General features: G+C 71.7%; 47 protein-coding genes and 1 tRNA gene (1 of these 48 cut by a window edge). 20 read left to right on the forward strand and 28 right to left on the reverse strand.

Going from position 1 to position 55729, the window contains the following annotated elements:
* Positions 1 to 542 precede the first annotated feature (542 nt).
* Both WD341_RS15495 and WD341_RS15500 read right to left on the reverse strand, forming a co-directional pair.
* Entirely contained in the window at positions 543 to 1502 is a 960-nt protein-coding gene (locus WD341_RS15495) for a ribonucleotide-diphosphate reductase subunit beta (protein ID WP_368426380.1), read from the reverse strand.
* A 103-nt stretch (positions 1503 to 1605) separates the two neighbouring features.
* Positions 1606 to 3618, reverse strand: coding sequence for a ribonucleoside-diphosphate reductase subunit alpha (locus tag WD341_RS15500; RefSeq protein WP_368426381.1), 2013 nt, complete (start codon positions 3616 to 3618; stop codon positions 1606 to 1608).
* A 212-nt stretch (positions 3619 to 3830) separates the two neighbouring features.
* Here WD341_RS15500 and WD341_RS15505 point away from each other — a divergent pair, with 212 nt between their 5' ends.
* Entirely contained in the window at positions 3831 to 4529 is a 699-nt protein-coding gene (locus WD341_RS15505) for an SOS response-associated peptidase (RefSeq protein WP_368426382.1), read from the forward strand.
* Between the two features lie 13 nt (positions 4530 to 4542).
* Here WD341_RS15505 and WD341_RS15510 read toward each other — a convergent pair whose 3' ends face one another.
* Entirely contained in the window at positions 4543 to 5310 is a 768-nt protein-coding gene (locus WD341_RS15510) for an NRDE family protein (RefSeq protein WP_368426383.1), read from the reverse strand.
* Between the two features lie 239 nt (positions 5311 to 5549).
* Between WD341_RS15510 and WD341_RS15515 the strand changes: the two genes are divergently transcribed.
* A complete protein-coding gene (locus WD341_RS15515) occupies positions 5550 to 5867 on the forward strand; it encodes a DUF1476 domain-containing protein (RefSeq protein WP_368426384.1) in 318 nt (105 codons plus the stop codon).
* A 293-nt stretch (positions 5868 to 6160) separates the two neighbouring features.
* Here the strand turns inward: WD341_RS15515 and WD341_RS15520 are convergent, their stop codons facing one another.
* The 3 genes from WD341_RS15520 to purB all read right to left on the reverse strand — a co-directional run bounded on the left by WD341_RS15520 (position 6161) and on the right by purB (position 11083).
* Positions 6161 to 7501: an NAD(P)/FAD-dependent oxidoreductase gene (locus tag WD341_RS15520; protein WP_368426385.1), complete on the reverse strand. Its 1341-nt coding sequence runs from the start codon at positions 7499 to 7501 to the stop codon at positions 6161 to 6163.
* Between the two features lie 5 nt (positions 7502 to 7506).
* Positions 7507 to 9687 carry a hypothetical protein gene (locus WD341_RS15525; RefSeq protein WP_368426386.1) on the reverse strand — a complete coding sequence of 727 codons (2181 nt, stop codon included), beginning with the start codon at positions 9685 to 9687 and terminating at the stop codon, positions 7507 to 7509.
* Positions 9688 to 9778: 91 nt separating this feature from the next.
* Positions 9779 to 11083 carry an adenylosuccinate lyase gene (gene purB, locus WD341_RS15530; protein ID WP_368426387.1) on the reverse strand — a complete coding sequence of 435 codons (1305 nt, stop codon included), beginning with the start codon at positions 11081 to 11083 and terminating at the stop codon, positions 9779 to 9781.
* Between the two features lie 162 nt (positions 11084 to 11245).
* Here purB and WD341_RS15535 point away from each other — a divergent pair, with 162 nt between their 5' ends.
* Together WD341_RS15535 and WD341_RS15540 are read left to right on the forward strand one after the other, a co-directional pair.
* Positions 11246 to 12121, forward strand: coding sequence for a substrate-binding periplasmic protein (locus tag WD341_RS15535; protein WP_368426388.1), 876 nt, complete (start codon positions 11246 to 11248; stop codon positions 12119 to 12121).
* Positions 12118 to 13686: an ATP-binding protein gene (locus tag WD341_RS15540; protein ID WP_368426389.1), complete on the forward strand. Its 1569-nt coding sequence runs from the start codon at positions 12118 to 12120 to the stop codon at positions 13684 to 13686. Before WD341_RS15535 ends, WD341_RS15540 begins: the two co-directional genes overlap by 4 nt.
* Before the next feature lie 282 nt (positions 13687 to 13968).
* Here WD341_RS15540 and radC read toward each other — a convergent pair whose 3' ends face one another.
* The 3 genes from radC to sfsA form a co-directional block, all read right to left on the reverse strand.
* A complete protein-coding gene (radC, locus tag WD341_RS15545) occupies positions 13969 to 14661 on the reverse strand; it encodes a DNA repair protein RadC (protein WP_368426390.1) in 693 nt (230 codons plus the stop codon).
* Between the two features lie 17 nt (positions 14662 to 14678).
* Positions 14679 to 15500, reverse strand: coding sequence for a type I methionyl aminopeptidase (map, locus tag WD341_RS15550; protein ID WP_368426391.1), 822 nt, complete (start codon positions 15498 to 15500; stop codon positions 14679 to 14681).
* 110 nt (positions 15501 to 15610) lie between these two features.
* Positions 15611 to 16309, reverse strand: coding sequence for a DNA/RNA nuclease SfsA (gene sfsA, locus WD341_RS15555; RefSeq protein ID WP_368426392.1), 699 nt, complete (start codon positions 16307 to 16309; stop codon positions 15611 to 15613).
* Between the two features lie 117 nt (positions 16310 to 16426).
* On the opposite strand from sfsA, the gene WD341_RS15560 reads away from it, so the two are divergent.
* Together WD341_RS15560 and WD341_RS15565 are read left to right on the forward strand one after the other, a co-directional pair.
* Positions 16427 to 16861 (forward strand): hypothetical protein, encoded by a 435-nt coding sequence (locus tag WD341_RS15560; RefSeq protein WP_368426393.1) that lies wholly within the window; start codon positions 16427 to 16429, stop codon positions 16859 to 16861.
* Positions 16858 to 17679 (forward strand): competence/damage-inducible protein A, encoded by an 822-nt coding sequence (locus WD341_RS15565; RefSeq protein ID WP_368426394.1) that lies wholly within the window; start codon positions 16858 to 16860, stop codon positions 17677 to 17679. The genes WD341_RS15560 and WD341_RS15565 overlap by 4 nt, the downstream gene beginning before the upstream one ends.
* A 33-nt stretch (positions 17680 to 17712) precedes the next feature.
* Here WD341_RS15565 and WD341_RS15570 read toward each other — a convergent pair whose 3' ends face one another.
* Entirely contained in the window at positions 17713 to 18975 is a 1263-nt protein-coding gene (locus WD341_RS15570; protein ID WP_368426395.1) for a hypothetical protein, read from the reverse strand.
* A gap of 136 nt (positions 18976 to 19111) precedes the next feature.
* Positions 19112 to 19588: a hypothetical protein gene (locus WD341_RS15575; protein ID WP_368426396.1), complete on the reverse strand. Its 477-nt coding sequence runs from the start codon at positions 19586 to 19588 to the stop codon at positions 19112 to 19114.
* 189 nt (positions 19589 to 19777) lie between these two features.
* Between WD341_RS15575 and WD341_RS15580 the strand changes: the two genes are divergently transcribed.
* Entirely contained in the window at positions 19778 to 20461 is a 684-nt protein-coding gene (locus WD341_RS15580; protein WP_368426397.1) for a Fe2+-dependent dioxygenase, read from the forward strand.
* Positions 20462 to 20465: 4 nt separating this feature from the next.
* On the opposite strand, the gene WD341_RS15585 is transcribed toward WD341_RS15580, so the two are convergent.
* The 3 genes from WD341_RS15585 to WD341_RS15595 form a co-directional block, all read right to left on the reverse strand.
* Positions 20466 to 22283: a TRAP transporter permease gene (locus WD341_RS15585; protein WP_368426398.1), complete on the reverse strand. Its 1818-nt coding sequence runs from the start codon at positions 22281 to 22283 to the stop codon at positions 20466 to 20468.
* A 351-nt stretch (positions 22284 to 22634) separates the two neighbouring features.
* The gene (locus WD341_RS15590) at positions 22635 to 23609 is read right to left on the reverse strand and encodes a TAXI family TRAP transporter solute-binding subunit (RefSeq protein WP_368426399.1); all 975 of its coding nucleotides are present in this window, start codon (positions 23607 to 23609) and stop codon (positions 22635 to 22637) included.
* A gap of 105 nt (positions 23610 to 23714) precedes the next feature.
* Positions 23715 to 24917 carry a winged helix-turn-helix domain-containing protein gene (locus WD341_RS15595; protein WP_368426400.1) on the reverse strand — a complete coding sequence of 401 codons (1203 nt, stop codon included), beginning with the start codon at positions 24915 to 24917 and terminating at the stop codon, positions 23715 to 23717.
* A gap of 704 nt (positions 24918 to 25621) precedes the next feature.
* Between WD341_RS15595 and WD341_RS15600 the strand changes: the two genes are divergently transcribed.
* A complete protein-coding gene (locus WD341_RS15600) occupies positions 25622 to 26077 on the forward strand; it encodes a hypothetical protein (RefSeq protein WP_368426401.1) in 456 nt (151 codons plus the stop codon).
* Positions 26078 to 26560: 483 nt separating this feature from the next.
* Here the strand turns inward: WD341_RS15600 and WD341_RS15605 are convergent, their stop codons facing one another.
* The 4 genes from WD341_RS15605 to WD341_RS15620 all read right to left on the reverse strand — a co-directional run bounded on the left by WD341_RS15605 (position 26561) and on the right by WD341_RS15620 (position 30393).
* Positions 26561 to 27355, reverse strand: a complete 795-nt coding sequence (locus tag WD341_RS15605) for an NAD-dependent epimerase/dehydratase family protein (protein ID WP_368426402.1) — start codon at positions 27353 to 27355, stop codon at positions 26561 to 26563.
* 53 nt (positions 27356 to 27408) lie between these two features.
* Positions 27409 to 28689: a TRAP transporter large permease gene (locus WD341_RS15610; protein ID WP_368426403.1), complete on the reverse strand. Its 1281-nt coding sequence runs from the start codon at positions 28687 to 28689 to the stop codon at positions 27409 to 27411.
* A gap of 3 nt (positions 28690 to 28692) precedes the next feature.
* Entirely contained in the window at positions 28693 to 29316 is a 624-nt protein-coding gene (locus WD341_RS15615) for a TRAP transporter small permease (RefSeq protein ID WP_368426404.1), read from the reverse strand.
* Between the two features lie 87 nt (positions 29317 to 29403).
* A complete protein-coding gene (locus tag WD341_RS15620) occupies positions 29404 to 30393 on the reverse strand; it encodes a TRAP transporter substrate-binding protein (protein WP_368426405.1) in 990 nt (329 codons plus the stop codon).
* Positions 30394 to 30549: 156 nt separating this feature from the next.
* Here WD341_RS15620 and WD341_RS15625 point away from each other — a divergent pair, with 156 nt between their 5' ends.
* The 4 genes from WD341_RS15625 to WD341_RS15640 all read left to right on the forward strand — a co-directional run bounded on the left by WD341_RS15625 (position 30550) and on the right by WD341_RS15640 (position 34490).
* The gene (locus WD341_RS15625; protein ID WP_368426406.1) at positions 30550 to 31290 is read left to right on the forward strand and encodes a FadR/GntR family transcriptional regulator; all 741 of its coding nucleotides are present in this window, start codon (positions 30550 to 30552) and stop codon (positions 31288 to 31290) included.
* Between the two features lie 268 nt (positions 31291 to 31558).
* Positions 31559 to 32467 carry a 5-dehydro-4-deoxyglucarate dehydratase gene (gene kdgD / locus WD341_RS15630; RefSeq protein WP_368426407.1) on the forward strand — a complete coding sequence of 303 codons (909 nt, stop codon included), beginning with the start codon at positions 31559 to 31561 and terminating at the stop codon, positions 32465 to 32467.
* A gap of 8 nt (positions 32468 to 32475) precedes the next feature.
* Positions 32476 to 33621: a mandelate racemase/muconate lactonizing enzyme family protein gene (locus tag WD341_RS15635; RefSeq protein ID WP_368426408.1), complete on the forward strand. Its 1146-nt coding sequence runs from the start codon at positions 32476 to 32478 to the stop codon at positions 33619 to 33621.
* A gap of 8 nt (positions 33622 to 33629) precedes the next feature.
* On the forward strand, positions 33630 to 34490 hold the full coding sequence (locus WD341_RS15640; RefSeq protein ID WP_368426409.1) for an amidohydrolase family protein: 861 nt from the start codon (positions 33630 to 33632) through the stop codon (positions 34488 to 34490).
* Here WD341_RS15640 and WD341_RS15645 read toward each other — a convergent pair.
* Positions 34478 to 34948 carry an Rrf2 family transcriptional regulator gene (locus tag WD341_RS15645; protein WP_368426410.1) on the reverse strand — a complete coding sequence of 157 codons (471 nt, stop codon included), beginning with the start codon at positions 34946 to 34948 and terminating at the stop codon, positions 34478 to 34480. The genes WD341_RS15640 and WD341_RS15645 overlap by 13 nt on opposite strands.
* A 104-nt stretch (positions 34949 to 35052) precedes the next feature.
* Between WD341_RS15645 and WD341_RS15650 the strand changes: the two genes are divergently transcribed.
* The 3 genes from WD341_RS15650 (at position 35053) to WD341_RS15660 (ending at position 36608) form a co-directional block, all read left to right on the forward strand.
* Entirely contained in the window at positions 35053 to 35508 is a 456-nt protein-coding gene (locus WD341_RS15650) for a group III truncated hemoglobin (protein WP_368426411.1), read from the forward strand.
* Positions 35509 to 35527: 19 nt separating this feature from the next.
* Positions 35528 to 36055, forward strand: a complete 528-nt coding sequence (locus tag WD341_RS15655; protein WP_368426412.1) for a hypothetical protein — start codon at positions 35528 to 35530, stop codon at positions 36053 to 36055.
* A gap of 334 nt (positions 36056 to 36389) precedes the next feature.
* Positions 36390 to 36608: a hypothetical protein gene (locus WD341_RS15660; protein WP_368426413.1), complete on the forward strand. Its 219-nt coding sequence runs from the start codon at positions 36390 to 36392 to the stop codon at positions 36606 to 36608.
* A 114-nt stretch (positions 36609 to 36722) separates the two neighbouring features.
* On the opposite strand, the gene WD341_RS15665 is transcribed toward WD341_RS15660, so the two are convergent.
* Positions 36723 to 37571: an SDR family oxidoreductase gene (locus tag WD341_RS15665; RefSeq protein WP_368426414.1), complete on the reverse strand. Its 849-nt coding sequence runs from the start codon at positions 37569 to 37571 to the stop codon at positions 36723 to 36725.
* A 191-nt stretch (positions 37572 to 37762) separates the two neighbouring features.
* Between WD341_RS15665 and WD341_RS15670 the strand changes: the two genes are divergently transcribed.
* A complete protein-coding gene (locus WD341_RS15670; RefSeq protein WP_368426415.1) occupies positions 37763 to 38752 on the forward strand; it encodes a YihY/virulence factor BrkB family protein in 990 nt (329 codons plus the stop codon).
* Positions 38753 to 38758: 6 nt separating this feature from the next.
* On the opposite strand, the gene WD341_RS15675 is transcribed toward WD341_RS15670, so the two are convergent.
* Both WD341_RS15675 and WD341_RS15680 read right to left on the reverse strand, forming a co-directional pair.
* A complete protein-coding gene (locus WD341_RS15675) occupies positions 38759 to 41110 on the reverse strand; it encodes a glucose/quinate/shikimate family membrane-bound PQQ-dependent dehydrogenase (RefSeq protein ID WP_368426416.1) in 2352 nt (783 codons plus the stop codon).
* 84 nt (positions 41111 to 41194) lie between these two features.
* A tRNA-Leu gene (locus WD341_RS15680) sits at positions 41195 to 41283 on the reverse strand.
* Between the two features lie 173 nt (positions 41284 to 41456).
* Here WD341_RS15680 and WD341_RS15685 point away from each other — a divergent pair.
* On the forward strand, positions 41457 to 42398 hold the full coding sequence (locus WD341_RS15685; protein ID WP_368426417.1) for an aminotransferase class IV: 942 nt from the start codon (positions 41457 to 41459) through the stop codon (positions 42396 to 42398).
* 161 nt (positions 42399 to 42559) lie between these two features.
* Here WD341_RS15685 and WD341_RS15690 read toward each other — a convergent pair whose 3' ends face one another.
* The 4 genes from WD341_RS15690 to WD341_RS15705 form a co-directional block, all read right to left on the reverse strand.
* Positions 42560 to 43738 (reverse strand): ankyrin repeat domain-containing protein, encoded by a 1179-nt coding sequence (locus WD341_RS15690; protein ID WP_368426418.1) that lies wholly within the window; start codon positions 43736 to 43738, stop codon positions 42560 to 42562.
* Positions 43739 to 43743: 5 nt separating this feature from the next.
* Complete coding sequence (gene fdhF / locus WD341_RS15695; protein WP_368426419.1) at positions 43744 to 46512, reverse strand: formate dehydrogenase subunit alpha; 2769 nt, start codon at positions 46510 to 46512, stop codon at positions 43744 to 43746.
* Positions 46513 to 46615: 103 nt separating this feature from the next.
* Complete coding sequence (locus WD341_RS15700) at positions 46616 to 48385, reverse strand: NADH-ubiquinone oxidoreductase-F iron-sulfur binding region domain-containing protein (RefSeq protein WP_368426420.1); 1770 nt, start codon at positions 48383 to 48385, stop codon at positions 46616 to 46618.
* 53 nt (positions 48386 to 48438) lie between these two features.
* The gene (locus tag WD341_RS15705) at positions 48439 to 48651 is read right to left on the reverse strand and encodes a DUF3553 domain-containing protein (RefSeq protein ID WP_368426421.1); all 213 of its coding nucleotides are present in this window, start codon (positions 48649 to 48651) and stop codon (positions 48439 to 48441) included.
* A gap of 134 nt (positions 48652 to 48785) precedes the next feature.
* Here WD341_RS15705 and WD341_RS15710 point away from each other — a divergent pair, with 134 nt between their 5' ends.
* The gene (locus tag WD341_RS15710) at positions 48786 to 49427 is read left to right on the forward strand and encodes a histidine phosphotransferase family protein (protein WP_368426422.1); all 642 of its coding nucleotides are present in this window, start codon (positions 48786 to 48788) and stop codon (positions 49425 to 49427) included.
* 191 nt (positions 49428 to 49618) lie between these two features.
* A complete protein-coding gene (locus WD341_RS15715) occupies positions 49619 to 50650 on the forward strand; it encodes a Fe(3+) ABC transporter substrate-binding protein (RefSeq protein WP_368426423.1) in 1032 nt (343 codons plus the stop codon).
* A 78-nt stretch (positions 50651 to 50728) separates the two neighbouring features.
* On the opposite strand, the gene WD341_RS15720 is transcribed toward WD341_RS15715, so the two are convergent.
* Together WD341_RS15720 and WD341_RS15725 are read right to left on the reverse strand one after the other, a co-directional pair.
* On the reverse strand, positions 50729 to 52042 hold the full coding sequence (locus tag WD341_RS15720) for an NAD(P)/FAD-dependent oxidoreductase (protein ID WP_368426424.1): 1314 nt from the start codon (positions 52040 to 52042) through the stop codon (positions 50729 to 50731).
* A gap of 95 nt (positions 52043 to 52137) precedes the next feature.
* Positions 52138 to 53874, reverse strand: a complete 1737-nt coding sequence (locus tag WD341_RS15725) for an ABC transporter permease (RefSeq protein ID WP_368426425.1) — start codon at positions 53872 to 53874, stop codon at positions 52138 to 52140.
* Positions 53875 to 54109: 235 nt separating this feature from the next.
* Between WD341_RS15725 and WD341_RS15730 the strand changes: the two genes are divergently transcribed.
* Positions 54110 to 55729 carry the 5' portion of a chemotaxis protein CheW gene (locus WD341_RS15730; RefSeq protein WP_368426426.1) on the forward strand. It continues 1080 nt past the right edge of the window, so only the first 1620 of its 2700 coding nucleotides appear in the window; it begins with the start codon at positions 54110 to 54112; the stop codon falls past the right edge of the window.

Raw genomic sequence — 55729 nt, forward strand, 5'->3', positions numbered from 1 at the left:
AGGGCGCTCCCACGCTTGCCTGGTTCGACAGGCTCACCATGAAGCGAGGGATGGGCTGGCGCAGGCCTCTCCGGAGGGCGCTCCCACGCTTGCCTGGTTCGACAGGCTCACCATGAAGCGAGGGATGGGTTGGCGCGAGCCTCTCCGGAGGGCGCTGCCACGCTTGCCTGGTTCGACAGGCTCACCATGAAGCGAGGGGTGGGCTGGCGCTGGCCTCTCCGGCGGGCGCTGCCACGCTTGCCTGGTTCGACGGCCTCACCATGAAGCGAGGGATGAGCTGGCGCAGGCCTCTCCGGAGGGGTGGGCTGGCGCAGGCTTCTCAGGCGCTTCGTGGTGAGCCTGTCGAACCACGCAAGCGCCTGCGCACCGGCCCGCCCGGGCGCTCTCCCTCAACAAAGTCCGGCGGCCGGTCTCGTTCTTGGCCGCGGGGCGCGACCGCCGGAAGTCGTCCACAGGGAGATCCCGCTGCCGTCGCCGACGCCGTCCCTGGGGTGAGGCAGGGTAGTGGGACGACGGCGACGTGGGTAGGGCGGGCAGCGGCTCTAGTCGAAGGCCTCCTCCCAGGTGCCGCGGGTGGCGGCCTTCGAATACTCGGTCGCCCTGTTCTCGAAGAAGTTGGTGTGCTCCATGCCGTTGAGCATGGCGTCGAGCCAGGGCAGGGGGTTCTCCTGGTTGCCGTAGAGCGGCTGCAGCCCGAGCTGGGCGAGCCGGCGGTCGGCGATGTAGCGCAGGTAGGCCTTGACCTCGGCGGCGGTCAGGCCCTCAACGCCCTCCAGCTCGAAAGCCAGGTCGACGAAGGCGTCCTCGTGGGTGACGATGGTCTCGCAGGCCTGGTAGAGCCGGCGCTTGAGGTCGTCGTCCCAGATCTGCGGGTTCTCCTCGCAGAAGGTCCGGAACAGGCGGATGATCGACTGGGTGTGCAGCGACTCGTCGCGCGCCGACCAGCTGATGATCTGGCCCATGCCCTTCATCTTGTTGTGCCGCGGGAAGTTCAGCAGGATCGCGAAGGATCCGAACAGCTGCAGCCCCTCGGTGAAGGCGCCGAAGACCGCCAGGGTGGTCGCGATGTCGCGCTTGGTCTCGACGCCGAAGGCCTGCATGTAGTCGTACTTGTCCTTCATCTCCTTGTAGCGGAGGAAGGCCGAGTACTCCTCCTCGGGCATGCCGAGGGTGTCGAGCAGGTGGCTGTAGGCGGCGATGTGGATCGTCTCCATGTTGGAGAAGGCGGCCAGCATCATCTGCACTTCGGTCGGTTTGAACACGCGCGAGTAGTGGCGCATGTAGCAGTTGTTCACCTCGACGTCCGACTGGGTGAAGAAGCGGAAGATCTGCGTCAGCAGGTTGCGCTCGCCCGGCGACAGCTTGCGGTTCCAGTCGCGCACGTCCTCGGCCAGCGGCACTTCCTCCGGCAGCCAGTGGATGCGCTGCTGGATCAGCCAGGCGTCGTAGGCCCAGGGGTACTTGAAAGGCTTGTAGATCGGGTCGGAGTCGAGCAGGGACATCGCGGCTTCCGGTTCCTGGGCTGGCGGCACCGGTCCCGCCGCGCCCTTGCTGTTGGCCCGGCCCGGCGGGCCGGGGCCCGCCGAGCCGGTGCGGTCTGCCCGCCTATTGGCAGGCCAGACATTCCTCGTAGTCCAGCGGCGCCGGGCGATCGGCGCCGTTGACCCGGCCGCGCAGCGGCAGCGTCGTGCCGTCGGCGAGCGCCAGCGCCGCGGCGGCGTGGCTCTGCGCCGACTCGGCGCGCTGCAGCGAGCGCGAGCGGCAGTAGTAGAGCGACTTCACGCCGCGCTTCCAGGCCATCAGGTGCAGCTGGTGGAGGTCGCGCTTGTGCACGTCGGCGGGCAGGAAGAGGTTGAGCGACTGGGCCTGGCAGACGAAGGGCGCGCGGTCGCCGGCGTGCTCGATCAGCCAGCGCTGGTCGAGCTCGAAGGCGGTCTTGAAGACGGCCTTCTCGTCGTCGCTCAGGAAGTCGAGGTGCTGCACCGAGCCTTCGGCGGTGGTGATCGAGGTCCAGGTCGCGGCGTCGTTGCGGCCCTTGGACTCGAGCAGGCGCTCCAGGTAGGGGTTGCGCACGGCGAAGGAGCCGGACAGCGTCTTGTGGGTGTAGGCGTTGCCGGCGATCGGCTCGATGCCCGGCGAGGCGCCGCCGCAGATGATCGAGATCGAGGCGGTCGGCGCGATCGCCAGCTTGTTCGAGAAGCGCGCCTGGAAGCCGTGCTCGGCGGCGTCCGGGCAGGCGCCGCGCTCGGCGGCGAGCCTGGCGCTGGCGGCGTCGGCCTCGGCGCGGATCTTGCGGAAGACGCGCAGGTTGAAGGACTTGGCCAGGGCCGACTCCCACGGCAGGCCGTGCTTCTGCAGGTAGGAGTGGAAGCCCATGACGCCGAGCCCGACCGAGCGCTCGCGCATCGCCGAGTAGCGCGCGCGCTCGAAGCCGGGCACGCCCTCGGTGCGGCCGATGAAGTCCTCCAGCACGTTGTCGAGGAAGCGCATGACGTCCTCGACCAGGCCCTCGGCGTCCTGCCACTCGTCGTAGGTCTCGAGGTTCAGGGACGACAGGCAGCAGACGGCGGTGCGCTGGTTGCCCAGGTGGTCGAGCCCGGTCGGCAGCGTGATCTCGCTGCACAGGTTCGACATCTTGACCTTGAGGCCGGACAGCTTGTGGTGCTCCGGCATCGCCTTGTTCACGTGGTCGGCGAAGATGACGTAGGGCTCGCCGGTCTCGATGCGCGCGGTCAGCACGCGGATCCACAGCGCGCGCGCCGAGACGGTGCGCACGACGGTGCGGTCCTTGGGGCTGCGCAGCGCCCACTCCCGGTCCTCGGCGACGGCGCGCATGAAGTCGTCGGACACGGTGATGCCGTGGTGCAGGTTCTGCGCCTTGCGGTTCGGATCGCCGCCGGTCGGCCGGCGAATCTCGACGAACTCCTCGATCTCCGGATGGTCGATCGGCAGGTAGACGGCCGCCGAGCCGCGGCGCAGCGAGCCCTGGCTGATCGCCAGGGTCAGGGAATCCATGACCCGCACGAAGGGCACGATGCCGCTGGTCTTGCCGTTCTGGCCGACCTTCTCGCCGATCGAGCGCAGGTTGCCCCAGTAGCTGCCGATGCCGCCGCCGCGCGCCGCCAGCCAGACATTCTCGGTCCACAGGCCGACGATCGAATCGAGGTTGTCGTTGGCCTCGTTGAGGAAGCAGGAGATCGGCAGGCCCCGCTGCTTGTCGGCGTCGAGGCCGCCGTTCGACAGCACCGGCGTCGCCGGCATGAACCAGAGCTTCGAGATGTAGTCGTAGAGCCGCTGGGCGTGGGCCGAATCGTCGGCGAAGCCGGCGGCGACGCGGGCGAAGAGATCCTGGTAGGACTCCCCGGGCATCAGGTAGCGGTCGTCCAGGGTCTGGCGGCCGAAGTCGGTCAGCAGCGCGTCGCGGGTGCGGTCCATGAAGACCGAGATGCCGCGCTCGTTCTGGAAGTGGTCGGCGACCTGGCCGTCGAACAGGCTGGGCTCGACGGCCGCCGGGACCGCGTCGGGCAGGGACTTGTCGACAGCCTTATCCACCGGCCGCGCCGGAGCCTCGAGGGCCGCCGGACCGCTGGTTGTGCCGATGAAGCCGGATCCGTCCATGCTTGCCCCCGTTTTCCACCCTCTTCAGGTGCCGCCTTTTCCACAAGGGAACCCAGATATAGGGCCCACTCTTCGATCACCCACAATATGCAGCAGGCGTCGCCGTTCTGTCATCTGGAACATAACAGGAACAAGACAATAAGGCAGCCCCTCTCGGTGCCGCGGCGACAGGCGCCTTGACGGCGGCCCTGCCGGCGCGGGAAAGGAGGCGGATGTGCGGTCGCTACACCCTGACCAGCCCGCTCGAGGCCCTCAAGGAGCTGTTCGGCTTCCTCGAGCGCCCGAACCTGGAGCCGCGCGCCAACATCGCGCCGACCCAGGAGGTGCTGGTCGTGCGCCTGGGCGAGGACGGCGAGCGCCACGCCGCCAGCCTGCGCTGGGGCCTGCTGCCGCCCTGGGCGGTCGACCGGCGGGTCGGCGCGCGCCTGATCAACGCCCGGGCCGAGGGCGTCACGCGCCAACCCGCCTTCCGCAAGGCCTTCGCGGCCCGCCGCTGCCTGGTCGCGGCCGACGGCTTCTACGAATGGCAGGCCCAGGAGGGCGGCAAGCAGCCCTACCGGATCTGCCGCCAGGACGGCGGGCCCTTCGCCTTCGCCGGCCTGTGGGAGCGCTGGCACGACCCCGCCGCGCCCAAGGAGGCGCCGGTCGAGAGCTGCACGATCCTGACCACCGAGGCCAACGCGCTGCTGCGTCCGATCCACCAGCGCATGCCGGTGATCCTGCCTGCGGAGGCGCACGGCGCCTGGCTGGCGCCCGACAGCGCCGCCGAGGACCTGCAGGCCCTGCTCCGGCCGCTCGAGCCCGAGGGCTGGATCGCCTACCCGGTCTCCCGGCGCGTCAACAAGGTCGCCAACGACGACCTCGCGCTGCTGGCGCCGGCCGAACCGATGCAGCAGCGGAGCCTGCTGTAGGTCGACTCTTCGCCTACTCGTCCCCGACCGGGCGGTAGGGCGTTTCGCCCGGCCGGCCGTCGGCGAACAGCCAGACCGGGCGGACCGGCGGGCTGGCGAAGCGGCCCTCGACGCTCGGCAGGGCGACCAGCGAGGAGGAGAGGGTGCCGAAGCCGTCCTCCCGAATCACGGTCATGGCGGCCTCCTCGACGCCCTCCTCGTCGGAGCGGGCGGCGAGCAGGGCCTGCCAGGCCGACCAGTCGCCCGTGGCGGGCTCGGGCGCCGGCGCGGTCTCGAAGCGCGGCAGGAAGCTGCGGATGCGCGGGCTGACCGGGTCGTTGAGGTCGAAGGCGGTCAGCATGTTGAGGCCGCGCGGCAGGGGCATGACCTCGATGCCCTCGGCCTCCTCGCCGCGGTTACGCAGCCAGAAGGCGTCGCGCTCGTCGGCGATCACCAGGTTGAAGCTGCGGTAGGCGCCGGGGTCGAGGTCGCCGAGCGCCCAGGCGGCGGCGGCCGCTTCGGCATGGTCGAGCGCCTCGAGCGCGAGCTCGCCGCGGCTGCGCTTGCCGGCCGCCGGTCCCAGGCTGCCGCGCCGGTTCAGCACCGCGGCCAGCACGCCCTGGTCGTTCATCGCCAGCCAGGACCCGCCCGACAGCGCGTCGAGGCCGCCCACGACCTCGGGCCGATCGGGCCAGTGCCGGCCCGGCGGGCGGCTCGGCCGGTCGACCATCTCGTCGCGGTTGGCGCCGAGGATCAGCGGCCAGTCGTGCTCGGGCCGGCGCAGCAGGACGAGGGTGCACATGGTGTCGGAAAAGATCCTGGATGGTGAGCGGCTGGATGCCGGACGGGGTTCACGGGACGTTGTTCGCCGGACGTTGTTCACTGAGGCGGAGCTTGTCGCTATAACCTAGCCGCCTAGCCTAGCCGCGCGGCTGCGCACTGCCCAGGCAATGAACCGCCCAGGCCGGGTGCCACGCCCGCCGGCGACCGAAGAATTCAAGCCTGCCCCCCTTTAGGGGCAGCAGCGAGGAAGGACCCAGGATGAGCTTCCAGGACCGCGAGAAGGCCTTCGAGGACAAGTTCAAGCACGATTCCGAGCTGCAGTTCAAAGTCGAGGTGCGCCGGAACAAGCTGCTCGGCCTCTGGGCCGCCGAGCTGCTGGGCCTCAAGGGCGAGGAAGCCGACGCCTACGCCCGCGAGGTCGTCGCCTCGGACTTCGAGGAGGCCGGCGACAACGACGTCGTCCGCAAGGTCATGGGCGACCTGCAGGCCAAGGCGGTCGACCTGTCGGAGCACCGCCTGCGCAAGAAGATGGAAGAGCTGACCGCGATCGCCAAGCAGCAGGTGATGACCGAGTAGGCGGCGGGTCGCACGTCGCGCAGAGCTACACTCGGTCCGGCAGGCTCACCTTGAAGCGAGGGATGGGCTGGCGCGAGCCTCTCCGCGCGCTTCATGGTGAGCCTGTCGAACCAGGGAGCGCGCTGCGCCGGCGTCGGGGCCGGGCGATTCGGAAACGGCGCGGCCATTGCGCTTGCATGGTTCGACAAGCTCACCATGAAGCGACGGATGGGTCGGCGACGACCTCTCCGGGCGCTTCACGGTGAGCCTGTCGAACCGCGCGAGCCTCTCCGCGCGCGTCCCGGCGGTCGCGACTACAGCGCCGGCCCCGGGCGGATCGGCGAGCCGTCGGAGAAGCGGGCGAAGCGGAAGCGCGTCAGGTCGTGGCCCGGGCTGCGGCCCCGGAGCAGGTCGGCCATGACCCGGCCGGCGGCCGGGCCGATGCCGAAGCCGTGGCCGCTGAAGCCGGTCGCCAGGAACAGCCCCTCCCAGCCCGCCACCGAATCGAGCACCGGCACGACGTCGGGCAGGGTGTCGATCATGCCGGCCCAGACGTCGGTCAGCGCCACCTCCGCCAGGGCCGGCAGGCGCTCGGCCAGCCGCCGGCGCAGCAGGTCGGCGGTGCCGCGCGGCGGCGCCGGGTCGAGCACCCGCAGCCGCTCGAAGGGCGTCTCCTGGTCGCCCGTCCAGCGCCGCGCCGTCGTCCAGGCGTCGGGGTAGCCGCCTGGCGCCGCCGGCCGGATGCGCGTCGATTCCCAGGAGTCCCGGAGGCTGTGCCGGAAGGGCGCCAGGAAGCGGAAGGAGTCGGGGCCCAGAAAGTGCTCGTGGCGGTCGCCGAGCGCGATCGTGTAGCCGCCGTCCTCGCGGCGCCGGAAGGCGAGGCCGCCGTCGAGCGCGCAGCCGGCGAAGACCGCGGGGCCCGGGGCGGTGCGCGCCGCGCTGGAGCGCACCGTCAGCTGCGGCAGGCGGATGCCGTGGTTGGCCAGGAACAGCGACGACCAGGCGCCGCCGGCCAGCAGCACGCGCTCGGCGCGGATCCGGCCCTGCTCGGTGACCACGCCCGCGATCTTGCCGCCGGCCAGGTCCAGGCAACGCACCGCGCAGTCCTCGGCGATCGCGGCGCCGGCTCGCCGGGCGGCGCGCGCCAGGCCCGGCACCGCCTGCCAGGGCTCGGCGCGGCCGTCGCCCGGGCACAGCAGGCCGCCGCGCCACAGGCCGGGGCGGCCGTCGATCATCGCCTCGACCTCGCGCCGGCCGAGCCGGTGCACCTGGAGCTGCTGTCCGCGCGCGACCTCGTGGGTCCTCTCGTGGCGCGCCTCGTCCCGCTCGCTGCGGCTCAGGTAGGCGATGCCCTCGGCGCGGAAGCCGAGGTCCTCGCCGGTGGCCGCGGCGAGGCCGTGCCAGATGCGGTTGGCCTCCATCATGATCGGCAGCTCGTCGGCGTCGCGGCCGAGCTGGCGCACCCAGCCCCAGTTGCGGCTCGACTGCTCGCCGGCGACGCGGCCCTTCTCGCAGAGCACGACCCGCTGTCCCGCCTGGGCCAGGTACCAGGCCGTGGAGACGCCGGCGACGCCGCCGCCGATGACCACGACGTCGGCCGCCTCCGGCAGCCGGTCGCGGAACTGCGCCGGCGAGCGCGCGGTGATCGGACCCATGGGCGCTACTTCGGCACGAAGCCGTCGAGCCGCCCGAAGTCGCCCTTCAGCGCCGCCAGGATCGCCTCGAGGTAGGCGACGTTGTCGACGCCGTAGGCGGCGCAGCGCTCGCGGCCGGACAGGTGGTCGTCGATCGCCGCCTGGGCCGCCGACGACAGGCTCCAGCCGAGCGGCGGCTCGACGGCGCCGGCCCCGCCGGGGCTCCCGCACAGGCGGAAGTGCAGGTAGGGCCAGCCGCGCTGGCGCGCCAGCTCGCGCAGGCGCAGCCGCTCGGCGTTGCCGCGGGCGCTGCGCGTGTTCAGCATGACGCGCAGCGGCGACAGCAGCTCGCCGAGGTAGCGCGGCGTCTTGCCGAGCATCGGGTCGGGACCGGCGTCGGCCGGCAGCACCGACTCGACGTCGTTGCTGATCTGGACGATCACCGGCCGGGCGCCCAGCGCCAGGCGCAGCGCCGGCTCGATCTCCTGCGTCAGGTCGAGCAGGGTCATCGCCCCGGAATTCTCGAAGTAGCCGCCGTCACCGAAGCGGTAGAGGCCCTCGCGGTTGCCGCGCGCCACGTCCAGGCTGCCGACCGGGCTGACCAGCGGGAAGCGCGCCGAGAGGTTGGCGGCGGTGACCAGCGGCAGGCTGCCGTCGCGGCCGTCGGGGTTGGCGTCGATCACCGCCAGCAGGTCGAGCACGTCGGCGAAGGCGGCGCTGTCCTCGGACCAGGCCAGGCTCGACACCAGGGTACGCTGGCCGCTGCCGACCCGCGTCGTGTTGAGCAGCAGGTTCGGCACGGCGGTCGCACGCTCGCCGTGCCACAGCCGTTGCAGATCGAAGTCGCCGCCGAAGGCATTGCCCAGCGGCTCGCCGGGGCCGTGGCCGCAGGCCTGGCGCCAAGCCGCGGCCCAGGCCGACTCGAAGGCGCGGGCGCGGTCGAAGGACTCCACCGAGACCGGCCAGACGCGCTGCAGCAGGTCGGGGTAGAGCAGGCCGCCGACGATTGGCGCGAGGTAGTCGCGGCCGGTCATCTCGCGGGCGACCTGGCGGTAGCCGCCGGCGCGGCTCGAGATCGCCCGGCAGGCCAGCGGCTGGCGGCCCTCGCCCGACTCGCCGGCCTCGATGCCGCTGGCCAGCTGGGCGGCGAAGAGCGCGACGCCGAAGGAGCCGCCCGACACGCCGCTCATGGCGAAGACCCGGCGGCCGAAGCGGTTGTCGCTGTCCTGCAGCTCGCCCAGGATCGCCGCCGTCCAGTAGGCGCTGCGGATGCCGCCGCCCTCGGAAGCGACCAGGAAGACCGGGCGGGCGGCGTCGCGCGGCGCGCCGTCGCCGCCGGCCAGGTCGATCCACCAGTCGGCGAAGGCCTCGGAGGCGAGCGGCCGCGGGCCGACCGGCTCGGCGACCCGCCTCAGGTCGTGATTCTCGATGAAGAAGGACAGCGCGACCGCCCAGGCGATGAGCAGCGTGAGCAGGGGAAAGCGCGTCTGGCGCTGCCACAGGTCGGCGAGCGCGGCGAGCGGGATCATGGTCGCCGCCCAGACCAGGAACAGCCCGGCCGTCCCCAGTGTCTGGCCGACGGTCACCGGCGACAGCGTCAGCGCCAGGAACATGCCCAGCAGGACCAGCAGCGAGAGCAGCAGGAAGCCCCGGGTGCCGAGGGAGTGGTCGGCAAAGAACAGGTGTCGGAAGCCGGGCCAGGGGTCGATGTCGTCGGCGCGGTCGCCGCGCAGCAGGCCGGCGAAGAGCCGGCGGCGCCAGGTGACGAAGCCGAGGAAGACCAGGCCGAGCGCCCAGGCGACGATGGCCTGGCGCCAGGCGTGGGGCGCGCCGGTCAGGGCGATCGCCAGGCCGAGCAGGCCGATGGCGAAGCCGCCGAGCAGGCGCGGCAGCCATTCCCGGGCCGCGGCGTCGAAGGCCGGAAAGTGCCGCTCCGGATCGCAGGCGAACTCGTAGCCGAGTGCGATCCGCGCCCAGAACCAGGCGGTCAGCGCCCACAGCAGCCCGCCCAGGTAGAGTGCCACGAGCTGGAAGGAGAAGGTGTGCTCGCCGAGGGTGCGCAGCACGTCGCTGCCCTGTCCGGTGAACAGCACGAAGCCGGCCAGCGCGATCAGCACGAGGGTGTAGCGCACGCGCTTCAGCACCGAGGCGACGGCGTGCCAGCGGTCGAGCACCGTGGGTTCCCCAGTCGTCCGCGGCTTCGTCATTCGTCGCCTTCCCCGGCTGCCGTTCCTGCCGGTGGACATGATAGCCGCGGCCGCGGCCGGAAGACTGCCGGAATCAGGAAGACTGTCGGAATCAGTCCGCGAACACCCGCTCCAGGATCTGCTCGACCCGGCGCGTGTGGTAGCCGAGGTCGAAGACCTTCCCGAGCTCGGCCGCGGACAGCGTCACCTCGGGATCGGCCTCCAGCTCGCTGCGGAAGTCGGCGCCCTCTTCCCAGACCTTCATGGCGTTGCGCTGGACCAGCCGGTAGGCGTCCTCGCGGCTGACGCCGGCCTGGGTCAGCGCCAGCAGCACCCGCTGGGAGTGCACGAGGCCGCCGAGGCGGTCGAGGTTGCGCTGCATCGCCTCCGGATAGACCAGCAGGTTCTCGACGACGCCGGCCAGGCGCGCCAGGGCGAAGTCGAGGGTGACCGTGGCGTCGGGGCCGATCATGCGCTCGACCGAGGAGTGCGAAATGTCGCGCTCGTGCCACAGCGCGACGTTCTCCAGGGCCGGCACCACCGCCGCGCGCACGATCCGGGCGAGGCCGGTCAGGTTCTCGGTCAGCACGGGGTTGCGCTTGTGCGGCATCGCCGAGCTGCCCTTCTGCCCCGGCGAGAAGAACTCCTCGGCCTCGCGGACCTCGGTGCGCTGCAGGTGGCGGATTTCGGTCGCGAGGTTCTCGACGCAGCCGGCGACGACGCCGAGGGTGGCGAAGAAGGCCGCGTGGCGGTCGCGCGGAATGACCTGGGTCGAGACCGGCTCGGGGACCAGGCCGAGCTTCGCGGCGACGTGCGCCTCGACCGCCGGGTCGATGTTGGCGAAGGTGCCGACGGCGCCGGAGATGGCGCAGGTCGCGATCTCCGCGCGCGCCGCCTCCAGGCGCTTCCGGCAGCGCTTGAAGGCGGCCCAGTGGCCGGCCAGCTTCAGGCCGAAGGTCGTCGGCTCGGCGTGGATGCCGTGACTGCGGCCGATGGTGACCGTGTCCTTGTGCTCGCGCGCGCGCTTCTCGAGCGCCGCCAGCAGGTGGTCGAGGTCGGCGAGCAGCAGGTCGGCGGCGCGGCTCAGCTGCACGGCGAGGCAGGTGTCGAGCACGTCCGAGGAGGTCATGCCCTGGTGCAGGAAGCGCGCCTCCTCGCCGACCTGCTCCGCCAGCTCGGTCAGGAAGGCGATGACGTCGTGCCTGGTCTCGCGCTCGATCTCGTCGATCCGCGCGATGCGCTCGGGCGTGTAGGGCCTGTCGCCGCGCGCCCAGACCGCCTCGGCCGCGGCCCGGGGCACGACGCCCAGGCCAGCGAGGGCGTCGGTGGCGTGGGCCTCGATCTCGAACCAGATCCTGAAGCGGCTCGCCGGCTCCCAGAGCGCGGCCATCTCGGGGCGGGAATAGCGCGGAATCATTCGGGCAATCTCGCTGTTCTTCTGTAGGCTGCCCTTCTGGCCCCCGGCCCCTCGCCTGTCAACGCACCGCTCGCTTGCGCGGGCCGAGGCACGTCTCAATCCATTCTTCACGGACGGTGCGCTACAATGGACCCGGGGCGACCTACCGCGGGGTATAGGCATATGGATATCGCGGCGGTTTCGCGGGCGTGGCTCGCGGCGCTTCTGCTGTGCGGCCTGCTGGCGCTCACCGCCTGGGGGGTGGGAGTCCGACAGGCCGGCGCCGCCGAGGCCGGCTTCGGCCAGGGCTCCAATCCCGGGGCCGCGACGACCCTGCGCCTGGTCTACGAGGTGACCGCCAATCCGCCGCGCCACCTCGGCGCCGGCACGCGGATCGACTGGGCGAGGCCCGGGCTGACGCTGGAGCTGCTGCGCCTGGTCGGCGCACGCCTCGACATCGACTTTCAGTTCCAGCGCGTGCCCTGGAAGCGCGGCCTGTTCCTGGTCGAGCAGGGGCTGGCCGACGGCATCTTCCACACCAGCCACCTGCCCGAGCGCGAGGCCCTCCTCGCCTACCCGCGGCGGGCCGACGGCACGCTCGACGAGTCCCGCGCAATCTTCGTGCAGAGCTACCTGCTCTATGTCAGGAAGGGCTCGCCGCTGCGCTGGGACGGCACCGCCTTCGAAAACCTGGACGGGCCGGTCGGCGCGATCTCCAGCTATTCGGTCGTGCAGGATCTGCGCCGGATGGGTGTCCCGGTCGAAGAGGAGCGCTCCCTGACCATCAACCTTCGCAAGCTCCTGGAAGGCCGCATCGCCGCCAGCGCCGAGCTGGAAGGCATGGGCGACGCGGCGATCGCCGCCCATCCCGCCTTCGCGGGCGCCATCGAGAAGCTGCAGCCGCCGCTGCGCAGCAAGCCCTACTACCTGACCTTCGGGCGGGCCTTCCGGGACGCGGAGCCGGAGCTGGCCGAGCGCGTCTGGGATGCCATCGCCGCCGAGAAGGCGGGGCCGGCCTTCGCCGCCCTGGCAGAGAGCTACGAGAGCGACGGCGAATGAGCCACGCCGCTTCCCCGGGGAGCCCGCAGTCCCCCTCGGCCTCGCTGGCGCGCCGGTTGTTCCTGCTGGTCCTGGGCAGCTACGTCCTGGTCGCCCTGGCGCTCGCCGGCGTTCTCGTCGCCGAGATCTGGTACCGCGCTGCGCGCGATCTGGACAACGAGCTGCAGGTCTACCGCAGCGCCTTCCACGACCCCCTGGCAAACTACATGTGGTCGCTCGACCGCGAGGAGCTGGGCGCCGCCCTGCAGGGCATGGCGCGCCTGCCCGGCATCGCCGGCGTGCGCGTGCTCGAGCCGTCGAGCGGCGAGGTCCAGGCCGCCGCGGGCACGACCAGCGCGGCGCGCTGGCTGACCGTCGAGCGCTTCCCGCTGGTCTACCGCCACGAGGTCGGCGAGACCCTGGTCGGCGAGCTGGAGGTCTACCGCGACCGCTTGCTGATCGTTCAGCGGGTCTGGCCTGCGATCGCGCTGCTGCTGGTGACCGGCCTGGCCAAGGCCCTCATCCTGTGGTGGATCTTCCGGCACCTGAGCCGGCGCATGCTGGAGCGGCCGCTGGGCCGGCTGACCGAGGGCCTGCGCCGGCTCGACGGTCACGGCGGAGTCGCGCAGCCGGTCGACAGCGGCGTCGCCGAGCGCAACGAGCTGAAGGTCCTGGAGGAGGCGATCAACGCCATGTCGCGGCGGATCGCCGTCGCCCAGCGCGAGCGCCAGGGGGCGCTCGACGAGCTGGCCGCGCAGCGCGACCGGCTGGAGGTCGAGGTTGAGGCACGCACGCGCCAGCTGGCCGGCGCGCGCGACCGCGCCGTCGAGCTGCGCCACGAGGCCGAGCTGGCGACCCAGTCGAAGAGCCGCTTCCTGGCCAACATGAGCCACGAGCTGCGCACGCCGCTCAACGCCATCCTCGGCTTCGCCCAGCTGATCGAGCGGCGGGCCGCGGCCGATCCTGGCGGCACCGCCTACGCCGATCCCGCCGGCAACATCCGCGAGGCCGGCGACCACCTGCTCAGCCTGATCAACGACCTGCTCGACCTGTCGAAGATCGATGCCGCCAGCATGACCATGGATGTCGAGCCGCTCGACGCGCGCGACCTCACGGACTCCTGCCTGCTGCTGAGCCAGGCGACGGCCGAGCGGCACGGCGTGCCGATCCTGGTCGAGATCCCCGCCGACCTGCCGCCGCTGCTGGCCGACGCCCGCGCGGCCCGTCAGATGCTCGTCAATCTGCTGAGCAACGCCTGCAAGTTCTCGCCGGCCGGGCGCTCCTGCCGGCTGATCTTCACCGCCGAGGGGGCCGGCGTGCGCGTCGCGGTCATCGACGACGGGGTCGGCATGACCGCGGCACAGGTCGCCACCGCCCTGGTGCCCTTCCAGCAGGTCGACCGCGACCCTTACAAGCGCCACGGGGGCACCGGCCTCGGCCTGCCGCTGGTCAAGGCGCTGATCGAGCTGCACGGCGGGCGCCTGGAGATCGACAGCGCGCCGGGCAGGGGCACCTGCGCCAGCCTCGTCTTTCCCGCCGCCGGCGTCGTCCTGGCGATGGCGCCGGCCCGGCGCCAGGCACGCTGACCGCCGGCCGGGCTCCCTCCCGCCGCCCGCGCTCCTTCGCGCCTCCTGGTTCGACAGGCTCACCATGAAGCGCGACCCGGGCGACGCGCCCGACGCCGCCCGCCGCGCCCGACGCCGCGCCCCGGCCTCCTCGTCGCTTCGTGGTGAGCCTGTCGAACCACGCAAACGCCGTGGCGGCGACACCAGCGGATCCACACCCCCGTCATCCCGGGCCGCTTTGCCCGAAATCTTCGATTTCGCAGGTAAAGCGAGCGGAGACTGCTTCGGCGCCGACGGCGCGCGTCAGATCAGCCCCTTGGCGCGGAAGCTGGTGTGGCCGCCGCGGGCGACGATGACGTGGTCGTGCAGGGCGATGCCGAGGCGGGCGACGGCCTCGGCGAGCTCGCGGGTCAGCTCGATGTCGGCGCGCGACGGCGTGGGGTCGCCGCTCGGGTGGTTGTGGACCAGCACCAGCGCCGAGGCCTCGAGCTCGAGGGCGCGCTTGACGACCTGGCGCGGGTAGACCGGCGTGTGGTCGACGGTGCCGCGCTGCTGGCGCTCGTCGGCGATCAGCCGGTTCTTGCGGTCGAGGAACAGCACGTGGAAGCACTCGACCGGCTCCCGGGCGAGCGCGATGGTCAGGTAGTCGAGCAGTTTGTCCCAGGAGCCGATGATCGGCTGCTCGCTGGCCTCGGCGCGTGCCAGCCGCAGCGCCGCGGCGGCGACGACCTTGATCGAGCCGATCCCGGCGTCCTTGAGGCCCTTGACGGCGCGCAGCCGCTCCGGCGGCGCGCTCAGGACGGCGGCCAGGTCGTTGTCGAACTGCCGCAGCAGCTCCTTGGCGAGGGGCTTGGTGTCGCCGCGCGGGTTGGCGGCGGCGAGGATCAGCTCGAGGATCTCGTAGTCGGCGAGCGCTTCCGGGCCGCCCTGGATGAGCCGTTCGCGCACCCGGCCGCGGTGCTCCAGGTAGTCCGGTCGGGTCTCGAGCTCGGCCACGCGACGGGCCGGACGGCTCAGGCGGGGTAGGGCGGGCGATCCCAGCCCTTGGGCGAGGCGGTGAAGATCTCGTAGCCCTCGGCCGTGACGCCGATCGAGTGCTCGAACTGCGCCGAGAGCTGGCGGTCGCGAGTCACCGCGGTCCAGCCGTCGTCGAGCAGCTTCACCTGCCAGGTGCCGCTGTTCACCATCGGCTCGATGGTGAAGAACATGCCCTCGCGCAGCGCCACGCCGGTACCCGGCTTGCCGTAGTGCAGCACGCTGGGCGCGTCGTGGAAGACGCGGCCCAGCCCGTGGCCACAGAAGTCGCGGACCACCGAGAAGCGCTGCTTCTCGACGAAGCTCTGGATGGCGTGGCCGACGTCGCCCAGGGTGGCGCCCGGCCGGACCATCTCGATGCCGCGCCACATCGCCTCGAAGGTGACGTCGACCAGGCGGCGCGCCTTGACCGGCACCTTGTCGCCGACGAAGAACATCCGGCTGGTGTCGCCGTGCCAGCCGTCGAGGATGACGGTGATGTCGATGTTCAGGATGTCGCCGTCCGCCAGGCGCTTGGTCTCGGTGGGTATGCCGTGGCAGACGACGTGGTTGACCGAGGTGCAGATCGACTTCGGGAAGCCGCGGTAGCCGAGCGGCGCCGGCACCGCGCCGCGCTCGAGGATATAGTCGTGGCACAGCTTGTCGAGCGCCTCGGTGGTGACGCCGGGCTGCACGTGCGGCGTCACGAAGTCGAGCACTTCGGCCGCGAGCCGCCCGGCCCGGCGCATCGCCTCGAAGTCCTCGGCCAGGTGGAGCTTGATCTGCCGTGACTCCTGAAGGACGGCGGCTTGATCCTGCATGGCACTGCTTTCCGAAATGACTGCACGAAACGGCTGCAACGAAGCCGCCGGCTTCGCGACGCGGTGCAGCCGGATGAACCTTCCCTAGTTTGCCACGGCGCGCGGCTGCTTCAAGCCTCGATGGCCAGGGGGCGAATCACCTCGATCCCGGCGGTCGAGATGCTGCAGGCCCAGCACAGAGCCTCGACGCCGCGCGCGCTGGCCTCGGCGAAGCTGCGGGCATAGACGGGATCGAGATCGCGCGCAAGCGACAGGCGATCGCAGTCGGTGCGCTGCACGACATAGAGCATGACCGCGCGGGCTCCGGCCTCGGCGGCATCCGCGAGTTCGAGCAGGTGCCTGGCGCCGCGCGCCGTGACGCAGTCGGGAAACTCCGCCAGGCCGGGCCGGCGGCGCAGGTGGACGTTCTTGACCTCCAGGTAGCAGGGCGGCTGGCCCGGCCCCTCGAGCAGCAGGTCGACGCGGCTGGCGCGGCCGTAGCGGACCTCGCGGCGCAGGCCGGAATAGCCGGAGAGCGCGGGAATCCGGCCGCCGGCCAGGGCCTCCTCGACCAAGCGGTTGGGGCGCGCGGTGTTGATGCCGACCAGCGTGCCGTCGGCCTCGACCAGCTCCCAGGAGAAGGGCAGCTTGTTGCCTGGCCGCCCGGGCGCCAACCAGACCCGGGAGCCGGGCGCGCTCAGCCCGAGCATGGCGCCCGGATTCGGGCAGTGCGCGGTCAGCCGGCGCCCGTCGCCGAGCTCGACGTCGGCCAGGAAGCGCTTGTAGCGGCGTAGCAGGCGCCCCTCGACCAGGGGCTCGGCGAACAGCATGCGGGCTTGGTTGCACGGCGCGCCCGGGCGCTGCAAGCGGTCGTCCCGCGCGAGGCGGGGAGGGGTCGTCCGAAATCTGCGCTTGTCGGAGCGTCGCAGGCGTTACAGGTTATCGCCATGCGCTTGACCCTGCCTTCGATCCTCGCGATCTCCCTCTCCCTCGGCTTGGCGGCCTGCGCCGAGCGCGAGGTCCGCCCGGACAGCTCCGGTGCCACGCCCGCGGCCACCGGCAAGGTGGCGGCGCCGCCGGACCTGGACGGCTCGCTCGCCGCGCCGCCCCCGCCGGGCGGGACGGCGCCGGAGGGCGCCGCTGCGCCGCCCGCGGCACGGTCCGCGAGCGAGGAGGACATCGCGAGCTGCTATCGCTACGCCAGGGCGACGGTCGCTCACGACCGGCGCATCGAGCAGGACCGCGGCGACCCCAGCGGCTTCGGCAGCCTGGGATCCGACGTCGGCGCCTTCTCCGACCGCCTGTCGCAGGTCGGCGAGAGCTCGACCTTCGACCGGGCCTATGCGTCCTGCATGGAAAGCAAGGGTCTCCGCCGGCAATGAGCGGCGGGGACGAGGGGCCCGAGGGCCTCGCGGAGCCGGCAGCCGGCGAGCGGACGGTGACCGCCGGCGTCGCGATCATCGGCAACGAGATCCTTTCGGGACGCACCAAGGACGCCAACCTCGCCTTCCTCGGCGAGCGGCTGAATGCGCTCGGCGTGCGACTGATGGAGGCCCGGGTCGTCGCCGACCTGGAGGCGGCGATCGTCGAGGCGGTCAACAGCCTGCGTGCCCGCTACGACTACGTCTTCACGACGGGCGGGATCGGCCCGACCCACGACGACATCACCGTCGACTGCGTCGCCAGGGCCTTCGGCCGGCCGGTGGTCGTGCATCCGGAGGCGCGCCGGCTGCTCGAGGCCCACTACGGCGCCGAGATCAACGAGGCGCGCCTGCGCATGGCGCGCGCGCCCGAGGGTGCCAGCCTCGTCGACAATCCGGTCTCGGTGGCGCCGGGGCTGAAGATCGAGAACGTCTACGTGCTGGCCGGCATCCCCAAGATCATGCAGGCGCAGTTCGAGAGCCTGTGCCACGAGCTGGTCGGCGGTCGGCCGCTGCAGACCCGCAGCTTTCCCGTGGCGGTACCGGAGTCCGTGGTGGCGCCGGGCCTGACGGCCCTGCAGGCGCGCTTCCCCGAGGTCGAGATGGGCAGCTACCCCTTCCAGCGCGGCGGCCGCTTCGGCACTTCCCTGGTGCTGCGCGCGACCGACGCCGGGCTGCTCGACCGCGCCGAGGCGGGGCTGCGCGCGCTGTTGGCGGAGCTGAAGGCCGAGTGGCTGCCGGACCCGCGCGAGGCGGAGGCCGAGGACGCGGCGAGCTGAGGCCGGAGACACCGGGGCGGCAAGGATTCCGGGTCAACCCTTCCGGCTGTCCGCCTCGAGCGCCGAGCGCGCCTCCTGCTGCTCCTCGGACGGCAGCAGCGCGTCGATGAAGTGGCCCTGGAACAGCTGGATGCCCAGGGAATGGCCGGCCTTCACGACATCCTCAGTCTCGCAGCGGTGCAGAATCAGGTGTTGCAGGCCAACCCGCCTGACCGCCTCCTCGATCTCCGGGCGCCCCTTGCCCTCGATGGCGCTGCGCAGCTCGTCGTTCCAGATCAGCTTGACGAAGTCGACGCCCAGGCGCTCGCGGTCGATCAACGGCAGGCTGTGACGGGTCACGCCGTCGAGGCAGAGGCGGTAGCCCTGCTGCTTGGCGAGGTCGCGCCCGAAGCTGTAGGCGCGCAGGTCGGCGTAGACGTCGGGCTGCTGCAGCTCGAGGATGATCTTGCCGCGCACTCCGACCGGCAGGTCGGCGTCGAACGACAGGAAGGCCGGGCTGATCAGCGAGGCGACGTTGAGGTTGACCGAGATGTAGCGGCCGAGGCGGCGATTGCCGTTCTTGCGCAGGTGCGCCAGCATCCGCTTGTCGAGGACCAGGGTCAGGTACTGGAACAGCAGGCGGTTCTGCGCCAGGTCGGTGTCCGGCGACAGCACCTTCTCGACGTCGCGGATCGAGGTGAAGAATTCGGTCAGCACGCGGGTCGGGCGCATGTTGGCGCCGACCGCGCAGACCGGCTGCTGGCGGACCAGCGCGGAAATGTCCGCCGAGTTGAGCGCTCGCTCCAGCTCCGCGAGGCCGCTGAGATCGAGCTCCTGGCGGGGCTGGCGCCGCGCGCTGCGGCCCTCGAGGCTGGCGCGATTGAGCCGGCGCTGTTCCTCCTCGACGGCGAGCTGGCGGCACTGGCTCATGAAGTCGTCGTAGTCGATCGCCAGGTCGAACCAGCGGGCATAACCGCCGGCGCGGTCGATCTTCTCGGCCGCCGGATCGCCCTGCAGCAGGAACTCGACCTTCTCGACGGCCTTCTCCAGCGCCGACACCTGGCGGTCGATGCCGAGGAACACCAGGTCGAAGTTGTCGAGCACGAACAGCTCGCCCTCCAGCCCCTGGATGCCGGTCTCGAAGACCGAGACGGCGATCCGCATGTGCTGCGGCGGCGTCTCGTCCGTGACCAGGCGGGACAGGCGCAGGTGCATGGCGCAGCGGCCGTGACGACGCTTGCCCAGACGCTGGGCGCTTTCCAGCAGCAGGGTCGCCTGACGGCTCTGCTGCAGTCCGTGGCGGGCAACTATGTCCATGCCTGGGCCGGGGCTCCTGGGGCGGCGGGAAGGGGTGACGTTCGCCTGCCGACCCTAGGATGCGAGCCTTAAGAAGCATTTAAGCCGCAAAGCGCGGCCAGGCCTCGTCCGGGTGCCGCGTGGCTTCCCCCGGGCCCTATCCCTCGTCGAACAGCTCACGCAGGATCGCCGCCGTCTCCGGCGCCACGTAGTAGACGCCGTCGACGATGGTCTGCTTCGACTTGTCCCAGCGGGTCGCGTCGAAGTCCCACTGGATCAGCTGGGCCTTCTTCTCCGGGTCGTCGACCATGCGGCGCAGGCGCGTGGCCATGTCGCGCACGAACCGGCTGGTCGAGCGCAGGTCGCGGGAGTCGTCGACCGCCATCAGGTCCTGCATCTTGACGCGGCCGGTGGGCGTGGCGAAGAGCGCGAGGCGTCGCTGCGCCTTGCCGGGCAGGCTGGCGACCAGTCGCTCGGCCTGCTCGCGCGACAGCGCGTAGGGCGCGCGCCAGCGCAGCTCGCTTTCCGGGGCCGCGGCGGCGGCTCGCGGGGCGGCACCCAGGAGACCGAGCAGCTCGCGCTGGGTGCTGGCGGACAGGCGTCCGAAGTCGCCGGGTTCGAGAACGATCTGCATGGCTGTGGACGATCCTCCCTCACCGCGGCCGGTGGGGGTCTTTCGCTGGTGCCGTCGCGTTCCGGCCGCTCATCGGAAAAGTGTACCACGACCGCCCGCGCGACGCGTCAGGACGAGAATCCCTCTCGCCAAATCGCGCCGCCGGGCCTATGGCAGCCGCACGCAAACCGGCGCGACGAGGAAGCGACGATGCTGTTCTGCCTGCCGAAGCTGCTGACCGACCAGGAACTCGGCGAGATCCACGGCCTGCTCGAGGCAGCGCCCTTCGTCGACGGTCGCCAGACCGTCGGCATCGCGATCAAGTCGCGCAAGCGCAACCGGGAAGTTCGGGCGGGGGCGGCCGAGCGGGCGGGCGTCGATGCCATCGTCCGGGCCGCCGTCAGCCGCAGCCGCGACTTCCAGCTGATCGCCTTGCCCTCGCTGATCGGCCCCTTCCTGTTCTCGCGCTACGGCGTCGGCGAGTTCTACGGTGACCACAGCGACAACGTCATGATGAGCGGTCCGCCGCACCGCTTTCGCGCCGATCTCTCGATGACGGTGTTCCTGAACCGGCCGGAGGACTACCAGGGCGGCGAGCTGGTGCTCGACACCGACATGCGCCCGCAGCCGATCAAGCTGCAGGCCGGCGCGGCGGTGCTCTACCCGACCACCGTGCTGCACCGGGTCGAGCCGGTCACGGCCGGCGAGCGGCGGGTCGCGATCTGCTGGATCCAGTCGAGCGTGCGCATGGCCGCCCAGCGCCAGATCCTGATCGACCTCGCCCAGTCGCTCGACTTCTTCATGAAGACGACCAAGGAGGGCCTGGAGCACCCCCAGGCGATCCGCCTGCAGAAGGTCTACGGCAACCTGATGCAGATGTGGGGCAACCCCTAGCCGCTCAGAACGCCATGCCGAGAACCCCCCGCGTCGGCAGGAAGGCGAGGGCGACGGCGATGAGCGCGCTCGCCAGGCGCAGCCACCAGGGGTCCTCGGCGCGGACCAGGGCGCGGGCCAGGAGCCACAGTCCGAGCGCGGTCTTCAGGAAGGCGAGGATCGCCCAGGCCGGCTGTCCGAGCGGATCGAGCAGGCTCGGGCTGGCGATGAAGGCGAGCGGCACGACGTAGAGCCCGAGGCCCAGGCGCATGGCCTGGCCGGCGACCTTCAGCCAGGGCGCCTCGGCCATGCCGGCGGCGATGAAGACCGTGCCGCAGACCGGCGGCGTGATGGTCGAGAGCAGGGCGTACCAGAACACGAAGAGGTGCGCCTGCAGCGGCGGCAGGCCGAGCTTCTGCAGCGCCGGCCCGGCGACCGAGACGCAGATCACGTAGGCCGCCGTGGTCGGCACCTCCATGCCCAGGATCAGGCAGGCGAGGGCGGTCAGCAGCAGCGCCGGGTAGAGCGAGCCGTCCGACAGGGTCAGGATCGCCGAGGTGATCTTCACTCCGAGGCCGGTCTGGTTCAGCACGCCGACGACGATGCCGGCGCAGATGATGATCGAGGCGATCACGGCGATCTGGCGCGCCGCGGCGACGGCGGCCTCGCTCAGGCGCGGCAGCAGGCGGCCGAGCGCCGGCCGCCAGCGGTCGTCGAGGAGCATCAGGGCAAGCGCCGCGAAGGTCGCCAGGGCGGCGGCGTACTGCGGCGTGCGGCCGGCCGCGAACATCGCCCAGAGCAGCACCCCGAAGGGGATCAGGAAGAAGGGCGACAGCCGCCCGACCCGGCGCCAGGCCGGAATCTCCTCGGCGGCCATCGGCTTGAGGCCGTAGCGCCGGGCGAAGAGGGCGATGCCGAACCAGACCGCGACGAAGAACAGCAGCGCCGGGAACAGGGCCGCCTCGACGATCGCGGTGTAGCGGGTGCGCAGCAGCTCGGCCATGACGAAGGCGCCGGCGCCCATCAGCGGCGGCATGATCTGGCCGCCGGTCGAGGCCGTCGCCTCGACGGCGGCGGCGAGCGAGGCCGGGTAGCCGAGCCGCTTCATCGCCGGCAGGGTGATCGCCCCGGTCGAGGCGACGTTGGCCGAGGCCGAGCCGGAGATCGAGCCGAACAGCGCCGAGGCCAGCACCGAGACCTTGGCGGCCCCGGCCTCGAGCCGGCCGGCGAGGCGCGTCGCCAGGGCCATGAAGGCCTCGCCGCCGAGGCCGGCGCCGATCGCCGCGCCGAAGATTACGAAGACCGCGACGATGTTGACCGAGATCCCGGTCAGCGGCCCCCAGATGCCGCCCTCGGCGATGGTCAGGGTGCCGAGGAAGGACTCCAGCGGAATCCCCGGATGGCCCATGCGCCCCGGCAGATGCTGGCCGAGCAGGCCGTAGGCCAGGGCCACCAGGGCCGCCGCCGGCAGCGCCATCTTGACCGCCCGGCGCGCCATCTCCAGGACGACGGCGAGCAGCAGCAGGGCGACGGCGACCTGGAAGCCGCCCTCCAGGCTGCCGTACTGGTCCTCCAGCTCGGCCCGGTTGAGCGCAACCCAGGCGCAGGCGGCGACGCCGGCCAGGCAGAACAGCACGCCCGCGCCGCGTCCCAGCGCCGTCCGGTAGGGCACCAGCAGGAAGACCCAGGGCAGGGCCAGGGCCAGGTGGACCGGACGGCTGATCAGGTTCGGCACCAGCCCGCTGAACACCAGCCAGAGGTGGAAGACCACGCTGGCGAGAGCCAGGAGGCCGGCGGCCCAGCGCAGCGCGCCGGCGAGTCTGTCACCATCGTGAAGGGTCATGGACGGGCCGGGAGGGTAGGAGGTAGGTCGCGTCGGCGACGGTGCACTTCCTGGTTCGACAGGCTCACCATGAAGCGACGGAAACACCCGCGCTGACCCAACCGTCGCTTCATGGTGAGCCTGTCGAACCAGGAAGCGATGGAGAGGCCTGCGCCGAAGCCCCTGTCGCTTCATGGGCGAGCCTGTCGAACCACGAAGCGATGAGAGCCCTGCGCCGACGTCCCCGTCGCTTCATGGTGAGCCTGTCGAACCAGGAAGCGTGAGGGGCCTGCGCCGAAGTTCCCGTCGCTTCGTGGTGAGCCTGTCGAACCATGAAGCGCACGGTCGGGGCCGCCGGCGCAGGCTCCGCGGTCAGGAAGCCGGCAGCTCGATGCCGGCTTCCTTGTAGTAGCGCGCCGCCCCGGGATGCAGCTCGGCGCCGAGCACCGCCAGCAGGTCCGGCGTGATGGCGTCCCACCAGGGCGCGGTCTCGGCCATCTCCGCCTTGGCTTCCCAGAAGCCCTTGGTCAGCTGGTAGGCCGTCTCCTCCGCCATGGCCGCCGTGGCGTAGGCCGCGACCGGCAGGGTCGTGGTCGCGACATCGGTCTCGACGCCGTCGTAGGTGCCCGCGGGGATCACCAGCTTGTCGCGCCCGGTCAGGGCGATCTGCTCGTCGCTCATCGAGAGCAGCTTGATGCCGGTGCCGGCGGCGGCCTCCATGACGTTGGGCGCCGGGTGGCTGCCGGCCGTGACGAAGCCGTCGATCTGGCCGTTCTGCAGGGCCGGCACCGCCGAGTTCAGCTCGGCGTCGGCCAGCTCGACCTTGCCCTCCAGGCCGAACAGGCCGAGGTACTTGGCGCCCTCGCTGGCGCCGAAGCTGCCCTTGCCGATCAGCAGGGTCTTGCCTGCCAGGTCATCCCAGCCGTCGATGCCGGCGTCCTCGCGCACGACCAGGTGCATGGTTAGGAAGGGGATCGGGAAGAGGCCGCGGATCTCCTGGTAGGGCGCGGTGTCGTCGCCCTCGAACATCGCCTTGCCGCCGGCGGCCAGCTTGACCAGGCCGGGCGGCGTCGTGAAGACGTAGGAGCCGCCGCGCTTGGCCGCCTCCTTCACGTTCTGCACCGAGCCCTGGCTCTCCTCGCCGCTGACGACGATCTCGCCGCCGGTCGCCCGGGCGACCGCCTCGGCGATCTGCACGCCCATCTGGTAGTAGGAGGAGGTCGACTTGGCCGACTTGTAGGTCACCCGCGTCTCGGCCCGGGCCGTCTCGGCGGCGAGGCCAACCGCCGCGAGCAGCGCGAGGCCGCCGAAGAGTCCGCGCGCAAGGGCGCGCCTGCTGCTGTCCATGGGTCGTCTCCCCTGAAGGTTTCTTGACTGCAGGCAGGCATAGCGGATTTCGCCGGGGCAGGGAAAGGAGCGCGGTCCCGCCGGTGCCAGGCGGTGCCGCGCCGTTCAGGGCAGCGCGACCCGCCCGACGCAGGCGAAGCGCCGCAGCCGCTCGAGCTCGGCCTCCAGCGCCGCCGTGCGGCCGCGGGCGGCGCGCACCTTCGGCTCCCACCACAGGCCCTGGACCTTCAGGGTGTCGGCCCGGCGGTCGGCCTTGAGGTCGGCGCGGCCGACCAGGCGCTCGCCCTCGAGCAGCGGGAAGACGTAGTAGCCGTAGCGGCGCTTGGGCGCCGGCACGAAGACCTCGATGCGGTAGTCGAAGCCGAAGACCCGCTCCAGGCGCTGGCGGTCGCGGATCAGGGGGTCGAAAGGACTGAGCGCGCGCAGGCGGGCGGGCGGCTGGCAGACCTCCGGCTCGGCCGCCAGGCGCTCGGGCAGGCCGGCGAAGGCGAAGGCGGCGCGCCGGCCGCCGTCGGCGCCCTCGACCGCGACCTCGACCAGCTCGCCGGCGGCCAGGGCCTCGTGGCACCAGGCGGTCGCCTCGGCCGGGCTCAGCGCGTCCCAGAAGCGGGCGATCTCGCCCGGGGTCGCGAAGACCAGGCGCTCCAGGGCGCTGCGGCAGTTCCAGTCGCGGAAGGCTTGCCCGTCGGGCGGCGGTCCCCGGTGCGCTGCCGGAATCACCCGCTCGGCGAGGTCGTAGACCTTCTGGAAGGCGACGCGCCTGGCCACGGCCAGGACGCCGGTGCGCCAGAGGTACTCCAGCGCGACCTTCTCGGGATGCCAGTCCCACCAGCCTTGCGACCCCTTAGGCCGGTAGGCGCCGAAGTCGCGGGCCATCAGCGGGCCCTCGGCGGCGACCCGCGCGGCGACATGGCCGATGTAGCTCTCGAAGTCGGCGCCGTGCCAGTTGCGCCAGCGGCCGGCGAGGCGCTCGCGCTCGCGCTCGAAGCGCGGCTGCCACCAGGTCCAGAAGCGGCTCGGCAGGATCGCCGCGTCGTGGGTCCAGTTCTCGAACAGGCTGCGCTCGCCTTCGAGCAGGCGGGCGAGCTGCTTCTGCCGGTAGGTCTGGTTGCGCGAGAAGAGGATCTGGTGGTGGGCGCGCTCGACGATGTTGATGGAGTCGACCTGGACGAATCCGAGCCGCTCGACCAGGTCCTGGAGCCCCGCGAGGTCGAGCTTGCGGTTCGGCGGCTCGGCCAGGCCCTGGGCCTGCAGCAGCAGGCGCCGCGCCTGGCGGTTGGTGACGAGGGGCAGGCTGTCGCTGGGCATGGCCGGGAGCTCTGGGAACGAAAGCGGTACGGCAGCCTAGCCGAGCGTCCGCCGATTCCCTAGCCCGTGCGCGAACGGCAGCGGGGCGGCGGAGCAACCCCGGGCGGCCGGGTCTCGGCGCTCGCATGGTTCGACAGGCTCACCATGAAGCGACGGGGGCGCCGGGTTGCGGTGGCGCCGGGTGACGGGGCCGCCGGGTGCCTGTCCGCCCTGACTCCGGCAGGGGGCAGCCGGCCGGCCGGCCGCCGATCGATCCTCGACGTGCCCCGCAGCGGCGAAGCTGCCGGGCCGCCTGCGCCCGCCCGCCCGTCGCTTCATGGTGAGCTTGTCGAACCATGCAAGCGCCGGAACCCTGCCGCTGCCGCCCCTTGCCGGAGGCGGCAGGTGCAGGGGCGGGGCGGCGGAGGCACCCTGGCGGCCGGGTCTCGGCGCTCGCATGGTTCGACAAGCTCACCATGAAGCGACGGTAGCGCCGAGTGCCCTGTCCCACCGCCTTCCGGCAGGGGGTTGCCGGCAAGGCCGCCCGCCGATCAGTCCTCGAAGCTGCCGCGCCGCCTGCACCTGCCCGCCCGTCGCTTCATGGTGAGCTTGTCGAACCATGCAAGCGCAGGAACCCCGCCGCTGCCGCCCCTGGCCGGGGGCGCCGACAATCGCGCTTCGCCCGCCGCGCTTGCATCCCCGTCCCATGTGCAGGATCAGGAGGCATGTACAGGATCGGGACGCCGGGCTACGACAAGTCCGATCAGGCCAAGCGGTGGGCGCTGCCGGACCGCGTCTTCTTCGCGTGCGGCGCCTGCCATATCCTGGCCTTTGCCTTCATGGAGCGCTATGGCGGCTCGGGCGCGCGCGCGCTCTGGCTCAGACCCGCGCGAGGTCACGCCAGCAACCACATCTTCGTCGCGACGGCCGACTGGACCTTCGACTACCACGGCTACGCCGAGCGCCGGCGCTATCTCGACCACACCTTCGACAAGGCCCGCAGGTGGTGGCCGGGATGGGACGCGACGTTCGTAGAGCTGCCGACGGAGGTGCTGATCTCGGAGCCGAAGTCGCGGCAGTACGATGGGCTCCGGCTGCGCGAGCCTTCACAGTTCCTACGCGACCCCCTGTCGCGGGCGCGGGCCTTCCTCGACCGCTTCCCGCCGCCGCCCGGCCGCTGAACAGTCCTCGCAGTGCCCGCGACGGCGAAGCTGCCGCCCACTTGCCGAATCGAACTCGACCACCTAGCGTTGAATTCCTTACTTCCAGTGGAGCAGTGTCATGGCAACCCGGCACGACCTCGGAGACTGGGTAGTGGAAGCCCTGAAGCACCACGGCGGTGAGGCCAGCATCCTCCAGGTGGCAGAATTCATTTGGGCGCGACGTCAACCCGAACTCCGCGCCTCGGGGCCGCTGTTCTACACTTGGCAGTATGACATGCGATGGGCAGCAACTAGGCTGCGCAGGAAGGGCTTGATCGCCGCCCCGCGCACCGGCCGACAGGGTGTGGGCGCTTCGGGGCTAGGTGCACTATCGCAGGGGCACCCTGGCGGCCGGGTCTCGGCGCTCGCATGGTTCGACAGGCTCACCATGAAGCGACGGTGGCGCCGGGCGACCTGTCCGCCATGTCTCCGGCATGGGGCAACCGGCCGCCCGGCCGCCGATCAGTCCTCGAAGTGGCCCGCGGCGGCGAAGCTGCCGCCCTGGAAGCGCACGGCGGGGTCGTCGGGGTCCTGGCGCGGGTGGGCGGCCTCGACCTTGGCGCGGAACTGCTCGGAGCTGTCCTGCGGCACCCAGCCGAGGAAGGCGGCATGGCCGTTGTCCCACCACTGCTCGCGGTTGGCCGAGGCGCCGTAGAGCACCGTGTGGCCGACTCGCGTCGCCTCGAAGACGCGCTTGACCAGGCGCACGAAGTCGTCGGGGCTCAGCCAGGTCGCCAGCATCCGGCGGTCCTTGGGCTCGGGATAGCAGGAGCCGATGCGCACCGCGACGTTCTCCAGCCCGAACTTGTCGAAGTAGTAGCTGCCCAGGTTCTCGCCGTAGGCCTTCGACAGGCCGTAGAGGCTGTCGGGCTTCTGCCTGGAGCCGCCGTCGAGCCTATCCTCGCGGCGGTGGAAGCCGATCGCGTGGTTGGAGCTGGCGAAGAGGATGCGCGGGGCGCCGTGGCGCCGGGCGGCGTCGAACAGGTTGTAGGTGCCGCGGAAGTTGGACTGCAGGATGTTCTCGAAGGTGTTCTCGACCGAGACGCCGCCCAGGTGGACGATGCCGTCGCAGCCCTCGACCAGGCTGTCGACCGCGGCGGCTTCGGCGAGATCGCAGGGCACCAGCTCCTCGCCGGGGCCGGCCTGGCCGAGGTCGGCGATGTCGGAGAGCCTGAGGACGCTCGCGTAGCCGGCCAGGCGCTCGCGCAGCAGGCGGCCCAGGCTGCCGGCCGCGCCGGTGATCAGAAGACGATTCATCGAAGCTCTCCCGCGGTGGTTGCCGGCGTCTCTTCCAGTATGAGAAATCCAAGCTAACCGATCCAGCCGGGCAGGGTCAGGGAGATCGCCGGGATGAAGGTGGTCAGCATGAGGGCCGTCAGGATCGCCAGGTAGAACGGCCAGATCGTGACCACGGCGCGCTCGATCCTGACGCCGCCGATGGCGCAGCCGACGAACAGGCAGGCGCCGACCGGGGGCGTGCAGAGGCCGAGGCCCAGGTTCATCATCAGGATCATGCCGAACTGGATCGGGTCCATGCCGAAGGAGGCCACGACCGGCAGGAAGATCGGCGTGCAGATCAGGATCAGGGCGGCCATGTCCATGATCATGCCGAGCACCAGCAGCATGACGTTGAGCATCAGCAGGATCACGATCGGGTCGCTGGAGATCGCGGTCAGCGCGCCGGTCAGCTGCTCGGGGACCCGGTAGAGCGCCAGCAGGTAGGCGAAGGCGGTGGCGCAGCCGACCAGGATCATGACCATCGCCGTGGTGCGCACCGCCGAGAGCACAGCGATGCGGAACTTCGCCCAGCTGAGCTGGCGGTAGACCAGTGTCGTGACGGCGAGCGCGTAGATTACGCCGATCGCGCCGGATTCGGTCACCGTGAAGATCCCGGAGAGCACGCCGCCGACGATGATCACGGCGGTGAACAGCCCGGGGATCGCGGTCGCCGCGCTGAGCAGCAGGCTGCGCCACCCGGGGAAGCGCTCGGCGGCATAGCCGCGGCGGACCGCCACCAGGTAGGCGGCGACGGCAAGGCAGATGCACATGATGACGCCGGGCACGATGCCGGCGATGAACAGCTTCGACACCGAGATGCCGCCGCCCGCCGCCACCGCGTAGAGGATCATGTTGTGGCTCGGCGGGATCATGATGCCGGCCAGGGAGGAGGTCACCGTGACGTTGACCGCATAGTCGGCGTCGTAGCCCTTCTCCTTCATCACCGGGATCAGGATCGAGCCGAGCGCCGAGACGTCGGCGACCGCCGAGCCGGAGATGCCGCCGAACAGCATCGAGGAGAAGACGTTGACCTGGCCGAGCCCGCCGCGCAGCGAGCCGACCGCCGCGGCGGCCAGCTGCACCAGGCGCTGGGCGATGCCGCCGTGCAGCATCAGCTCGCCGGCGAAGATGAAGAAGGGAATGGCGAGCAGCGAGAAGACCGAGATGCCCGAGAGGATGCGCTGGAAGGCGATCAGCAGCGGCAGCCCCTCGTAGGCGAAGGCGGCGACCGCGGCGACGCCGAGCGCGAAGGCGACCGGGACGCCGATGACGACGCCGACCGCGAAGATCCCGAGCAGCAGGGCGAGGCCCATGGCTCAGCGCCGCCGCTCGGCGCGGGGGGCCTCGAAGGTCGGCGGCGCCAGCGGCGCGCCCTCGGGCGGCGCCGCGCCGAGCGACTCCAGGAGGTGATCGTCCTGCCAGGGATAGCGGCCGAGCGCGCGGCGCAGCGCGCGGCTGCCGGCGAAGAGCACCAGCAGCAGGCCGCAAACGGTCAGGGGCAGGCTGCGCAGGCCCTCGGGCAGGTCGAGCAGGGGAATCGAGGAGGACCACTTGAAGACCACGAGGTGCCAGGCGTGCAGGGCCATCAGCAGGCCGAAGCCGGCCATCACCAGGTCACCGACCACCATCAGGGTGCGCCGTGCCCCGCGCGGCAGGGCGTCGCGCAGGAAGTCGACCGACAGGTGGCGCTGCTCGTGGACCCCGACCGCGGCCGACAGGAAGGTGATGACGACGATCAGCAGCAGGCCGAGCTGCTCGGCCCAGGTCGGCGTCTCGTTCAGCACGTAGCGGCCGAACACCAGCCAGCCGAAGATCGCGATCAGCAGGACCAGGCAGCAGCCCGAGACCAGGGTGACCAGGCGCGCCAGGGCGTCGAGCGCGCGGTCGAGCGCCCGTTCGGGACCGCTGGGCGCCAGGCGCGGCTCGAGAGGGTCGGTCATGAGGCGGGCGGTCCGGGGCAGGGCAGGAGGGTCGGGCAGAAGCCCGGCCGGACGGGCTTCGTCCGGCCGGGCGTCATCGCAGCAGGCTCAGTCGGTCGCCTTGATCTTCTCGACCAGTTCCTTCAGCTCCGGGTTCTTTTCCAGGAAGGCCGCATGGACCGGCTCCATGGCCGCCTGGAAGGCCGCCTTGTCCTGGATCTCGTTGAACTTGACGCCGGCGGCCACGACCTTGTCGCGGCTCGCCTCCGCGCGCTCGGCCCAGAGCTTGCGCTGCAGGTCCGCGCTTTCGCGGGCCGCCTGCCTGACCAGCGCCTGGTCGTCGGCCGACAGCGAGTCCCAGAGCGCCTTGTTGATGCAGACGCACTCCGGGATGATCAGGTGCTCGGAGTTGGAATAGTAGCCGGCGACCTCGAAGTGGTTGGTCGACTCGTAGGACGGCCAGTTGTTCTCGGCGCCGTCGACGACCCCCGTCTTCAGCGACTGGTAGACCTCGCCGAAGGCCATCGGCGTGGCGTTTCCGCCCATCGCCTCGATCATGCCGACGAAGAGGTCGTTGCTCATGACCCGGATCTTCATGCCCTTGACGTCGTCGGGCGTCTCGATCGGCCGCTTGGTGTTGTAGAAGGAGCGCGCACCCGAATCGTACCAGGCGAGGGCGACCAGGCCCTTCTCGGCCATGGCGGCGCTGAGCTCCTCGCCGATCGGGCCGTCCATGACCCGGTGCATGTGGTCGAGGTTCTTGAAGATGAAGGGCAGCGAGACGACGTTGGTCGCCGGCACGACCTGGCCCATCGGGCCCAGGTTGAAGACGGCGAAGTCGATGCCGCCGAGCCGGACCTGCTCGATCGCGTCGGGCTGGTCGCCGAGCACGCCGGAATGGTAGGTCTTGGCGGTCAGGCGCCCGTCCGAGCGCTCGGCGATCATCTCGGCGAAGGCGTCCATGCCCAGGGAGACCGGGTAGTCGGGGACGTGGATGTTCCAGCCGCGCCACTCCTTGGCTTGGCCGGTCGCGGCACCCAGCAGCAGGCCGGCGGTCAGCGCCGCGGCGGCGAGGCCCAGCAGTCCTGTCTTGCGCATTTTACTTTCCTCCCTCGTGAGCCCGGTTTGCGGCAGCAGGCGGCTGTCGGCCCGGCGTTCTAGACATCAGACATCATATGAATTAGCCTGACCAGCGTCAATCTCGGCGAGCGGCTATAGTGGGCTGCAGTATCGAGAGCCGACTCGGAGAGGGGAATGACGGAACTTGCGGCCCGGCGGCCGGCGACACGGCCGCGCCGGAACCTGACACAGATGGTCATCGCGGACCTGCGCGAGCGGATCGGCAGCGGCGGCCTGCAGCCTGGCGACAAGCTGCCCACCGAGCAGGCGCTGATCCGGCAGCTCGGCGTCAGCCGCACGGTGGTGCGCGAGGCGATCGCCGGCCTGCGCGCCGACGGCCTGGTCGAGCCGCGCCAGGGCATCGGCGTCTTCGTGCGCGAGGCGGTGCGTCCGAGCTCGGGCCTCAGCCTGCTCAGCGAGGACGCCGGCAAGATCTCCTCGGTAATCGAGACGCTGGAGCTGCGCGCCGCGGTCGAGATCGAGGCGGCGGGCCTCGCCGCCGAGCGCCGCTCGCCGGCCCAGGAGGCCAAGATCCGCGAGCGCTACGAAGAGATCGCCGCGGCCATCGCGCGCGGCGAGGCGGCCGAGGACGCCGACTTCGCCTTTCATCTCGCGATCGCCGAGGCGACCAACAACCGGCATTTCGGCGAGTTCTTCGAGTTCCTCGGGCGACGCACCATCCCGCGCTCGCAGCTCTCCGACCGCGGTGCTTCCCCGGTGCGCACGCCGGCCTACGTGCGCCAGCTGCAGGGCGAGCACGAGACCATCATGGCCGCCATCTGCCAGGGCGACGCCGAGGCCGCCCGCGAGGCCATGCGCATCCACCTCAAGGGCAGCCTGGAGCGCTACCAGCGCCTGCGTCGCGAGGCGCGGTAGGAGCTGGCGACGGCCGCCGGCGGTGCGGCCGCTGCGCTTGCGTGGTTCGCCCTTGCGCTTGCGTGGTTCGACAGGCTCACCACGAAGCGACGGGTGGGACGCCACAGGCTTCGCCGTCGCTTCATGGTGAGCCTGTCGAACCATGAGAGCGCAAGGGCCCAGCCCGCGAAGTCATCATATGACTTGACTGGGCGGGAGGAGGACATATCGTACCGGCAGCTCCCGGCGCGCCGCTCGCGGCGCATTCCTCCAGACCGGACCCCGAACCATGGATCACGCTGCCCTCAAGGCCCGCATCGCCAGCGGCCTGCTGTCCTTCCCGGTCAGCCCCTTCCGCGCCGACCTCTCATTCGACCTTGAGCGCTACCGTGCCCACGTCGGCTGGCTCGCCGGCTTCGAGGCGGCGGCCCTCTTCGCCGCCGGCGGCACCGGCGAGTTCTTCTCGCTGACCCCCGCCGAGGTCTGCGAGGCGACGCGGGCGGCCAAGGAGGTCTCGGGCGCGGTCCCGATCATCGCCGGCTGCGGCTACGGCACCGCCATGGCCTGCGAGCTGGCCGAGGGCGTCGAGCGGGCCGGCGCCGACGCCATCCTGCTGCTGCCGCACTACCTGGTCGGCGCCTCGCAGGAGGGCCTCTTCGCCCACGTCAAGGCGGTCTGCGGCGCGATCCGCATTGGCGTCGTCGTCTACAATCGCGACAACGCCATCCTCAAGGCCGACACCCTGGCGCGCCTGGCCGAGGCCTGCCCGAACCTGATCGGCTTCAAGGACGGCTCGGGCGACATCGCGACGGTGCGCCAGGTCACCGCCAGCCTCGGCGACCGGCTCGTCTACATCGGCGGCATGCCGACCCACGAGCTCTACGCCGAGGCCTACGACGCCGCGGGCGTCTCGACCTACTCCTCGGCGATCTTCAACTTCGCGCCGGAGATGGCGCTGACCTTCCACCGGGCGCTCGGCGAGCAGGACCGCGCGACCCTGCAGGAGCTGCTGACCGGCTTCTTCTATCCCTATTCCGCGATCCGCGACCGCAGCCCGGGCTACGCCGTCTCGATCATCAAGGCGGGCCTGCGGCTCGCCGGGCGCGACTGCGGGCCGGTGCGCCCGCCGCTGACCGACCTGACCGAGGTCGAGCACGAGCTGCTGGCGCCGCTGGTCCGGGCCCACTGCCGAGGCTAGGCTGCGCCATGGCCTCGACCCGCATCGCCGAGATCCGCACGCACCTGCTCGAGCACCGGCTCGAGGCTCCCTTCGAATCGGCCTTCTCCCGCTTCGACTCTCGCGCTCACTGCCTGGTCGAGGTCGTCACGGAGGACGGCACCTCCGGCTGGGGCGAGTGCCTCGGGCCGATGCGCCTCAACGCCGCCGTGGTCGCGGCCATGGCGCCGCTGCTGGTCGGACGGGACGCCCTCGACCACGAGCGGCTGTGGCTGCACCTCTACAGCCAGTTCCGCGACCAGGGGCAGCGCGGCCTGGTGGTCACCGCCCTCTCCGGCCTGGAGATCGCGCTCTGGGACCTCAAGGGCCGGCACTTCGGCGCGCCGGTGCACCGGCTGCTCGGCGGCGCCTTCCGCAGCCAGGTGCCGGCCTATGCGACCGGCGGCTTCCGGCGTGCCTCGGGCGACCGCCCGACCTATCTGGCCGAGGAGACCGCGGGCTACGTCCGCGAGGGCTTCGGGGCGGTCAAGATCAAGATCGGCTACGGCGTCGCCGAGGACCTGGCGGCGATCCGGGCGGTGCGCGAGGCGATCGGGCCCGGCACCGGCCTGATGATCGACGCCAACCACGGCTACGATGCCCTGGAGGCGATCGCCCTGGGGCGGGCCGCGGCGGCCTGCGACATCGCCTGGTTCGAGGAGCCGGTCGTGCCGGAGGACCTGGAGGGCTACCGGGCGGTCAAGGCGGGCCAGCCGATCCCGGTCGCCGGCGGTGAGACCTGGTTCACCCGCTGGGGCTTCCGCGACGCCGTGGCCGGCCGCGTCCTCGACATCCTGCAGCCCGACGTCTGCGCCGTCGGCGGCCTCTCCGAGGCCTGCCGCATCGCGACCCTGGCCGAGACCTTCGGCCTGCGCCTGGTGCCGCACGTCTGGGGCACCGGCGTCGCCCTGGCCGCCGCCCTGCAGTTCCTCGCCGTGCTGCCGGACTCGCCGCCGCGCCACCAGCCGCGCCAGCCGCTGCTCGAGTTCGACCGGACCGACAACCCCTTCCGCCAGGCCGTGCTCACGGTGCCGATCGAGCAGCGCGACGGCCTGGTCGCGGTGCCCGACGGCCCCGGCCTCGGCATCGAGATCGACCGCGCCGCCCTGGCGCGCTACAGGGCACCGGAGGGATAGGAGAGACCATGTCCGAGACCCAGGCCCCGCGCCCGCTGGCCGGCCGCGCGCCCAAGCTGAAGACGCCGCCGGGAACCACCGACACCCATATCCACATCTTCAGCGAGGGCCACGCCGGCCAGCCGGGCGGGCCGCCGATGCCGGCGCCGGCGACGGTCGCCGACTACCGCCGCTTCCAGAAGTGGCTGGGGCTGGAGCGGGCCGTGGTCGTGCAGAGCAACGCCTACCAGCTCGACAACGCCTGCCTGCTCGAGGCGCTGGCCGACTTCGGCGGCGACGCCCGCGGCATCGCCGCCGTGACGCCTGAGACCCCGGAGGCGGAGCTGGAGCGCATGACCGCTGCCGGCGTGCTGGGCGCGCGCATCATGAACCTGCCGGGCGGCGCCGTCGGGCTCGACCGGCTGGAGGCCGTGGCGGCGCGGGTCCGGCCCTTCGGCTGGCACGTCATCGTCCAGCTCGACGGGCGCCAGCTGCCCGACCACGAGGCCGTCCTGAAGCGCCTGGAGGGGCCCTACGTCGTCGATCACGTCGGCAAGTTCCTGGAGCCGGTGGCGCTCGACCATGCCGCCTTCCGCTGCCTGCTCGGCCTGGTCGAGCGGGGCAACTGCTACGTCAAGCTGTCGGCCGCCTACGAGACCTCGCAGAGCGGGGCGCCGGACTACCGCGACGTCGGGCGGCTCGCCCGGGCGCTGGTCGAGGCGGCGCCGGAGCGGATGCTCTGGGCCAGCAACTGGCCCCACGTCGGCGTGCCGCGCGAGCGCTACCCCGACGACGTCGACCTGCTCGACGTGCTGCTCGAGTGGGCGCCCGACGAGACGGTGCGGCGAGGGATTTTGGTCGACAACCCGGCGCGCCTTTACGGATTCTGAGACGCGCCTGCGGGGAGGGCGGGGGCCGGCGCCCTGAGGCTGCTCCACAGGGCATCGGGGCGGGCCACGAGGTCCGCCAGCGTGTAGCCGTCCAGCACCGCCACGAAAGCCTCGAGGGCCTCGCGCAGCGCGCCGCGTAGGCGGCAGGCGCCGGTGATGACGCAGCGATTGTGCGCGGCGTCGAAGCACTCGACCAGGGCGAAGCTGTCCTCGGTGGTCCGCACGACCGCGCCGATGCAGATCTCGGCGGCCGGCCGGCCGAGACGCAGGCCGCCGCCGCGCCCGCGCACGGTCTCGATAAAGCCCTCGCGCCCGAGCTCGAGCGCGATCTTCATCAGGTGGTTGCGCGAGATGCGGTAGTCGCTCGCGACCTCCTGAATGGTGACCAGGCCGCGCGGCTCGATGGCGAGGCGCATCAGCAGGCGCAGGGCGTAGTCGCTGTGGCGGGTGAGCTGCATGGGGGCGCCGGCGGTTAAAAGATGCATCATAGGTATTGCTTTTGGGCGGCGTCGGCAATAGCCTCGCAAAAGATGCATTTTCACTACCTGTTTGAGACGACCTCATGGAACAAGCGCCTCTGCACCCCAACCCCCTGCGGCTGCCCGTCCATCCGAGGATCGACGAAGCGCTGATCGAGCGGCTGGTCCGGGCCTTCTACGGCCGGGTCGCCCGGGACCCCGAGCTGGGCCCGATCTTCGCCGCGGCGCTCGGCGAGAGCTGGGAGCCGCATCTGCAGAAGATGTTCGCCTTCTGGTCGTCGGTGACCCTGATGACCGGCCGCTACAAGGGCAAGCCGGTGCCGGCGCATCAGCGCCTGTCGGGCGTTGCGCCGCATCATTTCGAGATCTGGCTGGGGCTGTTCCGCGAAACCGCCGAAGCGCTCTGCGAGCCGGAGGTCGCCGAGATCTTCGTCGTCCGCGCTGAGCGCATCGCCGAGAGCCTGCAGCTCGCCCTCTTCTACAGGCCCGGCCTGTCGCCCGCCTTCGGGGCCGCCTCGCCGGGCGAGTCGAGCCGCTGACACTGGAAAGGATGGAACGATGGAAGGACTTGCCGAACGCTTGCCGGCCGAAGGCCTCGAGGCGGACCGCCTGCCGCCGGAGACCCCCTCTGCCCCGGTGCAGCCCCGCACCCGGATCCTGGAGGTCCCGCGCGGCCCCGCTCCGGCGCCCGCCAACGATCTCGTGTCCGCCGCACCCTCCAACGAGCGCAGCCTCGGCGAGGAGCTCCACCCGGCCTGCTACGCCATCATCTTCGGCGCCGCCCTCTGGATCGTCGGCGTCTACGGCCTCGCCTTCGCGGCAGCGCCGCAGGCCCTCATGATGGTCGGCGTGTCCCTCAGCTTCCTGCTCGTCTACGGCGGCCTGCCCCTGGTCATGTGGCGCTCGCGTCCCCTCCCGCAGCGCGCGCGCCGCACCGGAGGCTTCGGGGCTTTCGCCCGGAGCCGTGTCGAGACCTGGACCGGCGCCATCCACGGCCGCGAGGCGACGACCCAGATGGCCATGATCCCCGTGGCCCTCGCGCTGGCGGCGACCGGTACGGCGCTGGCGATCGCGGCCGCGCGCTGAAGCGACACCGCCGCGCCACCCGTCGCCGCAGGCAGTTGCCGGACGGAACCATCGTCACCCTTGCCTGTTCCAAGGACAGGGGCGGAGGGCACGGCGGGCTCCGGCGCGGCCGCCCCTCGAACCCACGGCGAGCGCCCGGCGGCCCGAGCCGCTAGGCCGAGCAGCAATCCAAGGCACTCGCGGAGGGGGGGGCGCTCGTATTGCGAGCGTTTGCGGAAAAGGAAATGCGACCGAAGATACAAAAAGTCACATCCGTTCGACACGACATCGCCGTAAAAGAAGGCGACAGTGGAGGTCGGGAGGCAGTGGCCACCAGGAAGAGCGAGGCTTCATCATGACTACACCGGTGTTCGCAGAGCCGACTGTCGAAGACATGCTGGCGGATCCGATCGTCCGGCTGGTGATGCAGCGCGATGGGGTCGAGGAAGCGGAGCTCCGCCTCACGCTGCGCCGGCTGGCGGCGGCCCGGACCTGCATCCGGAACGGGCGTGACGGCCGGGCGCGGTCCGCGCCCGCCCCGGATGCCGACGCGGTTGCCGCCGCCGAAGGCTAGCAGGCCCGGCTCGGCTTCCCCGTTACCGACCCAGCCAGATCCCGACCCAGAGAGTTTGACCCCGGGCGCCGCTGCGCCCGGGGTCTTCTTGTGCGGCGACCGCGCTGCGCGAAATCAGGAGCCGACGACGCGGCCGCCGTTGGGGTGCAGGACTTGGCCGGTCATGTAGGAAGCTTCCTCCGAGGCGAGGAAGACGTAGCAGGGGGCGACCTCGTTTGGCTGCCCGGCCCGCTCCATCGGCGACGACTTGCCGTGCTGCGCGACCTTCTCGGGGCCGAAGGAGGCCGGGATCAGCGGCGTCCAGATCGGGCCCGGCGCGACCGCGTTGACCCTGATCTGCTTGTCGACCAGCGCCTGCGAGAGCGAGCGGGTGAAGGCGACGATGGCACCCTTGGTCGCGGCGTAGTCGATCAGCGTCTTGTGGCCCTGGTAGGCCGTGATCGAGGTCGAGTTCACGATTGCCGCGCCGGGCTTCAGGTGCGGCATCGCCGCCTTGGTCAGATAGAAGAAGCTGAAGATGTTGGTGCGGAAGGTGCGCTCCATCTGGGCCGTGTCGAACTGGGCGAAGTCGTCGGTCTCGTGCTGCTCCGCCGCGTTGTTGACCAGGACGTCGAGCCGCCCGAAGCGCTTGAGCGTCTGCGCCACGGCGTCGCGGCAGAAGGCCTCGTCCCCGATGTCGCCGGCGATCGCCAGGGCCGGGCGGCCCTCTTCCTCGACCAGCCGCACGGTGTCCTCGGCGTCCTCCGTCTCGTCGAGGTAGAGGATGGCGACGGCGGCGCCTTCGCGGGCCATGGCCAGGGCGACGGCGCGGCCGATGCCGCTGTCGCCGCCACTGATCAGCGCGACCTTGTCGGCCAGCCTGCCGCTGCCGGGAAAGCGCGGGCGGCAGTCCGGCTCCGGCGTCATCTCGCGCTCGTCGCCGGGCTGGTCCTGTTGCTGAGGGGGCTGCAGGTGCTCGTTCATCGGGTTCCTCTGGGCTGGGGCCGCTCGTGGGGGCGAGCGCCCGGTGAAGGGTCTGCCTGTAGGACGCCGGCGCGCCGCCGGCGTTCCTTCGCCGGCTGCCCCGCCCAGGCGGCGCGGAACCTTCGCGGCGGAGGAAAGGTTCTGCGGGCGAGCCCCTCGCCCAGCCTCTCCCCTTGGACAGGAACGAGCCTTTGACCGATCGATCCGGCCGCAGTGCCGACCAGCCGGGGAAGATTCCCCCGCGGGGCTGGCTGCAATCGATCTGGCGGGTCAAGGACGAGATCGGCCGCGACAATATCGGGATCGTCGCCGGCGGCGTCTCCTTCTACGCCTTCCTGGCGATCTTCCCGGCGCTCGCCGCGGCCGGCATGATCTGGGGCGCGGTGGCCGATCCCGCCGTGGTCCGCGAGCAGCTCGCCGCCTGGCGCGGGGTCATTCCGCCGGCCGCCTACGAGATCCTCGACGACCAGCTGACGCAAGTTTCGAGCAGCCCCGCAAATGCCCTCAGCCTCGGCGCCGCCTTCAGCCTGCTGCTGGCGCTCTGGAGCTCGACCAAGGGCGTGAAGTCGCTGATGGCCGCCATGAACATCGCCTACGGCGAGACCGAGCGGCGCGGCTGGTTCAAGCTCAACCTCGTCGCCCTGGCGCTGACCGTGGGCGCGATCCTGATGGGCCTGACCGCGATCGCCGCGGTCGCCGTCGCACCGGCGCTGCTCGCCTTTCTCGACCTCGGATTCGCCGCCACGCTGGCGCTCGCCGCACTGCGCTGGGGCGGCATGCTGGTCCTGGTCATGGTCGGCCTCGCCGTTCTCTACCGCTGGGGCCCGTCGCGGCGCGATGCGCGGCTGTGCTGGGTGACGCCCGGCGCCGTGGTCGCGACCCTGCTGTGGCTGATCGCCTCGGCGGGCTTCTCGATCTATGTCGCGAACTTCGCCAACTACAACGAGACCTTCGGCGCGCTCGGCGCGGTGGTCATCCTGCTGATGTGGTTCTGGCTGACCGGCTACGCGATCTGCCTGGGCGCCGAGCTGAACTGCCAGCTCGAGCTGCAGACCGCGCGCGACACCACGGTCGGTCCCGAGCGGCCCATGGGCGAGCGCGGCGCCTACGCCGCCGACCACGTCGCCGGCGAGCGCTCCGAGCCGGCGCCGCACGGCCCGGTCGGCGTCAAGCCGGGCTGAGGTGGTTTACCGCTCCGGCAACGCATAGGCGATGATCCAGTCCCCGGCCTTGGTGTCGACCGAGCCGTGGCCGCCTGCGACGGCGAGGACGTATTGCCGGCCGTCGGCGCCGCGGTAGCTCATCGGCGTCGCCTGGCCGCCGGCCGGCAGGCGGGCACGCCAGAGCTCGGCCCCGTCGGTCACCTCGTAGGCGCGCAGGTAGTAGTCCAGGGTCCCGCTCATGAAGGCCAGGCCGCTGGCGGTGATTATCGGGCCGCCGAGCGAGGGCACGCCGAGCTCGAAGGGCAGGGGCAGCGGCGAGAGGTCGCGGATCGTGCCGTTGCGGTGCTGCCAGACGGTCTCGCCGGTCTCAAGGTCGATACCGGCGATGGTGCCCCAGGGCGGCGCGTGACAGGGCACGCGCAAGCCGAGCGGCGAGGTGAAGGGCGCCATGGCGGCGGCGAAGGGCGCCCCGTAGTTCTCGTTGAGCCCCGGCGCGCCGTCGGAGACGTAGTTGGTCGTCTCGTCGGCACGCTCGATCAGTCGCGTGGTGAAGGCGAAGTAGACCGGCGTCGCAACGATCACCTGGCGCAGCGGGTCGATCGCGACGCCGCCCCAGTTGAAGGAGCCGAAGTTGCCGGGATACACGATCGTGCCCTGGGTCGAGGGCGGCGTGTAACGACCCTCGTAGCGCAGCTGCCGGAAGGCGATGCGGCAGGCCAGCTGGTCGAAGGGCGTGAGGCCCCACATGTCACGCTCGTCGAGCGGCGGCGGGTTGAAGGAGATCGCCGAGACGGGCTGGGTCTCGGCCGTGAAGTCGCCCGCCGCGGCCCCCTGTGGCGCCGGCACTTCGGTGACCGGCAGGATCGGCTCGCCGGTCCGCCGGTCCAGGACGAAGATCTCGCCCTGCTTGGTCGCCTGGACCAGCGCCGGCACCGTCTCGCCGCCGCGCTGCAGGTCGACGAGCTGCGGCTGCGCCGGCACGTCCATGTCCCAGAGGTCGTGGTGCACGGTCTGGAAGACCCAGCGGACCTCGCCGGTCGCCAGGTCGAGGGCGGTGACCGAGGAGGAGAAGCGCTCGGTCTCGGGCGTACGATCGCCGCCCCACTGGTCGGGCGGCGCGTTGCCGAGCGGCAGGTAGACCAAGCCGAGCTCGGCGTCGACGCTGAGGGGCGCCCAGGCGTTCGGCGAGTTGGCCGTGTAGGTCTCGCCCTCGGCGATCGGCTCGATCGCCTCGGGATTGCCCGGGTCGAAGTTCCAGACCAGGGCGCCGCTGACCGCGTCGTAGGCACGGATCGCGCCCGAGGGATCGTTGACCGAGACGTTGTCGTTGACCGCGCCGCCGATCACCACCAGGCCCTCGGCCACGGCCGGCGGCGAGGTCGAGTAGTAGAAGCCCGCCTTGACGTTCGGCATGTTGGCCCAGAGGTCGACCGCACCCTCCTCGCCGAAGCCCGGGCAGGGCTGGCCGCTGGAGGCGTCGAGGGCGAAGAGCCGCGCGTCCGCCGTCGGCAGGTAGATGCGCGCCGGGCAGGCCGTGCCGTCGGGCAGGTTCGGCGGTTCGTAGTAGGAGACGCCGCGGCAGGTCTGGTGCTGGCGGTCGCTGTTCTTGTCGGCCCCTGGGTCGAAGCGCCAGCGCTCGGCGCCGGTCACGGGATCGAGGGCGATGGCGATCGAATGGGGCGTGCAGATATAGAGCGTGTCGCCGACCTTGATCGGCGTCACCTCGTAGGTCGTCTCCACGGGATCGCCGGGGCCGCGCAGGTCGCCGGTGCGGTACGACCAGGCCTGCTCCAGCTCGGTCACGTTGGCCGGCGTGATCTCCGCCAGCGGCACGTAGCGGTTGCCGCCCGGCGTGCGGCCGTAGTGCGGCCAGTCGGCCTCTGGAATGCCCTCGGCGAGCGCGCGCCCCGAGGCCGCTTCGGCCTGCCGCTCGGGCAGGCTGCCGCGGATGCCCCAATCGTCGGTGGCGAGGGCGTAGACGCCGACGCCGAGCGCGGCGACCACCGCCAGGGCGAGCGGCAGCCCGGCCGCCGACAGGGCCCCCGGCCGCGGCGCCTGCTCGCTGCGGCGCAGGCGGCCGGCGACCCAGGGCATCAGCAGCCACAGGCCGATCAGCGCGATGACGTCGCCGCGCGGCGCCAGCTGCCACCAGTCGAAGCCGACCTCCCAGACCGCCCAGGCCAGCGAGCCCGCGACAACCAGCGCGAAGACCCAGAGCGCCGCCGGCCGCCGCGCGAACAGCAGCCCGGCGGTGACCAGGAAGCCGAGTCCGGCGGCCAGGTAGTAGGGCGATCCGCCGAGCAGGAGGAGCCAGAGGCCGCCGCCGAGCAGGCCGAGCCCGAGCAGCGCGATGACGAGTGCCGTGCCGACGACCATAATGCCCCTTTCCGCGTGCAATCCTTGCACGAGACCAACCGGCGGGGCTGCCGCTTGGTTCCGCCCGCAAGCGGCAGGAGGCGCTGGTGGCCGCGGCCGGACTCGAACCGGCACTCGCGTTACCGCGAAGCAGATTTTAAGTCTGCTGTGTCTACCGATTCCACCACGCGGCCCCAGGACCGCCCGGACGACAAGAGGCGGGCGGTCGGCTTCCTTGTGCAACGGCGGCGGACCGGAGCGCAAGCGGGGCGAGCCATGCCACAGTCCCCTGTCGGTCCGGAGCGGCTTCCGCAGCGCCGGCGGCTTCGCTAGGCTGGCGGCCGGTCCACCGCCGGGAGCCGCCGCCATGCCAGACAGCCTGCAACAGCCCGAGCCGCAGGACGAGACCGTCTTCCCGCCGGGCGTCTGTTTCATCGACGGCGCCTACACCTCGATGGACCAGGCCAGGATCCCGGTGCTCGACTGGGGCTTCCTGCGCTCGGACGCGACCTACGACGTGGTCCACGTCTGGCAGGGCCGCTTCTTCCGGCTCGACGCCCACGTCGAGCGCTTCCTGAACTCCGTGGCCTCGCTGCGCATGACGCTGCCGGTCGGGCGCGCCGAGCTGGAGCGCATCCTGCACACCCTGGTCGCCAAGGCCGGCTTCCGGGACGCCTACGTCGAGATGGTCTGCACCCGCGGCCACTCGCCGACCTTCAGCCGCGACCCGCGCGAGGCGCGCAACCGCTTCTTCGCCTTCGCCATCCCCTTCGGCTGGATCGCCAGCGAGGAGCAGCGCGCCCGCGGCCTCGACGTCCACATCGCCGCGATCCCGCGGATCTCGCCCGAATCGGTCGACCCCACGGTCAAGAACTACCACTGGCTCGACCTGGTCATGGGCCTCTACGCCGCCTACGACGCCGGCCGCGAGAACGTCGTGCTGACCGACGGCGCCGGCAACGTCACCGAAGGGCCGGGCTTCAACCTCTTCGCGGTCAAGGACGGCCGGGCGACGACGCCGGGCCGGGGCGTGCTGCAGGGCGTCACCCGCCGCACCGCCCTGGAGCTCTGCGCCGAGCTCGGCATCCCGGCCGAGGCGGCGCCCCTGTCGGTAGAGGCGCTGAAGGCCAGCGACGAGATCTTCCTGACCTCGACCGCCGGCGGCCCGATGCCGATCACCCGCCTCGACGGCCAGCCGGTCGGCGACGGCCGGCCGGGCCCGATCACCGCGAAGGTGACGGCACTCTACTGGGACAAGCACGGGGACCCGGCCTGGAGCACGGCGGTCGACTATTCGCTGGCGGGGTAGGGCGGAGGTCCCGCCCACTCGCACCCGATCACGCTTCGTGGTTCGACAGGCTCACCATGAAGCACGACCTGACGCATGCGCGAACCCATCCGTCGCTTCATGGTGAGCCTGTCGAACCGAGCGGAGCTCGGCGCGTAGCGCGAAGCGTGGCGCGCGAAGCCCTACTCCCGCGCCCCGGCCTCCCTCAGCAGCTTCACGATGTCGTCGGCGCCGACCATGCGGGCGGCCTCGAGGGCGGTCCAGCCGTCGTCGGCGACGCGGTTGGGGTCGGCGCCGGCTTCGAGCAGCAGCGCGACGCCGGAGGGAAACCAGTTGTTGGCGGCGAACATGAGCGCGGTGTTGCCCTGGTCGTCGGCGCTGTCGGCGGGTGCGCCGGCGGCCAGCAGGCGGGCCAGCAGGCGCGCGTCGCCGGCGCGCGCGGCGGCGACGACCGGCGGGCGGCCGCCGGGACCCGGGGCCTCGGCGTCGGCGCCGAGCTCGATCAGGACCGCGACCGTCTCGAAGTCGTTCTGGCGTATCGCGGCGATCAGCGGCGTCAGCCCGGCGGCATCGCGCACCTCGAGGTCGGCGCCGGCTTCGGCCAGGGCGCGGAGCGCCGCCGGGCGGCCCTGGATCGCGGCGCGCATCAGTGCGGTCTCGCCGCGCTCCGTGCGCGCCTCCAGCAGGGCGCCGTTCGAGAGCAGCAGGCCGAGGGCGTCGGCATGGCCGCGGTCGGCGGCGGCGATCAGCGCCGTGGTGCCGTCCCTGGCGGCGGCGGCCGGGTCGGCGCCGGCGACCAGCAGCTCGGCCAGGATCGGCAGGGGGTCGGCGGAGAAGGCGCCGTTGATCAGCGGCGTGTTGGCGTCGGACCGGTCGCGGGCGTCGGGCTCGGCGCCGGCGGCGACCAGCTGCGCCACCAGCAGCCCATGGCCGCGCCGCGCCGCGAGCAGCAGCGGCGTGTTGCCGTGGTCGGCCTCCCGCGCCTCGAGCGGCGCCGCGGCCGCGATCAGCACCTCGGCGACGCTCGGCCAGCCGTGGTAGGCGGCATAGTGCAGGGCGGTCCAGCCGTCGTCGGGCGTCGCCTCGCCCGGATCGACGCCGCGCTCGAGCAGCAGGGCCGCGACCTTGGCGGCGTTCGCCTCGGCGGCGCGCAGCAGCGGCGTGCGGCCTCGCGGATCGCGGACCGCCGGCGAGGCGCCTCGCTCGAGCGCGAAGGCCGCCATCTCGGCGTCGTCGATCTCCGCGGCCCGGTAGAGCATCAGGTCGGGCGCCGACTGCGCGGCGGCCGGGACCGTCGAGGCGGGAAGGGCCAGGGGCAGCGCGAGCAGCAGCAGGCCGGCCAGCGCCGCTGCCGCCCGCACCGCGGTCACTCCGCCGCCGCGGCCTGGCCGGCGGGCTCGAGCCTGGCGGCGCAGAACTTGAACTCGGGAATCTTGCCGTAGGGGTCGAGCTGCGGGTTGGTCAGCACGTTGGCCGCCGCCTCGGCGAAGCAGAAGGGAATGAAGATCAGCCCGTCGGGCACGTCGCGGTCGGCGCGCAGGATCAGCTCGATCGAACCGCGCCGGGTCGTCACGCGCACCTCCTGGCCGGCCCGGTAGCCCTTGCGCTCCATCTCGCGCGGGTTCATGGACACGACCGGCGCCGGCTCGAGCTGGTCGAGGACGCCGGCGCGCCGAGTCATCGAGCCGGTGTGCCAGTGCTCGAGCAGCCGCCCCGTGGTCAGCACCAGCGGGTAGTCGGCGTCGGGGATCTCGTCGGGCGGCACCAGGTCGGCCGGCACGATGCGGCCGCGGCCGTCGGCGGTCGGGAAGCCGCTGGCGAAGATGATCTCGTTGCCCGGCCGGTCGGGCGCGTCGCAGGGGTAGGTGACGGCGTCCTCGCGCTCCAGGCGCTCCCAGGTGATGTTCTTCAGCGAGGGCATGACCTGGGCCATCTCGGCGAAGACCTCGTGCGGACCGGCGTAGCTCCAGTCCAGGCCCAGGCGTCGGGCCAGCTCCTGCATGATCCACCAGTCCTGGCGCGTCTCGCCGGGCAGCGGCACGGCCGGGCGGCCGATCTGCACCTGGCGGTTGGTGTTGGTGTAGCTGCCCACCTTCTCGGCGTGGGCCGAGGCCGGCAGCACGACGTCGGCGTGCCAGGCGGTCTCGGTCAGGAAGATGTCCTGGACCACCAGGTGCTCCAGGTGCGCCAGCGCCTTGCGGGCGTGGTTCTGGTCGGGGTCAGACATCGCCGGATTCTCGCCCTGGACGTACATCGCCTTGATCTCGTCGGCGAGGATCGCGTCGATGATCTCGACCACGGTCAGGCCCTTCTTCGGGTCCAGCTCGCTGCCCCAGAAATCCTCGAAGCGCGCGTGCACCTGGGGATTCTCGACCGACTGGTAGTCCGGGAAGACCATGGGGATGAGGCCGGCGTCGGAGGCGCCCTGGACGTTGTTCTGGCCGCGCAGCGGGTGCAGGCCGGTTCCGGGGCGGCCGATCTGGCCGGTCGAGAGCGCCAGCGCGATCAGGCAGCGGGCGTTGTCGGTGCCGTGGACGTGCTGGCTGACGCCCATGCCCCAGAAGATGAGCGAGCGCTGGGAGCCGGCGTAGAGCCGCGCGACCTCGCGCAGCTCGCCGGCGTCGATGCCGCAGACCTCGGCCATCTTCTCCGGCGGGAAGTCCTTGACCTTCTCGGCCAGCGCCTCGAAGCCGCTGACGTGGGCCTGGACGTACTGGCGGTCGTAGAGCCCCTCCTCGACGATGACGTGGAGCAGGGCGTTCAGCAGGGCGACGTCGGTGCCCGGCTTGAACTGCAGCGTGTGGGTCGCGTAGCGCGACAGGTTCTGGCGCCGCGGGTCCATGACCACCAGCTTGGCGCCGCGCTTGGCCGCCTGCTTGATGTAGGTCGCCGCGACCGGATGGTTCTGCGCCGGCCGCGCGCCGATCACGACGATGCACTCGGCGTCGCCGGCGGCGGTGAAGGGCGCGGTCACGGCGCCCGAGCCGATGCCCTCCATCAGGGCGGCGACCGAGGAGGCGTGGCAGAGCCGCGTGCAGTGGTCGACGTTGTTGCTGTGGAAGGCGGTGCGGATCAGCTTCTGGAAGAGATAGGCCTCCTCGTTGCTGCCCTTGGCCGAGCCGAAGCCGGCCAGGCCTTTCGGCCCCTCGCGCTCGAAGACCGCCTTCAGACCGACGGCGGCGCGGTCCAGCGCCTCCTCCCAGCTCGCCTCGCGGAAGTGCGTCCAGGGATTGGCCGGGTCGACCTGGTCGTCGCCCCGCTTGGGCGCGTCGTCGCGCCGGACCAGCGGCCGGGTCAGGCGGTGCGGGTGCTCGATGTAGTCCCAGCCGAAGCGGCCCTTGACGCAGAGCCGGTTCTGGTTGGCCGGGCCGTTGCGCCCGTCGATCTGGACGATACGGTCGTCCTTGACGCCGACCTTGGTCTGGCAGCCGACGCCGCAGTAGGGGCAGAGGCTGTCAACCGTGCGGTCCGGGAAGACCTGCCGGGTGCCGGCGGCGTCGAGCAGGTTGGCCTCCATCAGCGCACCGGTCGGGCAGGCCTGGACGCACTCGCCGCAGGCGACGCAGGTCGAGTCGCCCATGGGATCGTCGAAGTCGAAGACGACCTTGGCGCCGTGGCCGCGGTAGGCCATGCCGATGACGTCGTTGACCTGGACCTCGCGGCAGGCGCGGACGCAGAGATTGCAGTGGATGCAGGCGTCCAGGTTGACCGCCATCGCCGGGTGGCTGGCGTCGGGCGCCGTCGAGGTACGGCGCGGGAAGCGGCTCGCGGCGACGCCGACCCGGTCGGCCCAGGACCAGAACTTGCTCTCGGGATCGTGCGCCGTGGCGCGCGCCGGCTGGTCGGCGACCAGCAGCTCGAAGACCAGCGCGCGCGCCTTCGCCGCCCGCTCGCTCGCGGTCTTGACGACCATCCCCGGCGCCGGCGCGCGGATGCAGGAGGCGGCGAGCACGCGCTCGCCCTCGACCTCGACCATGCAGGCCCGGCAGTTGCCGTCCGGGCGGTAGCCCGGCTCCGGGCTGTGGCAGAGGTGCGGGATCTCGAGGCCGCGGCGCGCCGCGACCTGCCAGATCGTCTCGCCGGGCAGCGCCTCGACGGTCTCGCCGTTCAGGGTGAACTCGATGGTCTCTGTCATCGCCAGCCGGGCCCTTCGCCTTGGCGCCGCGGGCCTGCCGCGGCATCGCTCATTCTAACGCCTGAAGCCGCCGGGCTTCACGCCCGTGCGGATCAGGGACTTCTCAGTACTCGGCGGCGCCGCTCGCGACCGCGCCGGCCTCGGCGCCCTCGCCCCCGACCTCGTCCGAGAAATAGCGGATCGCGGTCAGGACCGGGTTGGGGGCGGCCTGCCCGAGTCCGCAGATCGAGGCGTCCATCATGACCCGGCTGAGCTCCTCGAGCAGCGGCCGGTCCCAGTGCTGCGACGAGAGCAGCTTGACCGCCTTCTCGGTGCCGTTGCGGCAGGGCGTGCACTGGCCGCAGGACTCGTCCTCGAAGAAGCGCATCAGGTTGAGCGTGACCGCGCGGATGTCGTCGGCCTGCGAGAGCACGACGACGGCGGCCGAGCCGATCAGGCAGCCGTGCTTCTCCAGGGTTCCGAAGTCGAGCGGCAGGTCGGCCATCGAGGCCGGCAGGATGCCGCCCGAGGCGCCGCCCGGCAGGTAGCCCTTGAGGGTGTGGCCCTCGGCCATGCCGCCGCAGTACTCCTCGACCAGCTCGGCCAGGGTGATGCCGGCCGGCGCCAGCTTGACCCCCGGCTCGCGGACCCGCCCGGAGACCGAGAAGGAGCGCAGCCCCTTCGAGCCGTGGCGGCCCTCGCCGGCGAACCACTGGGGGCCGCGCTCGACGATGTCGCGCACCCAGAACAGCGTCTCGACGTTGTGGTTCAGCGTCGGCCGGCCGAACAGCCCGAGCGAGGCGATGTAGGGCGGCCGGTGGCGCGGGTAGCCGCGCTTGCCCTCCAGCGACTCCAGCATCGCCGACTCCTCGCCGCAGATGTAGGCGCCGGCGCCGCGGCGCAGCTCCAGCGGGCAGTGGCTGGCGAGGCCCGCCTCGGCGACCAGGGCCAGCTCCCGGGTCAGCAGCTCGCGGATCGCGGGGTATTCGTCGCGCAGGTAGATCCAGCCCCGGGTGCAGCCGACCGCCCAGGCGGCGACCAGCAGCCCCTCCAGGAAGCGATGCGGGTCGCGCTCCAGGTAGTAGCGGTCCTTGAAGGTGCCCGGCTCGCCCTCGTCGGCGTTGACCGTGAGGTAGCGCGGTGCCGGCTGCTCGCGCACGATGCCCCACTTGCGCCCGGCCGGGAAGCCGGCGCCGCCGAGGCCGCGCAGGCCGGAGTCGGAGAGCAGGGCGATCAGCCCCTCGGGCGTGTGCCGGCCCGCCAGGCAGGCCTCGAGCAGGGCATAGCCGCCCTCGGCGCGGTAGGCGGCAAAGTCCTTGTAGTCGGGCACCTCGGGGTGGGTGCGGCCGGCGGCGACCGCGGCCGAGACCGCCTCGGGCGTCGCCCGGTCGAGGTGCGCATGGCCGACCTCGCAGGTCGGGCCGACGTCGCAGCGGCCCATGCAGGGCGCGCGCACGACCCGAACCTCGGGGCCCAGCGCCTCCGGCAGCCGCGCCAGCAGCTCGCCGGCGCCGAGCATCTCGCAGGTCAGGGAGTCGCAGACCCGCACGGTCAGGGGCGGCGGCGGCGTCTCGCCGTCCTCGACGATGTCGAAGTGGGCGTAGAAGGAGGCGGTCTCGTAGACCGCCGCCATCGGCAGGTTCATCTCGTCCGCCAGCGCCGCCAGATGGCGCGCCGCGAGGTGGCCGAAACGGTCCTGGATCCGGTGCAGGTGCTCGATCAGCAGGTCGCGGCGGCGCGGTGCCTCGCCGAGCAGGGCGCGCACCTCGTCCAGGGCCGCCGGCTCGACGCCCCGGCCCTTGGGCGCGAGCAGCGCCTTGCGGCGCCCGCTGCCGGGGTGGATCTTGCGCTGACCCTTGTCGTCTTCCGGCGCGCGGCCGGCTCCTCCAGGCATCTCGTTCCTCGCGGGTCGGGCGTGTGGCGCGCCGGGACCGGATCCGGGCCCGGTCATTCCGGCTGGGCCGGCTCCAGGTCGACGTGGGCGACGTCGATCAGCAGCTTGCCGGCGTGCTCGAAGTTGACGGTGACGCGAGTGCCGATGGCGGACTGCACCTGGCCCAGGCCCCAGTCCGGCCGCTCGGGATGTCGCACCAGCATGCCCGGGGCCCAGTCGCTGGTCCCGCCGTTGCCGCCGTGCCTCGCTTCACCGCCGTCCGTCATCGTGTCCGCGAGCCTGCCTGCTGGCCCAGTTGGTTTGCGTGGCCAGTCTATAGAGGCCATGCTTGGCCGCAAGGATCGCGGAACGACGGTTTGCCGCGACACAACGACATAGCGGCCAGGAACGGCAGTATGCCATGACCCAGTCCGATCTCGATCTTCACCTCGCCGAGCTGCTCGCCTCGCGGCTCTGCCACGACCTGGTCGGGCCGATCAGCGCGATCAGCAACGGTATGGAGCTGCTCGAGGAGGGCATCGGCGAGCTCGACGAGGAGGCGCGCCGCCTGGTCGCCGACAGCGCGGGGCAAGCCGCCCAGGCGCTGCAGTTCTTCCGCGTCGCCTTCGGCTTCGGCGCCGGTCCCAACGACGACCCGGTCCAGCTGCGCGGCCTGCTCGAGCCTTTCCTGGCCCACCGAAAGGCGACGTTGGACTGGCCGGGGCCCGTGCCCGAGGGCCTGCTGCCGGCGGGCTGGGGCAAGCTGCTGCTCAACATGGCGGCGCTGGCCGTCGAGGCCCTGCCGCTCGGTGGCCGGGTCGAGGTCGCGATGGCGGCGCTGTCCCACGGCGGTCGGCTGAGCTGCCTTGCGGTCGGCGCCGACGCCGGCCTGCGCGCCGAGTCAAGCGAGGGCCTCGCCCCCGCGGCCGCGGTCGAGGCGCTGACGCCGCGCAGCGTGCAGGCCTTCTATGCCGCACGCGTCGCCGCCCGCCTGGGCGGGACCCTGACCGGCGAGCCGGAGGCCGCGGACCGCTTCCTGCTGAGCGCGATCCTGCCCGGCTGATCGGCCGGCCATCACGCCTCGGCGGCTCCCGCCGGCCGCCGCCGGGACGGAAAGCGCTTGACCTATGAGAATGATTATCAGTATCACGGGTCTGCTCTAGAAACGGCCCTTGGGGAAGGGCGGCGATACGGAGCGCGATGTCCCGGGGGGCGACCTCGCGTGCCGGCCGAACCACGAAGGAGGAGACTTCCGTGACACGCCTTTATGGACCATGCCTTGCCGCCGCCGTCGCGGCCTTGCTCGCAGCGCCGGCCGGGACGGCGCTCGCCCAGGACGACGTGCTGAACATCTACTCGGCGCGGCACTACCAGACCGACGAAGCGCTCTACAGCGGCTTCACGGAGCGGACCGGGATCAAGATCAACCGCATCGAGGGCAAGGACGACGCGCTGATCGAGCGCCTGAGGTCGGAGGGCGCCAACAGCCCGGCCGACATCCTGATCACCGTCGACGCCGGGCGGCTCTGGCGCGCCGAGGAGGCCGGCGCCTTCCAGTCGATCGAATCGGCGGCGCTCGACGAGCGCATTCCCGAGAGCCTGCAGCATCCGGAGAACAAGTGGTTCGGCTTCTCGACGCGCGCCCGGGTGATCTTCGTCAACCCCGAGCTGGTGTCCGATCCGCCGCAGACCTACGAGGACCTCGCCGATCCGAAGTACAAGGGACTGGTCTGCATCCGCTCCTCCTCGAACATCTACAACCTCTCGCTGATGGCCTCGCTGATCGAGCATCACGGCGAGGAGGAGGCCCTGAAGTGGGCCGAGCGAGTGGTCGCCAACTTCGCGCGTGACCCGCAGGGCGGCGACACCGACCAGATCAAGGCCGTGGCCTCCGGCGAGTGCGGCGTCGCCGTCGCCAACACCTACTACTACGTGCGCCTGGTGAAGTCGGACGAGGCCGCCGACCGCGAGGTCGCCGAGAAGGTAGAGCTGATCTGGCCGAACCAGGACGGGCGCGGCGCCCACGCCAACGTCTCCGGCGCCGGCGTCACGGCTCATGCCCCGCACAAGGAAGCGGCGATCAAGTTCCTGGAGTACCTCGCCAGCGACGAGGCGCAGGGTTACTTCGCCAACGGCAACAACGAGTATCCGGTGGTCGCCGGCGTGCTCGAGAATCCCGAGTTGGAGGCCTTGGGCGATCCGAAGATCGACCCGGTCAACGTCTCGGTGTACGGCGAGAACCAGCCCCTCGCTCAGATGTTGTACGACCGCGCGGGCTGGAAGTAGTCGCGGTCGTATCGGTACTCCCTTTCCGAGAAGCAGACTTCGGCCCCGCCGGCAACGGCGGGGCCTTTTTTCCATCCGCTACGCCTGCTCGGCGCGGCCGGCGTCCGACCTGTCGCCGGGCGCTTCCTCCAGCGTGATCAGGCGCGCGCCGAAGCGGTTTGTCGCCCAGGCCGCGAGCCAGCGCAGCGTCACCAGCAGGCGGTTCTGGAAGCCGACGAGCAGGTAGACGTGGACCAGGCCCCAGAGCAGCCAGGCCGGCCGGCCGCGCAGGGTCCTGCCGTCGAAGTCGGCGACCGCGGCGTGGCGGCCGATGGTCGCCATGTCGCCGCGGTTGCGGAAGCGGAAGGGTGCCGGCGGCAGCCCGTCGGGCAGATGGTGGCGGAGCTCCCGTCCGAGGTGACGGCCCTGCTGCTTGGCGACCTGGGCGAGGCCGGGCAGGGGCGTGCCGTCGGGCCCCGGGCAGGCAGCCGCGTCGCCGATCACGAAGACGTCCTGGAGGCCGGGCACGGCGAGGCTCTCCTCGACCTCGACCTTGCCGCCCTTGGCTGCCTCGACGCCGAGCCACTCGGCCGCGGGCGAGGCGGCGACCCCGGCGCCCCACAGGACGCAAGCGGCCGGCTGGCGCTCGCCGGCGACGGTCACGCCCGCCGCGTCGACCGACTCGACGGCGGCCTTCAGCCTGACCTCGACGCCGAGCCGCTCGAGGGCCCGGCGCGCGTAGTCGGAGAGCTCCCGCGGCATCGACGGCAGCAGGCGATCGCCGGCCTCGAGCAGGAAGACGCGGGCGGCGGCCGGGTCGATGTGGCGGAACTCCCGCTTCAGGGCCCGGCGCGCCAGCTCGATCACGGCGCCGGCCAGCTCGACGCCGGTCGCGCCGCCGCCGACCACGACGAATGTCAGCAGTCGCCGCCGCTCCTCGGCGTCCCGCTCCCGCTCGGCCTGCTCGAAGGCCAGCAGCAGGCGGCTGCGGATGCGGCGCGCGTCCTCGAGCGAGCGCAGTGCCGGCGCGTGCTCGCGCCACTCGGGATGGCCGAACCAGCTGGAGCGGGAGCCGGTCGCCACGACCAGTCGGTCGTAGGGCAGCTCGCCGCCGTCCTCCAGCCGGACCTTGCGGGCCGCGGTGTCGATGCCGGCCACATCGCCCAGGACCACCTCGACGTTCCGGTGCCGGCGCAGCAGGTGCCGGATCGGCTCGGCGATCTCGGCGGGCGACAGGGCCCCCGTCGCGACCTGGTAGAGCAGCGGGATGAAGAGATGATGGTTGCGCCGGTCGACGACGGTGACCTGCGCCGGCGCTCCGCCGAGCTCCTGGGCCGCGGCGAGGCCGCCGAAGCCGGCGCCGAGAATGACGATGCGCGGCGCGCGCGCCTGGCCTGCGGCCGCTTGCTCCATGACTGACTGCTCCCCTTGCCCATGCCTCGGCGCCGCGCCCGCTCCGGCGGGCGTCGTCTTCGGGGGCAACGTCTCGGAAGCCGAGGGGTTCGGCGTCAGTCGGGCCGCGTGGCGTGGCCCGGGCGCGAGCGGGCGATCGCCCGGGACAGCAGGATCACCGGCAGCAGGCCGACCGCGACGATCGTCAGAGAGGGCGTCGCCGCCTGGCTCAGGCGCTCGTCGCTGGCGTAGTTGTTGGCCTGGACCGCCAGGGTGTCGAAGTTGAAGGGCCGCATCAGCAGGGTCGCCGGCAGCTCCTTCATGACGTCGACGAAGACCGTCAGCGCCGCGGTCAGCAGGCTGCCGAGCAGCAGCGGCGCATGGACCTCGCGCAGCGTGCCGAGCGGGCCCCGGCCCAGGCTGCGCGCCGCGTCGTCCATCGAGGGGCGGATCTTGCTGAGGCCGGCCTCGACGTTGTTGAGCGCCACCGCCAGGAAGCGCACGAGGTAGGCGAAGACCAGGGCCAGGACGCCGCCGGTCAGGACCAGGCCGGTCGAGACCCCGAGCGTCTCGCGCGCCCAGGCGTCGAGGCTGCGGTCGAACCAGGTGAAGGGCAGCAGCACGCCGACCGCGATCACCGTGCCCGGCACGGCATAGCCGAGGCCGGCGATGCGGCTCGCCAGGCGCGTCGCCAGGCCGGGCCGCAGGCGGCTGCCGTAGCCCAGCGCAACCGCCACCAGGACTGCCAGGACCGCGGCGAGGCCGGCCAGCGTGACCGAGTTGGCGACCAGCTCGAAGTAGTGGCTGCCGAAGGTCTGGTCGCCGGCCTCGATCGCCATCTTCAGCAGGATGGCCGTCGGCAGCAGGAAGCCGAGCAGCAGCGGCAGCAGGCAGGCCAGGAAGGCCCCGGCGCCGCGCCAGCCGCCGAGGCGGTAGGCAGGCAGCTGGCGGTAGCGGCTCGAGGTGTCGTGGAAGCGCCGCTCGCCGCGGCTCAGCCGCTCCAGGATCAGCAGCAGCGCGACGAAGCCGAGCAGGGCGGTCGCGAGCTGCGCCGAGGCGATCCGGTCGCCGAAGGAGAACCAGGCCCGGTAGATGCCGGTCGTGAAGGTCTTGACGCCGAAGTACTGGACCGTGCCGAAATCGGCCAGGGTCTCCATCAGCGCCAGGGTCGTGCCGCCGACCAGGGCCGGGCGCGCCATCGGCAGGGCGACGCGCCAGAAGCTCGCCCAGGCGCTGCAGCCGAGCGTGCGGCTGACCTCCAGCGCGCAGACCGACTGCTTCAGGAAGGCGGTGCGCGCCAGCAGGTAGACGTAGGGGTAGAGCACCAGGGCCAGCATCGCCGCGGCACCCCACACCGAGTGGATCTCCGGGAACCAGTAGTCGCGCGGCCCCCAGCCGAAGAGCTGGCGCAGCGTCGTCTGCACCGGTCCGGAAAAGTTCAGGAAGCCGGTATAGGCATAGGCCATGACGTAGGCCGGCACCGCCAGCGGCAGTACCAGGGTCCACTCGAAGAGGCCGCGGCCGGGAAAGCGGCAGAGCGTCACCAGCCAGGCGGTGCCGGTGCCGATCGCCAGGACGCCGAGGCCGACCAGCAGGGCGAGTATTGCGGTGTTGGCCAGGTAGTCCCACAGCACGGTCTCGATCAGGTGGTCCCAGAGCGGGCTGGGCGGCACGAAGAGGTGGCCGACGACGACCGCGGCCGGCAGCACGAAGGGCAGGGCCAGCGCCAGGACGAGCCAGGCGACCGGGCCGCCGCGGCCGCCGTGGAGGCGCTCTTCGCCCGCGGCCGACGTCCCCGGATGCGGGTCGTAGGGCGGCGCGTTGAGCATGGCGCTGGGGGCGTGGTCGGCCATAACGGTGCTGAGACCTGTTGCGAGGCGGAGGGGCTGGAGCAGCATGACGAGAGTGCGAAGCGTTCGCAAGCTCGCCCGTGCCGGCGGACCTGGAACGGTCGGCGACGGCCGCTTCCGCAGACTTGCGAGCCCTTCGCAAGTAACCCGCCATTAATTTCTTTTGGCCATGGTCTGGGCGTTCTGCCCGGTCGCCCGCTCTGAGCGACCTGCCCGGCCCGTTTGCGAGGATGACGCGATGGATGAGCTGCTCAGCGAATTTCTGACCGAGACCAACGAGGGCCTGGGCCTGCTCGACGTCGAGCTGGTCAACCTGGAGCAGAATCCGAACGACCCGGAGATCCTCTCGAACATCTTCCGCCTGGTCCACACGATCAAGGGTACCTGCGGATTCCTCGGACTGCCCCGGCTCGAGTCGGTCGCCCACGCCGGCGAAAACGTACTCGGGCGGGTGCGTGACGGCGAGTTGGTGGTCACCCCCGGGATGGTCACCACGGTGCTCGACTGCATCGATCGGATCCGCGAGATCCTGAACGTCCTGGAGGCGACCGAGGCCGAGCCCGAGGGGGAAGATTCGGAGCTGATCGACCGGCTCAACGCGATCTGCGAGATGGCCGAGACCGGCGCGCCGGCCCAGACGGCCGCTGACGCCGCCGCCGCTGCCGAGGCGCTGGTCGCCGAGTTCGACGAGCCGGCCGGGGCGTCTGCCGAGGAGGCCCTGGACGCGCCGCTCGAGGACGAGACCGTCGTGCCGCTGGCCGTGGCCGAGCCCGAGCCCGAGCCCAAGTCCGAGCCCGAGCCCGAGGCCGCACCGGCTCCCGAGCCGGCGAAGCTCGCCGCCGTCGAGCAGGCGGTCGCCGAGCAGGCGCCGGAGCAGGCCAAGGAGTCGGCCGTCGCCAACCAGTCGATCCGCGTCAACGTCGAGCTGCTCGAGAACCTGATGACTACGGTCTCGGAGCTGGTGCTGACCCGCAACCAGCTGCTGCAGATCCTGCGCCAGCAGAAGGAGACCGACTTCGCGGCGCCTCTGCAGCGCCTCAACCACGTCGTCTCGGAGCTGCAGGAGGGCGTCATGAAGACGCGCATGCAGCCGATCGGCAACGCCTGGGCGAAGCTGCCGCGCATCGTCCGCGACCTGTCGCTGGAGCTCGGCAAGAAGGTCGAGCTGGTGATGAAGGGCGCCGACACCGAGCTAGACCGCCAGGTCCTGGAGCTGATCAAGGATCCGCTGACCCACATGGTCCGCAACTCGGCCGACCACGGTCTCGAGGATCCGATGGAGCGCCGCCGCTCCGGCAAGCCCGACGTCGGCACGATCACCCTCAATGCCTACCACGAGGGCGGCCACATCATCATCGAGATCGCCGACGACGGCCGCGGCCTCGCCCTCGACAAGATCAAGGCCAAGGCCCTGGCCAACGGCGTCACGAACGAGCTCGAGCTGGCCAGCCTCAGCGACCAGCAGATCATGCAGTTCATCTTCAAGGCCGGCTTCTCGACCGCCGAGAAGGTGACGTCGGTCTCGGGACGCGGCGTCGGCATGGACGTCGTGCGCACCAACATCGAGCGCATCGGCGGGACCATCGAGCTGAAGTCGATCGCCACGCGCGGCAGCAAGTTCACCATCAAGATTCCGCTGACCCTGGCGATCGTCTCGGCGCTGATCGTCGAGTGTGCGGGCGAGCGCTTCGCCATCCCGCAGCTCTCGGTCATCGAGCTGGTGCGCGCCTCCTCCAAGTCCGAGCACCGCATCGAGCGGATCAAGGACACGCCGGTGCTGCGCCTGCGCAACCGCCTGCTGCCGCTCGTCAATCTGCGCGAGCTGCTGGCCCTGGACACTGGCGTCGAGGCGGCCGCC

It is taken from the genome of Tistlia sp. (assembly GCF_040905785.1).
Taxonomy (GTDB): Bacteria; Pseudomonadota; Alphaproteobacteria; order Kiloniellales; family DSM-21159; genus Tistlia.

Excerpts from the sequence above, each read along its gene's own strand:
- WD341_RS15645 (WP_368426410.1), bottom strand. The coding sequence starts at position 34,948 with ATGCAGCTCACCCGCCACAGCGACTACGCCCTGCGCCTGCTGATGCGC.
- WD341_RS15540 (WP_368426389.1), top strand. The coding sequence starts at position 12,118 with ATGAGCCACGCCGCTTCCCCGGGGAGCCCGCAGTCCCCCTCGGCCTCG.
- purB (WP_368426387.1), bottom strand. The coding sequence starts at position 11,083 with ATGATTCCGCGCTATTCCCGCCCCGAGATGGCCGCGCTCTGGGAGCCG.
- WD341_RS15570 (WP_368426395.1), bottom strand. The coding sequence starts at position 18,975 with ATGGACATAGTTGCCCGCCACGGACTGCAGCAGAGCCGTCAGGCGACC.
- WD341_RS15495 (WP_368426380.1), bottom strand. The coding sequence starts at position 1,502 with ATGTCCCTGCTCGACTCCGACCCGATCTACAAGCCTTTCAAGTACCCC.
- WD341_RS15640 (WP_368426409.1), top strand. The coding sequence starts at position 33,630 with ATGTCCGAGACCCAGGCCCCGCGCCCGCTGGCCGGCCGCGCGCCCAAG.
- WD341_RS15525 (WP_368426386.1), bottom strand. The coding sequence starts at position 9,687 with ATGACGAAGCCGCGGACGACTGGGGAACCCACGGTGCTCGACCGCTGG.
- WD341_RS15535 (WP_368426388.1), top strand. The coding sequence starts at position 11,246 with ATGGATATCGCGGCGGTTTCGCGGGCGTGGCTCGCGGCGCTTCTGCTG.
- WD341_RS15590 (WP_368426399.1), bottom strand. The coding sequence starts at position 23,609 with ATGGACAGCAGCAGGCGCGCCCTTGCGCGCGGACTCTTCGGCGGCCTC.
- WD341_RS15665 (WP_368426414.1), bottom strand. The coding sequence starts at position 37,571 with ATGAACGAGCACCTGCAGCCCCCTCAGCAACAGGACCAGCCCGGCGAC.
- sfsA (WP_368426392.1), bottom strand. The coding sequence starts at position 16,309 with ATGCTGTTCGCCGAGCCCCTGGTCGAGGGGCGCCTGCTACGCCGCTAC.
- WD341_RS15685 (WP_368426417.1), top strand. The coding sequence starts at position 41,457 with ATGCCAGACAGCCTGCAACAGCCCGAGCCGCAGGACGAGACCGTCTTC.
- WD341_RS15655 (WP_368426412.1), top strand. The coding sequence starts at position 35,528 with ATGGAAGGACTTGCCGAACGCTTGCCGGCCGAAGGCCTCGAGGCGGAC.
- WD341_RS15605 (WP_368426402.1), bottom strand. The coding sequence starts at position 27,355 with ATGAATCGTCTTCTGATCACCGGCGCGGCCGGCAGCCTGGGCCGCCTG.
- WD341_RS15585 (WP_368426398.1), bottom strand. The coding sequence starts at position 22,283 with ATGACCCTTCACGATGGTGACAGACTCGCCGGCGCGCTGCGCTGGGCC.
- WD341_RS15510 (WP_368426383.1), bottom strand. The coding sequence starts at position 5,310 with ATGTGCACCCTCGTCCTGCTGCGCCGGCCCGAGCACGACTGGCCGCTG.
- WD341_RS15600 (WP_368426401.1), top strand. The coding sequence starts at position 25,622 with ATGTACAGGATCGGGACGCCGGGCTACGACAAGTCCGATCAGGCCAAG.
- WD341_RS15725 (WP_368426425.1), bottom strand. The coding sequence starts at position 53,874 with ATGGCCGACCACGCCCCCAGCGCCATGCTCAACGCGCCGCCCTACGAC.
- WD341_RS15595 (WP_368426400.1), bottom strand. The coding sequence starts at position 24,917 with ATGCCCAGCGACAGCCTGCCCCTCGTCACCAACCGCCAGGCGCGGCGC.
- WD341_RS15620 (WP_368426405.1), bottom strand. The coding sequence starts at position 30,393 with ATGCGCAAGACAGGACTGCTGGGCCTCGCCGCCGCGGCGCTGACCGCC.
- WD341_RS15615 (WP_368426404.1), bottom strand. The coding sequence starts at position 29,316 with ATGACCGACCCTCTCGAGCCGCGCCTGGCGCCCAGCGGTCCCGAACGG.
- WD341_RS15705 (WP_368426421.1), bottom strand. The coding sequence starts at position 48,651 with ATGACGGACGGCGGTGAAGCGAGGCACGGCGGCAACGGCGGGACCAGC.
- fdhF (WP_368426419.1), bottom strand. The coding sequence starts at position 46,512 with ATGACAGAGACCATCGAGTTCACCCTGAACGGCGAGACCGTCGAGGCG.
- WD341_RS15565 (WP_368426394.1), top strand. The coding sequence starts at position 16,858 with ATGAGCGGCGGGGACGAGGGGCCCGAGGGCCTCGCGGAGCCGGCAGCC.
- WD341_RS15575 (WP_368426396.1), bottom strand. The coding sequence starts at position 19,588 with ATGCAGATCGTTCTCGAACCCGGCGACTTCGGACGCCTGTCCGCCAGC.
- kdgD (WP_368426407.1), top strand. The coding sequence starts at position 31,559 with ATGGATCACGCTGCCCTCAAGGCCCGCATCGCCAGCGGCCTGCTGTCC.
- WD341_RS15720 (WP_368426424.1), bottom strand. The coding sequence starts at position 52,042 with ATGGAGCAAGCGGCCGCAGGCCAGGCGCGCGCGCCGCGCATCGTCATT.
- WD341_RS15700 (WP_368426420.1), bottom strand. The coding sequence starts at position 48,385 with ATGCCTGGAGGAGCCGGCCGCGCGCCGGAAGACGACAAGGGTCAGCGC.
- WD341_RS15580 (WP_368426397.1), top strand. The coding sequence starts at position 19,778 with ATGCTGTTCTGCCTGCCGAAGCTGCTGACCGACCAGGAACTCGGCGAG.
- map (WP_368426391.1), bottom strand. The coding sequence starts at position 15,500 with ATGCAGGATCAAGCCGCCGTCCTTCAGGAGTCACGGCAGATCAAGCTC.
- WD341_RS15710 (WP_368426422.1), top strand. The coding sequence starts at position 48,786 with ATGACCCAGTCCGATCTCGATCTTCACCTCGCCGAGCTGCTCGCCTCG.
- WD341_RS15505 (WP_368426382.1), top strand. The coding sequence starts at position 3,831 with ATGTGCGGTCGCTACACCCTGACCAGCCCGCTCGAGGCCCTCAAGGAG.
- WD341_RS15635 (WP_368426408.1), top strand. The coding sequence starts at position 32,476 with ATGGCCTCGACCCGCATCGCCGAGATCCGCACGCACCTGCTCGAGCAC.
- WD341_RS15625 (WP_368426406.1), top strand. The coding sequence starts at position 30,550 with ATGACGGAACTTGCGGCCCGGCGGCCGGCGACACGGCCGCGCCGGAAC.
- WD341_RS15610 (WP_368426403.1), bottom strand. The coding sequence starts at position 28,689 with ATGGGCCTCGCCCTGCTGCTCGGGATCTTCGCGGTCGGCGTCGTCATC.
- WD341_RS15520 (WP_368426385.1), bottom strand. The coding sequence starts at position 7,501 with ATGGGTCCGATCACCGCGCGCTCGCCGGCGCAGTTCCGCGACCGGCTG.
- WD341_RS15660 (WP_368426413.1), top strand. The coding sequence starts at position 36,390 with ATGACTACACCGGTGTTCGCAGAGCCGACTGTCGAAGACATGCTGGCG.
- WD341_RS15675 (WP_368426416.1), bottom strand. The coding sequence starts at position 41,110 with ATGGTCGTCGGCACGGCACTCGTCATCGCGCTGCTCGGGCTCGGCCTG.
- WD341_RS15515 (WP_368426384.1), top strand. The coding sequence starts at position 5,550 with ATGAGCTTCCAGGACCGCGAGAAGGCCTTCGAGGACAAGTTCAAGCAC.
- WD341_RS15500 (WP_368426381.1), bottom strand. The coding sequence starts at position 3,618 with ATGGACGGATCCGGCTTCATCGGCACAACCAGCGGTCCGGCGGCCCTC.
- WD341_RS15650 (WP_368426411.1), top strand. The coding sequence starts at position 35,053 with ATGGAACAAGCGCCTCTGCACCCCAACCCCCTGCGGCTGCCCGTCCAT.
- WD341_RS15560 (WP_368426393.1), top strand. The coding sequence starts at position 16,427 with ATGCGCTTGACCCTGCCTTCGATCCTCGCGATCTCCCTCTCCCTCGGC.